This window comes from Mycobacterium gordonae (genome assembly GCF_002101675.1).
GTDB classification, from domain to species: domain Bacteria; phylum Actinomycetota; class Actinomycetes; order Mycobacteriales; family Mycobacteriaceae; genus Mycobacterium; species Mycobacterium gordonae.
The window spans coordinates 1-57,671 of sequence record NZ_LQOY01000227.1 but is presented as its reverse complement, the minus strand read 5'-3'; the positions used below and the strand labels follow the sequence as shown (position 1 = coordinate 57,671).

Sequence of the window (57,671 nt, the reverse complement as noted above, 5' to 3'; positions counted from 1 at the left end):
TGCGCCCGCGCAAACCGGAAGCGCAGATCACGCTGATCGATGCGTCCGGGCGTCCCGGCACCGGCGCGGCGTATGGCACCAACGATCCGACCCACCTGTTGAACGTTCCCGCGCAACGAATGTCGGCCTGGCCGGACGATCCCGACCACTTCTGCCGTTGGCTGGACGAACGGGCTGTCACGCCGGCCGAGAGCTTTGCACCGCGTCTCGCGTACGGCCGCTACCTGCGGGAGCAACTGGCCGGCGCCGATGTGCGGATCGAGACTGCCGAGGTCGTGGGGCTGGTGCCCGGTGCGTCAACCCAGGTGAAGTTGAGCGACGGACGCTCGTTATCGGCGCATGCAGTAGTGCTCGCGTCTGGGCGCCCCGCAGGTGGACTGCCCGAGTCGTTGGAGCGCGCCTTCGCTCCGGTTTTGGCCGCAGGCGCTGACGGCAACGTTGTGGTGGATCCCTGGGCGCCCGGCGCGCTCGCGGCTCTTGGTTCGAGCCGGCCCGAGAGCGTCTTGGTGATCGGTTCTGGACTCACAGGCATCGACGTAGCGCTGCATCTGATCGCGCGCGGCGCCACGGTCACCATGTTGTCGCGCCACGGAGTGCTCCCCCATCGATTCCGCGATACGGGGGCGCCGGCAGACGTACCTAACCTCGATGCGCTTGGTGACGCGAACACGCTGGAGCGGGTCCGTGCCGCGCTCGGTGCGGATCTCACCCTCGCTCGCGAAGCCGGCTTGAACTGGCGACAAGTGATCGACGCCGTGCGGCCGCGCACAGCTCGGCTGTGGCGCTCGCTGGGGTGGGAGGACCAGCGCCGTTTTCTGCGCGAGGATTTGCGGCAGTGGGAGGTCCTGCGCCACCGCATGCCGCCGACGACCGCCGCTGCGATCGATACCGCGATCGGCAGTGGCCAACTGATCATCGAGGCGGGCGAAGTGGCTGACGTGTCGCTGCGCGGAAGCGGCGTCGAACTGGTCGTCACGACCAGCGGCGGATCGGTTCGTCGACGGGGTGACGCGGTGGTTGCCGCAACCGGGACTGCGTGGGATCGGCGGTCGCTGCAGCGCTCCCCGCTGTGGGCGAACCTATTGGCTTCGGGTGTCGCGTCGATGCACCCCTGCGGCATCGGCGTTCGCCTCGATGCCGACGGCCGCCTCATCGACGAGGCGGGCGCCACCGTCCAGGGCATCGTCTGCATCGGATCGATCCGCCAGGGTGAGGAGTGGGAAACCACCGCGATCCCCGAGATTCGTGCCCAAGCCGCTGGCCTAGCGCAACTGCTCGCCGACGACACCAGCGACCGTCCAGTCAGAGCCCCCCGTCTCATCACCACCAGCCCGAAACTCACCGGTGCCGATGCTTCTTACGCCGAGGGTGTGCGTCGATTGCTGGCCGTCCAGGACGGTGCATCGGTAGCTTTCGCCGCCGCGATCGCGGAAAATCCCAACCACCCGCGGGCGCATGTCGCGCTGGCGATGATCGCAACGGAACGTCCCGACCGGGCAGGCGGTCCCGACGCAGTCAACGGCCATCTGGCACGAGCGAGGGCCGCGCTTGCCCATGGCAGCGACGAGGACCGCAGCCACGTCGAAGCGATCGCGACGTGGTGCGAGAAGGGGAACGCCGCAGGCACCGAAGCGCTCATCGACCATCTCGACCGCGTACCGGATGACGCGGTCGCGTTGCTGGTGCTCGCCCCGTCAATTGCGTTCGCAGGTGCCGGCGATGCTTTGCCGGACGCGTGGCAGTACGTCGAGCGGTTCACCGGTGTGCATGGCGAGGCGCCCTGGTATCTGGGATTACGCGCGTTCGGGCGCATCGAACAGGGCCTCTGGTATGACGCAGCCGATCTCGCCGATGCCGCGCTCGACCTCGATCCAGGCAACGGCAACGCCGCGCACGCGCTGTCCCACGTGCACTACGAGACCGACGCGCACGGGGCCGGGCTGAAATGGCTGACGGAATGGATCAGCGGCCCCGGCAGCACGCAGCGTTACCTCCCGCACTTCCAGTGGCACGCCGCGCTGCACGAACTCGCCATGGGCAATGCCGCTGGGGCGGCGCGGCGGTACGCAACGACGCTCGCGCCGCCCCACTCCCGAGACGTGCGCTGTCTGGTTGATGCCGGTTCGCTCGCGTGGCGGGCGCGCATGCACCCGGATTGGGTGACCCCACCGGATCCGATGCCGATACTCGCAGAGGTCGGCTCGCTTGCCTATGCGCCGAAAACACCGTTCATCGCCTTTCACGCGCTGCTTCTCTTGGCGGCGGCGAACGATCCGGCCGCGATCCGCGCGATCAGTGTGCCCGGCGCGACGGACGAACAGGCGACGACATTGCGCCTGATCGGTGAAGGCCTCATCGCGTTGACAGCAGGTGAGCCGCGCGCCGCGCTCGACTATCTCCTCGAATCGCTCCCCGGACTTCCCTCGATCGGCGGCAGCCGTGTGCAGCAGGAAGTGGTCCTCGAAACGGCTTTGGCCGCAATGCTTCAGCTCGGTGCGCCGGGTCAGGCAGCGCGCCTGTTGTCCCGGCACCGCGCCGCACCCGGCCCGCTGGTGACCCGCGGCGCCGTGAACTGAGCCGCTGCGCTGCGCACATCGGCTAGAGCGATCTGCGAGTGCTGACCATCGGCCACGGCTCGAATCTTTCGCCGGGTTCGGCCACGGATCACGGACTACGGACTACGGACTTTCAAGGGTTCGGCTCGCAGTCCGGGCCGCGAGGCTGATCTGGACCGGGAACCATCCAGCAACGGTCCAAAGGAGAAGATCATGAGCTTGGAAAACATTTCGCATCTTTGCCGGCCGGAGCTCGACGAGTTAGTCCCGTCGCGCTACGCGGTGCAGGTCGGCGACATCGAGGTGTTGGTAATCAGCGACGGGGTTCTCCCGATACCCGCCGCGACTATGGCCACCAACGCCGACGCAACCGACCTGTCGAGCTGGCTGGACGACATGTTTTTGCCGCCGGACCTGCTCGAGTGGCCACTGAACGTGGTCGTGGTACGTAGCGGCGACCGGACCATACTCGTCGACGCTGGGCTGGGAGTGGAGTTCCCGGACTTCCCGCGAGCCGGACAAACGGTTCACCGACTGGAGGCCGCGGGTGTCGATCCCGCATCCGTGACTGACGTGGTGCTAACCCACTTGCACATGGACCACATCGGAGGGCTGCTCGCAGACGGACTAAAGGCACGGCTACGGCCGAACCTGCGAGTCCACCTCGCGACCGCCGAGGCCGAGTTCTGGGCGGCTCCCGATTTCTCCCGCACCGCCATGCCGCCGGGGATACCGGATGCACTTCGATCGGCGGCCTCGCGGTTCTTGAACGAGTACCGCAGCCACCTGCAGCCGTTCGAGACCGAGTACGAGGTGGCGCCGGGAGTCATCGTCTGCCGCACCGGCGGGCACACCCCCGGGCACAGCGTGGTCCGTCTCGCGTCCGGCGGCGACCGACTGACTTTCGCCGGTGACGCCGTGTTCCAGGTCGGGTTTGACCAACCAGAGTGGCAGAACGGCTTCGAACACGACCCCGAGGAGGCGGCGCGCGTTCGGATCCGTCTCTTGCAGGAGATAGCGGCGACCGGCGAGTCTCTGGTGGCCACCCACCTGCCATTCCCGTCCGTCTGCCGGGTGGCAGCCGCCGGCAACGTCTTTCGGTGCGTACCGGCTGTCTGGGAGTACTGACCTCACGTCAACAACTGCCCAAAACATGCGCACCATCACGGAAGGCTCACCATGAGGATCGTCGTCATTGGAGGAACCGGCCTGATTGGGTCAAAAGTCGTGCAGGCGCTGGCTGACCGCGGTCATGATGCCGTCGCTGCCGCTCCATCGACCGGTGTTAACGCCGTGACCGCCGAGGGCTTGTCCGATGCGCTGGCCGGCGCATCGGTGGTCGCCGACGTGTCGAACTCGCCGTCGTTCGAGGGCACCGCTGCGATGAAATTCTTCAAGGAAGCGACAACGAACTTGCTGGCAGCCGAGGCCAAAGCCGGTGTTAAGCATCATGTTGCGCTGTCCGTGGTGGGCACTGAATGTCTTGCGCCGCACAGCGGTTACTTCCAGGCGAAGCAGGCGCAGGAAGATCTCATCACTGCGGGGCCGATTCCTTACTCGATCGTGCACGCAACGCAGTTCTATGAGTTTCTCAACGTCATTGCCGACTCCGCGACCGAGGGGAACACGGTGCGGCTGCCGTCGGCCCTTATTCAGCCAATGGCCGCGGCCGACGTCGCCGAAGCGGTTGCCAGCGCAGCGGTCAGTGACCCGATGAACGGGACTAGCGAAGTGGGCGGGCCCCAGGCGTATCGCATGCCCGATCTCATTCGCACGGTATTGACCGCCCACGGAGATGCCCGCGAAGTTATCGCCGATCCCGCCGCGCGCTATTGGCACGCCGAAATCCAAGAGCGCACACTCGTTCCCGCTGACGGCGCGAATCTGTACGAAACCCGTTTGGAGGACTGGATTCTCGAAACGGCCGCGAAAGGATAGCCAAAGCCATGTCGACAATGGACGTTTACGAAGCGGTCACCAGCCGACGAGCAGTGCGCGGATTCACCGATCAGCCCGTCCCAAGAGAGGTGCTGGAGCGTGTGCTTTCCGCCGCGGCTTGGTCACCGTCGGGATCTAACCTGCAACCGTGGCACATATACATTCTGACCGGTGCTCCGCTGGTGCAGCTCAAAGTGCTTGCAGTGCATCGCGTAGGGGCGGGTGACCCCTGGGACGAGCGCGAATTCGAAATGTACCCAACGGATTTGAAGTCGCCCTACCGTGAGCGCCGGGCCGCCTTTGCCAAGCAGCGCTACGGCGCGCTCGGCATTGCACGCGAGGACTTGGAGGCTCGTCAGCGCGCCGCGATCGCGAACTGGGACTGTTTCGGCGCACCCGCCGCCCTGTTCTGCTACATCGATCGCGATATGGGCCTTCCCCAATGGGCAGACCTCGGTATGTACCTGCAAACCGTGATGCTGCTGCTGCGCGCCGAGGGCTTGCACAGCTGCCCACAGATGGCGTGGTCGCAAACTCGCAAATCCGTTGCCGAGGTCGTGTCACCCCCCGATGGGCGCATCCTCTTTTGTGGCATGTCGATCGGGTACGAAGACCCAACACTTGGTTACGCGCGTACGGGACGCGCGCCCCTCGACGAGACCGTCACGTTCATCCACGGTTAGCGCTGCATCGACGGTTGCCGGCTGCACCACTCGACCGCAGCCGGAGCGCTCGCTAGCATCAGGTTCGGACCAGCTGCCATTCGCCAACAGCAAACCGGGGTGGGCCACTGGGACCAGACGCAACGGTGACTATGTCGAGCCAGGGTCGGGAACAACGTCTGCGCGGCCGCGATGCCGAGTGCGGGACGCTGCGCGGCATGATCGCGACGGTCCAATCAGGAAGCCATCAAGTCTTGGTTCTTCGCGGCGAAGCGGGGGTCGGCAAAACCGCCTTGCTGAGGTACGTGTCAGAGGTCGCATCCGGCTTCCGCTGTGTCCAGGTGGCAGGTGTGGAGTCGGACATGGAGCTCGCATTCGCCGGCCTGCAGCAGCTATGCGCGCCGCTGATGGATCGATTCGATGAACTGCCCCAACCGCAGCGCGAGGCGCTGAACGTAGCCTTTGGCCGCGGTGTCGGAGCGGCGCCCGACCGTTTCCTGGTCGGATTGGCAGTACTGAGCCTGATGGCCGCCGCCGCCAACGACCAACCCCTGCTTTGCATCATCGATGATGCGCAGTGGCTCGACCAGGTGTCGGTGCAGACACTCGCCTTCGTCGCGCGGCGTCTCTTAGCCGAGCCTGTGGCGTTGGTCTTTGCCGTCCGCGATGGCGGCGCATCACCGTTGGCCGGTCTGCCGGAACTCGCGCTCAGCGGCTTGTCTGACCGCGAGGCTCGGGATCTGCTGGACTGGGTCATGCCTGCGCGGATCGACGAGCGGGTGCGAGACCGCATCGTCGCAGAGACGCGGGGCATTCCGTTGGCATTGCTCGAGATGCCGCGAAACCTTTCTGCGGCAGAGCTTGCCGGCGGCTTCGGGAATCTGGCTGCGCACCGCTCCGCGGGACAGCTGGAGGAAAGCTTTGTGCATCGCACCAAGTCTCTTCCGGCCGACACTCAACGGTTGCTGCTGGTCGCGGCAGCCGAGCCAGTCGGCGACGCAGCGTTGTTCTTGCGTGCGGCAGCCAATTTGGGCATCCCGGTCGACGCGTTAGCGCCGGCAGAAACCGACGGTTTGATCGAATTCGGTCCGCGCATGCGCTTTCACCACCCGTTGATGCGCTCAGCCGCTTACCGCGCAGCGGATTTGTCTAACCGTAGGGCTATACATCGCGCATTGGCCGACGCGACGGATCCGCAATCCGACCCCGACCGTCGGGCATGGCACGCCGCGAACGGCGCGGCGGGACCCGATGATGCGGTGGCCACTGAACTGGAAACCTCAGCGGCCCGTGCGCAGCGCAGGGGCGGCATAGCCGCGGCGGCGGCATTCTTGGAGCGCGCAACCGCGCTGACATCGGATCCGGGCCGGCGCGGTTCCAGGGCCATCGCTGCTGCACAGGCCAAAGGCGATGCGGCGGCCGCCGAGGCCGCATACGACCTCCTTGCGATCGCCGAACTAAGCCCGCTCTCCGACCTTCAGCGCGCCCAAGTGGCTCGATTGCGTGCCCAGATGGACTTTGCCCGCAGCCGCGGAGGTGGTGCTGGTGCGCCCCGACTTGCCGAGCCCTCAGCGCAACTGCTCAACGCCGCCCAAAGCTTGGAAACCTTCGACGACGAGCTAGCCCGGGAGACCTATCTCGAGGCGCTCGCCGCAGCCATGTATGCCGGGCGACTCGGTGGACTCGACGCGCTGGCGAAGGCCGCCGAGACCGCGCGCGCTGCAGTTGACCGGGCATCGAAGCTGCATTCACCGATGGACCTGCTGTTGAGCGGCGTGACCAACCGAATCATGAGCGGCGTCAACGGCGGCGGCGCCGTGCTGCGTACAGCAATGGAGCTCATCAGCACCCAAACGGAGCAAAACGATAGCCAGGCGCTGCACTGGACGTCGTTGGCCTTCCCAGTCGTGCAGGAGTCCTTCGCGGCCGAACTGTGGGACGATGCGATCTACCGTCAATTGGCTACCGACATCGTCGGGCAAGCTCGTCAGGCCGGTGCACTGGCTATCCTCCCACGGGCGCTCGCATACCGGGCGAGGGCCCACGTATTAGCGGGCGAATTCGCCGCGGCAGCAACACTTATCGACGAGGCGGCCTCGATCACCGCATCAACCGGCTACACGCCGTTCAAATACGACGCATTGCTACTGGCTGCCTGGCGAGGGATACCAGATGCGGTTGGTTTGATCGAGGCAGCCTCCGCCGAGGGAACCGCGAGAGGCGAAGGCCGACTGCTCGGCTTGGCTGGGTATGCCGCGGTTCTGCTCTACAACGGGCTCGGCCGATACGAAGAGGCATTCGCCGCCGGTCGCCAGGCGTGTGAATACGAAGATCTCGGCTTCTACGGATGGTGCTTGATCGAACTGATCGAAGCTGCGGCACACACTGGCGAACAAGAGGCGGCCGCAGCGGCCATAAGTTTGCTCGCAGCCCGCGCCGGCGCTAGCGAAACCGACTGGGGTCTAGGTGTTCTAGCCAGTGCACGGGCCCTGATAGCCGACGATCAGATCGCCGAGGAGCTCTTCACCGAAGCCATCGAACGCTTGGAGCGCACCAGCATCGTCGTACAGTTGGCTCGCACGCATCTGCGCTACGGGGAATGGCTGCGCCGGGTGAACCGGCGACTCGATGCACGTCGACACCTCACGGAGGCCCATTCGATGTTTACCCGAATGGGCGCGAACGCCTTCGCGGAGCGGACTCGCCGGGAACTTGTCGCCGTCGGTGAGAAAGTGCGCAAGCAACCGGTCCGCTCCGGAGATGAGCTGACGGCGCAGGAAGCACAGATCGCACGACTAGGCGCGGAGGGGCTGACGAATCAGGAGATCGGCGCGCAGTTGTTCATCAGCACGCACACCGTCGAATGGCACCTCAGGAAGGTGTTCGTCAAGCTGGGGATTACTTCGCGTAGGCAGCTCCGGACGGTGTCGTGGGCCAGCTAGGGCCTGATCTCAATCGCATAGGTCACGGCAGAAGAACAGCTAACGGCTGTCGCACTGAGGTCGAAACGCGTCTGATCGTGTCCCCGGACTCGACGAAACGCCGCACTGACCGCTGAGCTGCGCGAGCAGACGTTAAGGCGCCTCATTTCGGCACGAAATGGGCGCCTTAACGTCTGCTCGGCCAGAGTGGGCGCGGACGGTATCGAACCGCCGACCGCTGGTGTGTAAAACCAGAGCTCTACCACTGAGCTACGCGCCCTTATGCCCCGGCGCAGGCTACACGCCGAAGCCCCAACCACTCAAAACTAGCCGCGCAATGCACCCAGCGCCTGGGTCCACAGCGCACGATCACGCGCCTCGCCGGGCTGCTTCATCTCGGCGAACCGGATGATCCCCGACTTGTCGACCACGAAGGTGCCGCGGTTGGAGATGCCCGCCGCGTCGTTGAACACCCCGTACGCCTGGCTGACTTCCCCGTGTGGCCAAAAGTCCGACAGCACGGGGAACAGGAATCCGCTCTGCACCGCCCAGATCTTGTGGGTCGGCGGCGGCCCCACCGAGATGGCCAGCACCGCGCTGTCGTCGTTCTCGAACTCCGGCAGGTTGTCCCGCACCTGGTCCAGCTCGCCCTGGCAGATGCCGGTAAAGGCCAGCGGGAAGAACACCAGCAGCACATTCTTGGCCCCGCGGTAGCCGCTCAGCGTGACGGGCTGCTGATTCTGGTCGCGCAGCGTGAAGTCGGGGGCGGTGGCTCCGACGTCGAGCATCAGCGCTTCCCGGCCCGCGACTTCGGCTGAACCAACCGGCTGGCCGCCCAGTTGCCCAGGTTGACCGACGACGTCGGCATCAGCCCCGCCGTGGGGGCCGCTTCGGCGATGTCGGCTGGCAACACGTGACCGGGCCGGCCCGTCTTGGGGGTCAGCACCCAGATCACGCCGTCCTCGGCCAGCGGACTGATCGCGTCCATCAACAGGTCCACCAGGTCCCCGTCACCGTCGCGGTACCACAGCAGGACGACGTCGACGACCTCGTCGGTGTCCTCATCGAGCAATTCGCCGCCACAGGCATCCTCGACATCAGCGCGGATGTCGTCGTCGGTGTCTTCGTCCCAGCCCCACTCCTGGACGACCTGGTCCCGTTGGATGCCCAGTTTGCGAGCGTGATCCGCCGCGACCACCGTGAAACCTCCTTAGACAACCGAGAGCGACAAGCGTAATCGTCGCACAGGCACTACTAGCTTCATACGGCTAACCCACGCACATTTTCAACGCCTTGGTCTTGGCGTCGTTGAGCCGGTCGACCCGCCGGTTGAACTCACCGGTGGACGCGTGCGTGCCGATCGCGTTGGCCACCTGCCGGGCGGCGTCGTTGTAGGTGTTCATCGCATCGCGCATCTGGCCCGGCAGGGCGTCGCTGTAGCTGTTCTCCACCGCCGAGGCGCTGGCGTTGAGCGCGTCGATGGCCGGACCTTCGGCGGGCCCGGTGTTCTTGCCGCCGTTGAAGGCCGCGACGAAGGCGTTGACCTTGTCGATCGCTTCCTTACTGGTGGTCGCCAGGGTGTCGCACGACGTGCGGATCGCCCTGGTGGTGACCGACGCGATGCGCTGAGATTCCCGCACGCTGGACGTCACCGACGACGCCGACACCGACGCCGACACCGAGGATCGGTACGCGGGGGCGACGTTGGTGTCGGGTGCTGCGGTCCCTTCGGTGACCTTCGTACAGCCGACGATGCCGATAGCCACCACAGCGATGGACCCGAGAGCCAGAGCGCCTCGCCTGGGGAAGGCCCCCACGCGCCTGCGAGGGACGGCGCGCCATCCGATGAGCACGGGGTCTGACGTTACCGGGTCGCGATCCCATCTGCCCCATTAGCACCGACTTCGGTGTGGCACCCGAGACGGGCACACGGGTACCCGCCGGGGACGCCGGTGCGGCACGATAGAGGGACGATCACTCGAGCATCACCCATGCCGACTACAGGAGCGGAAGTTGACCACCGAGTTCGCCCGCAACGATCTGGCCAAAACCCCAAGCAGCACAAGCGAACCCGATCGCGTTCGGGTGATCCGCGAAGGCGTCGCGTCGTACCTGCCCGACATCGATCCGGAGGAAACCGCGGAGTGGCTGGAGTCGTTCGACGACCTGCTGGCGCGCTCGGGCCCCGCGCGGGCGCGCTATCTCATGCTGCGAATGCTCGAACGCGCCAGCGAGCAGCGGGTCGCCATCCCCGCCCTGACGTCGACCGACTACGTCAACACCATCCCCACCGAGCTGGAACCGTGGTTCCCCGGCGACGAGGACGTCGAACGGCGCTTCCGCACCTGGATCAGGTGGAACGCGGCCATCATGGTGCACCGCGCCCAACGCCCCGGGGTCGGCGTCGGCGGCCATATCTCGACGTATGCGTCCTCGGCGGCCCTCTACGAGGTCGGCTTCAACCATTTCTTCCGCGGCAAATCCCATCCCGGCGGCGGCGACCAGGTGTTCATCCAGGGGCACGCCTCCCCCGGCATCTACGCGCGCGCCTTCCTCGAGGGCCGGCTGAGCAGCGACCGCCTCGACGGCTTCCGGCAGGAACACAGCCATGCCGGCGGCGGGCTGCCGTCCTACCCGCACCCGCGCCTGATGCGCGACTTCTGGGAATTCCCCACGGTGTCGATGGGGCTGGGCCCGATGAACGCCATCTACCAGGCCCGCTTCAACCATTACCTGCACGACCGCGGCATCAAGGACACGACCAATCAGCACGTGTGGGCGTTTTTGGGCGACGGCGAGATGGACGAGCCGGAAAGCCGCGGATTGATCCAGGTGGCGGCCAACGAAGCGCTGGACAACCTGACGTTCGTGATCAACTGCAACCTGCAGCGCCTCGACGGCCCGGTGCGCGGCAACGGCAAGATCATCCAGGAGCTGGAGTCGTTCTTCCGCGGGGCCGGCTGGAACGTCATCAAGGTGGTGTGGGGCCGCGAGTGGGATGCCCTGTTGCACGCCGATCGCGACGGAGCGCTGGTGAACCTCATGAACACCACGCCCGACGGCGACTTCCAGACCTACAAGGCCAACGACGGCGCCTATGTGCGCGACCACTTCTTCGGCCGCGACCCGCGGACCAAGGCGCTGGTGGAGAAGATGAGCGACTCCGAGATCTGGAATCTCAAGCGTGGCGGTCATGACTACCGCAAGGTCTACGCCGCCTACCACGCCGCGGTCGCGCACAAGGGCCAGCCGACGGTCATCCTGGCCAAAACCATCAAGGGCTACTCGCTGGGCGCCCACTTCCAGGGCCGCAACGCCACCCATCAGATGAAAAAGCTTGCGGCCGAAGACCTCAAGCACTTCCGCGACGCGATGCGTATTCCCATCTCCGATGCGCAACTCGAGGAGGACCCCTACCTGCCGCCGTACTACCACCCGGGCCCGGACGCCCCGGAGATCCGCTACCTGCTGGACCGGCGCCGCACACTGGGCGGCTTCGTCCCCGAGCGCCGGACCAAGAGCAAGGCGCTCAAGCTGCCCAGCCGCGACGTGTACAAGGCGCTGAAGAAGGGATCGGGCAACCAGGAGGTCGCCACCACCATGGCGCTGGTGCGGACCTTCAAAGAACTGTTGCGGGACAAGGAAATCGGCCACCGCATCGTCCCCATCATCCCGGACGAGGCGCGTACCTTCGGCATGGACTCCTGGTTCCCGTCGCTGAAGATCTACAACCGCAACGGCCAGCTCTACACCGCTGTGGACGCCGAACTGATGTTGGCGTACAAGGAAAGCGAAGTCGGGCAGATCCTGCACGAGGGCATTAACGAGGCCGGCTCGGTGGGGTCGTTCACCGCGGTCGGCACCTCCTACGCCACCCACGACGAGCCGATGATCCCGCTCTACATCTTTTATTCGATGTTCGGCTTTCAGCGCACCGGCGACAGCCTGTGGGCCGCGGCCGACCAGATGGCCCGCGGGTTCGTGCTGGGCGCCACCGCGGGACGCACGACGCTGGTCGGCGAGGGCCTGCAACACGCCGACGGGCATTCGCTGCTGCTGGCGGCCACCAATCCGGCGGTGGTGTCCTACGACCCGGCGTTCGCCTACGAGATCGCCTACATCGTGGAAAGCGGCCTGGCCAGGATGTTCGGCAAGGACCCGGAGAACGTGTACTTCTACATCACTCTGTACAACGAGCCCTACCCGCAGCCCCCGGAGCCGGAGAACTTCGACCCCGAAGGACTGCTGCGGGGCATCTACCGCTACCGCGCCGCCAAGGAGAAGCGCTCGAGCGCGGCCCAGATCCTGGTTTCCGGGGTGGCGATGCCCTCAGCGCTGAAGGCGGCCGAGATGCTGGCCGAGGAGTGGGACGTGGCCGCCGACGTGTGGTCGGTGACCAGCTGGGGCGAGCTGAACCGCGACGGCGTGGAGATCGAGAAGCAGCGGCTGCGCCACCCGGACAAGCCGGCGGGCACGGCCTACGTGACCAAGGCACTGGAGCAGACCCGCGGTCCGGTGGTCGCGGTGTCCGACTGGATGCGGGCGGTGCCCGAGCAGATCCGGCCCTGGGTGCCCGGCACCTACGTGACGCTGGGCACCGACGGGTTCGGGTTCTCCGACACCCGCCCCGCCGCCCGGCGCTACTTCAACACCGACGCCGAATCGACGGTGGTGGCGGTGCTCGAGGCGCTCGCCCGCGACGGTGAGATCGACCCGTCGGTGGCCGTCACCGCTGCCCGACAGTACAAAATTGACGACGTGCAGGCCGCCCCCGAGCAGACCTCCGACCCGGGCGTCGCCTAGGAGCGCTGCCTCTCGTTTGGCGCCGAGCGTGACTGTGCAGTCACGTTCGGCGCCGAGCGTGACTGTGGCGTCACGCTCGGCGGCGCAGAGGCGCACGCCCTTTTAGCGGAATCCCCTAGAAAAAGGGCGTAGCTTTTAGGGGTGGCTGACAACAACTTGGCGCAGCAGCTGGGGCGTCCCAGGTCGCCGCTGGAGCTGCTGGACACCGTGCCCGACTCCCTGCTGCGTCGGCTCAAGCAGTACTCGGGGCGGCTGGCCACCGAAGCGGTCTCGGCCATGCAAGAGCGGCTGCCTTTCTTCGGGGACCTGGAAGCCTCTCAGCGCGCCAGCGTGGCCCTGGTGGTGCAGACGGCCGTGGTCAACTTCGTCGAGTGGATGCAAGACCCCCACAGCGACGTCAGCTACACCGCACAGGCCTTTGAACTGGTGCCCCAGGACCTGACCCGGCGCATCGCGCTGCGCCACACCGTGGACATGGTGCGGGTCACCATGGAGTTCTTCGAGGAAGTGGTGCCGCTGCTGGCCCGCAACGAGGAACAGTTGACGGCGCTGACGGTGGGGATCCTGAAATACAGCCGCGATCTGGCCTTCACCGCGGCCACCGCGTACGCCGACGCCGCAGAAGCCCGCGGCGCGTGGGACAGCCGGATGGAGGCCAGCGTCGTCGACGCCGTCGTCCGCGGTGACACCGGCCCCGAGCTGCTCTCCCGGGCGGCCGCGCTGAACTGGGACACCACCGCACCGGCCACCGTCATCGTCGGCACGCCGGCGCCGGGGCGCCCCAACGGCGACAACGGCAGCGAGCGCGCCAGCCAGGATCTGCGCGACATCGCCACCCGACACGGCCGGGCCGCCCTGACCGACGTGCACGGCACCTGGCTGGTGGCGATCGTCTCGGGTCAGCTGTCGCTCACCGACAAGTTCCTCAAGGACATACTGGTCGCCTTCGCCGACAAGCCGGTAGTGATCGGGCCGACGGCGCCAATGCTCACCGCGGCCTATCACAGCGCCAGCGAGGCGATTTCGGGAATGAACGCGGTCGCCGGCTGGCGCGGAGCCCCGCGGCCGGTGCTGGCGCGGGAGCTGCTGCCCGAACGCGCGCTGATGGGCGATGCGTCGGCGATCGTGGCGCTGCACACCGACGTGATGCGGCCGCTTGCCGACGCCGGTCCGACCCTCGTCGAGACCCTGGACGCTTTCTTAGATTCCGGCGGCGCTATTGAGGCTTGTGCCAGGAAGTTGTTCGTTCATCCAAACACCGTGCGCTACCGACTCAAGCGGATCACCGACTTCACCGGGCGTGATCCCACCCAACCACGCGATGCGTACGTCCTGCGGGTGGCGGCGACGGTGGGCCAGCTCAACTACCCGACGCAGACTTCCAGCGCCGCCAACATTCCGGTCCCACAGCTTCCGCCGCCGGTCAGAGGGGGTTCCGGCGCCGTTTCCGGACGATAGTGATTTAGATGACAGATAGCGGGTGTATCTCAAACACGTAGCTTACGGAGCTATTTTGTGGGATGTATACAAAAACCTAAGACGAGGTTCATAATCTGTTACACCCCGCAAATCCGTCTTCACAGTGTTCTCTTAGACACGTGATCGCTTTGCTTGCGCCCGGACAGGGCTCCCAGACTGAGGGAATGCTGTCGCCATGGCTGGAACTGCCAGGCGCAGCAGACCAGATTTCGGCATGGTCGACGGCCAGTGGCCTGGACTTGGCGCGGCTGGGCACCACGGCCTCGACCGAGGAGATCACCGACACCGCGATCGCCCAGCCCCTGATCGTGGCCGCCACGCTGCTCGCTCACCAGGAGCTGACCAGGCGAGGGCTGCTGTCCGGCCAGGACTTCGTCATCGCGGGCCACTCCGTCGGTGAGATCGCGGCCTACGCGATCGCCGGGGTGATGGCCGCCGACGACGCCGTCATGCTCGCCGCCACCCGTGGCGCGGAGATGGCCAAGGCGTGTGCCGCCGAGCCCACCGGTATGTCGGCGGTGCTCGGTGGAGACGAGTCTGAGGTGCTGACGCGTCTCGAGCAGCTCGACCTGGTGCCCGCCAACCGCAACGCTGCCGGCCAGATCGTGGCCGCCGGTCGCCTGACCGCGCTCGAGAAGCTTGCCGAGGACCCGCCGGCCAAGGCCCGGGTCCGTGCGCTGGGGGTGGCCGGAGCGTTCCACACCGAGTTCATGGCGCCGGCGCTGGACGGCTACGCCGCTGCGGCGGCCGGCATCGCGACCGCCGAGCCCACGGCCACCCTGCTGTCCAACTACGACGGGAAGCCGGTCGCTTCGGCGGAAGCCGCGATGAAGACCCTGGTTTCCCAGCTGACCCGGCCGGTGCGCTGGGACCTGTGCACCGCATTCATGCGGGAGCAGAATGTCACGGCGATCGTGGAGTTCCCGCCCGCGGGCACTCTCACCGGTATCGCCAAACGCGAACTTCGGGGGGTTCCGACGCGAGCCGTCAAGTCACCCGCAGATCTGGACGAGTTGGCGAATCTCTAACCGCCCGCTCTACTCCAGAGCCCATTAAGCACGTCAAATCGGTTTACACACAACACATTACGAAGGGAACTAACTGTGGCCGTCAGTCAGGAAGAAATCATCGCCGGTATCGCCGAGATCATCGAAGAGGTCACCGGTATCGAGCCGTCGGAGGTCACCCCGGAGAAGTCGTTCGTCGACGACCTGGACATCGACTCGCTGTCGATGGTGGAGATCGCCGTGCAGACCGAGGACAAGTACGGCGTGAAGATCCCGGACGAGGACCTCGCTGGTCTGCGTACCGTCGGTGACGTCGTCGCCTACATCCAGAAGCTCGAGGAAGAGAACCCCGAGGCTGCCGAGGCGCTGCGCGCCAAGCTGGAGACCGACAACCCCGAGGCCGTTGCCAACGTCAAGGCGAGGCTGGAAGCAGACAGCAAGTGACCAAGCCTTCCACTGCTAATGGCGGTTACCCCAGCGTTGTGGTAACCGCCGTCGCGGCGACGACATGCCTCGCGCCGGACATCGAGAGCACGTGGAAGGGCTTGTTGGCCGGCGAAAGCGGCATCCACACTCTCGAAGACGACTTCGTCTCCAAATGGGACCTGCCGGCCAAGATCGGCGGTCACCTCAAGGAACCGGTCGACATCCACATGGGCCGACTGGACATGCGACGCATGTCGTATGTCCAGCGGCTCGCCAAGTGGTTGAGCGGCCAGTTGTGGGAGTCCGCCGGCAGCCCTGAGGTCGATCCGGATCGCTTCAGCGTCGTGGTCGGCACCGGTCTCGGCGGTGCCGAGCGGATCGTCGAGAGCTATGACCTGATGAACGAGGGCGGCCCCCGCAAGGTGTCGCCGCTGGCCGTTCAGATGATCATGCCCAACGGCGCCGCGGCGGTGGTTGGCCTGCAACTCGGTGCCCGCGCCGGCGTCATCACTCCGGTGTCGGCCTGTTCGTCGGGTTCGGAAGCCATCGCCCACGCATGGCGTCAAATCGTCATGGGTGACGCGGATTTCGCGGTGTGCGGTGGCGTCGAAGGACCGATCGAAGCGCTGCCCATCGCGGCGTTCTCGATGATGCGGGCCATGTCAACGCGCAACGACGAGCCCGAGCGGGCGTCGCGGCCGTTCGACAAGGACCGGGACGGGTTCGTGTTCGGCGAGGCCGGGGCAATGATGATCATCGAGACCGAGGAGCACGCCAAGGCCCGTGGCGCCAAGCCGCTGGCCCGCCTGATGGGCGCCGGCATCACCTCGGACGCCTTCCACATGGTCGCACCTGCAGCCGACGGCACCCGTGCCGGCGGCGCGATGCGACGGGCGATGGAGATGGCGGGCTTGTCCCCCAGCGACATCGACCATGTCAACGCCCACGGCACCGCGACACCGATCGGTGACACTGCCGAGGCCAACGCGATCCGGGTCGCCGGATGCGAAAACGCCGCCGTCTATGCGCCGAAATCGGCGCTCGGACATTCGATCGGCGCCGTCGGCGCTCTCGAATCGGCCCTTACGGTGCTGACCCTTCGGGACGGAGTCATACCACCGACGTTGAACTATGAGACCCCGGACCCGGAGATCGACCTCGATGTGGTCGCAGGCGAGCCTCGCTACGGCGAGTACCGCTACGCGATCAACAACTCGTTCGGGTTCGGCGGCCACAACGTAGCGCTCGCGTTCGGGCGCTACTGAGTGGCGTTATCAAGCACGGAAGGAACGTGGCACAAGCCATGACAGAGCTGGTTACCGGGAAAGCTTTCCCGAATATTGTCGTTACCGGCATTGCCATGACGACCGCACTGGCAACAGACGCCGAGAACACATGGAAGTGTCTGCTCGACGGGCAAAGCGGGATTCGGGTTCTCGAGGACGATTTCGTCGAGGAGTTCGACCTGCCGGTGAAGATCGGCGGGCACCTGCTGGAGGAGTTCGACAGCCAACTGACGCGAATCGAGCTGCGCCGCACGGGTTACCTGCAGCGGATGTCCACCATCCTGGGCCGCCGGGTGTGGGAGAACGCCGGCTCACCGGAGGTCGACACCAACCGGTTGATGGTCTCCATCGGCACCGGCTTGGGTTCGGCCGAAGAACTCGTGTTCGGCTACGACGAGATGCGGGTCCGCGGTTTCCGTGCCATCTCCCCGCTGACGGTGCAGAAGTACATGCCCAACGGCGCGGCCGCGGCGGTGGGCCTGGAGCGTCACGCCAAGGCCGGTGTGATGACGCCGATCTCGGCGTGCGCCTCCGGGGCCGAGGGCATCGCCCGCGCGTGGCAGCAGGTCGCGCTCGGTGAGGCCGACATCGCGATCTGCGGTGGTGTCGAGACGAAGATCGAAGCGGTACCGATCGCCGGGTTCGCCAACATGCGAATCGTGATGTCCACCAACAACGATGACCCACAAGGTGCCTGTCGTCCGTTCGACAAGGACCGGGACGGCTTCGTGTTCGGCGAGGCCGCCGCGTTGATGGTGATCGAGACCGAGGAACACGCGAAGGCCCGCGGTGCCAACATTCTGGCCCGCATCATGGGCGCCAGTATCACCTCGGACGGCTTCCACATGGTCGCGCCGGACCCCAACGGGATCCGGGCCGGTCACGCGATCTCGCGGGCGATTCAGCTTGCGGGTCTGCAGCCGAGCGACATCAGTCACGTCAACGCTCACGCCACCGGCACTCAGGTCGGCGACGTGGCCGAAGGCAGGGCCATCAACAACGCGCTCGGCAGCAACAAGCCGGCGGTGTTCGCACCGAAAGCTGCTCTCGGCCACTCGGTGGGTGCGGTCGGCGCAGTGGAGTCCATCCTGACCGTGCTCGCGTTGCGGGATCAGGTCATCCCGCCGACACTGAACCTGGTCAACCTCGACCCCGAGATCGACCTTGACGTGGTGGCCGGCAAGCCTCGATCCGGCAATTACGAGTACGCGATCAACAACTCGTTCGGCTTCGGCGGTCACAACGTGGCGATCGCCTTTGGGCGCTACTAGGAAGCTCCAAGGATCACGGGATAGAACCGTAAGCAACATTGGCGAACTAGGAGATCTGCGATGACAATCATGGCCCCCGAGGCGGTTGGCGAGTCGCTCGACCCCCGCGATCCGCTGTTGCGTCTGAGCAACTTCCTCGACGACGGCAGCATCGAGCTGCTGCACGAGCGGGACCGCTCGGGTGTGCTTGCCGCGGCCGGCACCGTCAACGGCGTCCGTACCGTTGCGTTCTGCACCGACGGCACCGTGATGGGCGGGGCGATGGGCGTCGAGGGTTGCGCGCACATCGTCAACGCCTACGACACCGCCATCGAGGAGCAGTGCCCGATCGTGGGAATCTGGCACTCCGGTGGTGCCCGGTTGGCCGAAGGCGTCAAGGCGCTGCACGCCGTCGGGCTCACTTTCGAAGCCATGATTCGCGCGTCCGGCTACATCCCGCAGATCTCGGTGGTCGTCGGGTTCGCCGCCGGCGGCGCTGCCTACGGTCCGGCCCTGACCGACGTCATCGTGATGGCGCCGGAAAGCCGCGTCTTCGTCACCGGGCCCGACGTGGTCCGCAGCGTCACCGGCGAGGACGTCGACATGGCTTCCCTGGGCGGGCCCGAAACCCACCACAAGAAGTCCGGGGTGTGCCACATCGTCGCCGACGACGAGCTGGACGCCTACGAGCGTGGTCGCCGGCTGGTCGGATTGTTCTGCCAGCAAGGACATTTCGACCGCAGCAAGGCAGAGGCCGGCGACACCGACATCCGGGCGCTGCTGCCCGAGTCGTCGCGACGGGCCTATGACGTGCACCCGATCGTCCACGCGGTGCTCGACTCTGAAGCGCCTTTCGAAGAATTCCAGGCCAAGTGGGCGCCCTCGATGGTGGTCGGGCTGGGCCGCCTTTCGGGTCGTACGGTCGGTGTGCTGGCCAACAACCCACTGCGGCTCGGTGGCTGCCTGAACTCCGAAAGTGCCGAGAAGGCAGCGCGTTTCGTACGCCTGTGTGACGCGTTCGGCATCCCGCTGGTGGTCATCGTCGACGTGCCTGGGTACCTGCCCGGTGTCGATCAGGAGTGGGGCGGCGTAGTGCGACGCGGCGCCAAACTGCTGCACGCCTTCGGCGAGGCCACGGTTCCGCGGGTCACCCTGGTGACGCGAAAGATCTACGGCGGGGCCTACATTGCGATGAACTCCCGCTCGCTGAACGCGACGAAGGTGTTCGCCTGGCCGGACGCCGAGGTCGCGGTAATGGGCGCCAAGGCCGCCGTCGGCATCCTGCACAAGCGCAAGCTCGCCGCAGCGCCCGACCACGAGCGTGAGGCGCTGCACGATGAGCTGGCCGCCGAGCACGAGCGGATCGCCGGTGGTGTGGACAGCGCCATCGACATCGGTGTGGTGGACGAAAAGATCGACCCGTCGCACACCCGCAGCAAGCTCACCGAGGCGCTGGCCCAGGCGCCCGCCCGCCGCGGCCGCCACAAGAACATCCCGCTGTAACTTTCCCCTCGCGAGCCTCCCCTTGCGAGCCTCCTCCCCTCGCGAGCAGACGCTAGAGCCCCCGTTTCCGGCCGGAAACGGGGGCCTTTGCGTCTGCTCAGCGCAGGGCCAGGAACTCCTCAGCAACCGTGACGACCTGGTCGCGATCGCGCGGCACCAGCCCGATGCGGGTTCGCCGGTCGAGGATGTCACCCACGTCCAGGGCACCCTCGTGGGTCACGGCGTACTCGAACTCCGCTCTGGTCACGTCGATCCCGTCGGCCACCGGCTCCGTGGGCCGCTCGCACGTGGCCACCGCAACGACATTGGCCGCCTCGGCGCCGTAGCGCGCCACCAGCGACGCCGGCGCGTTGCCGGGGCCTGCCGCGGGTCCCGGATTGGCCGCGGCGCCGATCAGTGGCAGATTACGGGTCCGGCATTCCCCGGCGCGCAGCGCCCGCACCGTGATCGCCCGGTTGAGCACATCCTCTGCCATGTAACGGTATTCGGTCAGCTTGCCGCCCACCACGCTGATCACCCCGGTCGGCGACTCGAAGATGGCGTGATCGCGCGAGACATCGGCGGTGCGCCCTTCGCCAGTGTCGATAAGCGGCCGTAGACCGGCGTAGGAGCCGATCACGTCCGACGACGAGACGGTGGTCCCCAACGCGGTGTTGACCGTGTCGAGCAGGAAAGCGATCTCCGCGGACGACGGTTCAGGCACATCCGGAATGGGACCGGGCGCGTCTTCGTCGGTCAGCCCGAGATATATCCGGCCGAGCTGCTCGGGCATGGCGAACACGAACCGGTTCAGCTCGCCCGGGATCGGAATGGTCAGTGCCGCAGTGGGATTGCCGAACGCCGCGGCGTCGAACACCAAATGTGTTCCGCGGCTGGGACGCAACTTCAACGCCGGGTCGATGTCACCGCCCCACACCCCCGCCGCGTTGATCACCGCGCCGGCCTTTACCTCGAACGACTCCCCGGTCCGCTGGTCGGTCAGCCGCACCGAGGTGGCGGTGGCCTGCGACGCGGCGACGTAGGTGAGGATGCGGGCGCCGTGCTGGGCCGCGGTGCGGGCCACCGCCGTCACCAGCCGGGCGTCGTCGATCAATTGCCCGTCGTAGTTGAGCAGGCCCCCCGCCAGACCGTCACGCCGGACCGTCGGCGCCATCTCCACCACCCGGCTCGCCGAGATCCGGCGCGACCGGGGCAGCGTCGACGACGACGTTCCGGCCATGATCCGCAGTGCGTCCCCGGCCAGGAAACCCACTCGCACCATGGCGCGGTTGAAGTGATTCATCGCCGGCAGCAGCGGAACCAGCTGCGGCATCGCATGAACCAGGTGAGGGGCGTTGCGCGACATCAGGATTCCCCGTTCGATGGCGCTGCGCCGGGCGATGCCGATGTTGCCGCTGGCCAGATAGCGCAGCCCGCCGTGCACCAGCTTGGAGCTCCACCGGCTGGTGCCGAACGCCAGGTCGTGTTTTTCGACCAGAGCCGTGCGCAGCCCGCGGGACGCGGCGTCCAAAGCGATGCCGACACCGGTGATCCCACCGCCGATCACGACGACGTCCAGCTCGGCGCCGTCGGCCAGTGCATTGAGGTCAGCGGTACGACGAGCAGCATTGAGAGCGGTCGGGTTCTCCATCAGGACAGGTATCCGTTCAGTGTGTAGGCGAGTTCGGTGGCTAGGGCCTCGTCGTCGAGGATCGGCTTGACGATGTCGGCGGATTGGATGGTGGACTGCGCGATCAGCAGGATCATGGTCGCGAACTGACGAGGGTCACCGGGCCGGACGCTGCCGGCGCGCTGCGCCTCGGCCAGCCGCTGGGCCAGGCCCTCGATCAGGAATTGCTGGCTGACACCTAATCGTTCGGTGATGTACACCCGGGCCAGCTCCGAATGCATCACCGACATGATCAGCTCGTCGCGGCGTAACCGGTCGGCGACCGCCACCACTTGCTTGACCAAGGCCTCCCGGTCGTTGCCTTCGAACGGCACCTCCCGCATCACCTCGGTGATGTGGTCGGTCAAGAGGTTCGACATGATCGACTGCGTGTCCGGCCAACGGCGGTACACCGTCGGACGGCTCACTCCGGCACGCCGGGCGATCTCGGCGAGAGTCACCCGGTCGGCACCGAAATCGACCACACAGCTCGCCGCGGCAGCTAATATTCGATCCCCGGTATCCAAATTTGGGTCATTACTCATTGACACCATGTGTAATACTGTAACGCATGACGCACCTTGAGGAACTCCTTCCGCCGATGAAATGGAACGCGTGGGGGGATCCCGCCGCGGCCAAGCCACTCTCCGATGGAATCCGCGGCTTGTTGAAGCAGGTTGTGGGCCTTCAAGATTCGGACGAGACCGAGCTGCGGCCCGAGGAAGTGAAGCTGCGTGAATGCGCCCTGTCTCGGGACGACCAGGACGGGCTCGCCAAGATCGTCGGAAGCGAATTCTTCCGCACCGCCGACCGCGATCGCCTACTGCGCGCCGGTGGCAAGTCCACCCCCGACATGCTGCGCCGCAAAGACCGCGGCGTCCAGGATGCGCCCGACGCGGTGCTGCTCCCCGGTGATGACGACACCGTGTTGGAGATCCTGCGCTACTGCTCCGACCACGGCATCGCGGTCGTCCCGTTTGGCGGCGGCACCAATGTCACCGGCGGGCTGGACCCCACCCGCGGCCAGTTCGGCGCCGTGATCTCGCTGGATCTGCGCCGCCTCAACGAATTGCACTCGATCGACACGGTGTCCGGAATCGCCGAATTGGGCGGCGGCGTCACCGGTCCCGAGGCCGAACGCCTGCTGGGCGAGCACGGCTTCTCGCTCGGGCACTTCCCGCAGAGCTTCGAGTACGCCACCATCGGCGGTTTCGCGGCCACCCGCTCGTCCGGCCAGGACTCCGCCGGTTACGGCCGGTTCAACGACATGATCATGGGACTGCGCATGGTCACCCCGGTCGGCATCTGGGATTTGGGCCGGGTGGCGGCGTCGGCGGCCGGCCCCGATCTGCGCCAGCTCGCGATCGGATCGGAAGGCGCCCTGGGCGTCATCACCAAGGTGCGGTTGCGGGTGCACCCAGTCCCCGAGACGACCCGATACGAGGCATGGTCATTTCCGGACTTCGCGACCGGAGTCGCCGCCCTGCGCGCCATCACCCAGACCGGCACCGGCCCCACCGTGGTGCGCCTCTCCGATGAGGCGGAGACCGGAGTCAACCTGGCCACCCACGAGACGATCGGCGAAAACCAAAGCAGTGGAGGATGTTTGGGCCTGACGCTGTTCGAGGGCAGCAAGGAGCACGCCGAGAGCCGGCACGCCGAGACCCGGGCGCTGCTGGAAGCCAGCGGGGGCACCTCGCTGGGCGAAGGCCCGGCCAAGACCTGGGAGCACGGCCGGTTCAGCGCGCCCTACCTGCGCGACTCGCTGCTGGCAGCCGGCGCGCTGTGCGAGACGCTGGAGACCGCCACCGACTGGTCCAACATCCCCGCCCTCAAGGCCGCCGTCACCGAAGCGCTGACCACTTCGCTGGCCGAGTCGGGCACCCCGGCGCTGGTGATGTGCCACGTGTCGCACGTCTACCCCACCGGCGCCTCGCTGTACTTCACCGTGGTCGCCGGGCAGCGCGGTAATCCGATCGAGCAGTGGTGGGCAGCCAAAAAGGCGGCGTGCGACGCGATCATGGCCACCGGCGGCACCATCACCCACCACCACGCCGTCGGCGCCGACCACCGGGCGTGGATGCGCGACGAGGTCGGTGAACTCGGTATCCAGGTGTTGCGTGCGGCGAAGGCCACACTGGATCCAGCCGGAATTCTCAACCCCGGCAAGCTGATTCCGTGACTTCACAGCAGTCTCCCGTCCTGAGCCGGCGCGAGATCGCGAAGGTCACCGCGCTGACCAATCCCCTCTCGGGACACGGCGCCGCGATCGAGGCGGCGCAACGCGCGATCGCCCGCTTCCACAAACGCGGGATCGAAGTCGTCGAGATCATCGGCGACGGCGCCGAGGACGCTCGCTTTCTGGTCGCCGCGGCATTGGAGAAGGGCACCGACGCGGTCGTCGTCACCGGCGGCGACGGCGTCATCTCCAACGCCCTGCAGGTGCTGGCTCAAACCGATGTGCCGCTGGGCATCATCCCGGCCGGCACCGGCAACGACCATGCGCGTGAATTCGGCATTCCCACAAAGGATCCCGAAGCAGCGGCGGACATCGTGGTGGACGGCTGGACGGAAACCATCGACCTGGGCCGGATCCGCGATCAGCACGGTGTCGACAAGTGGTTCGGCACGGTCGCGGCAACAGGATTCGACTCCCTGGTCACCGACCGGGCCAACCGGATGAGCTGGCCGCACGGGCGGATGCGGTACTACATCGCGATATTCGCCGAACTCTCGCAACTGCGGTTGCTGCCGTTCCGGCTGGTGCTCGACGGGCAGCAGGTGATCGAAACCGACCTCACCATGACGGCTTTCGGCAACACCCGCAGCTACGGGGGCGGGATGCTGATCTGCCCCAACGCCGACCGGTCGGACGGGCTGCTCGACCTCACGATGGTGCGGTCGGAATCGCGGACGAAGCTGGTCCGTTTCTTCCCCACCGCCCTCAAGGGCACCCACGTGGGACTCGACGAGGTGACCACCGCGCGCGCCAAGACCGTCGAAGTCGAGTGCCCCGGCATCAACGTGTACGCCGATGGCGACTACGCCTGCCCGCTGCCCGCGGAGATCTCGGCGGTACCAGCTGCGCTGCAGGTGCTACGGCCGGACAAGATGTAACGCGCCGGTCACGCCGCGCGACATGTTCTGCATGTCGGGATTGAGCAAGACCGCATTGGCCGCCGTTGCGGCTTTTGGTGTTCCGTTGTGGGTGGCGCCCGCCGCGCATGCGGGCGAAGTCGCTTCCTGGAGCGGTGAATATCTCATGGTGCTCGGGGCGAACGCGAAGTCCGGCACCAGCGTGGCGGCCGGTCAGCCCGAGTTCGCCCACCGGTCCACGGTGTCGTTCACGTCGAACTGTGCCGCGGGAGTGTGCGTCGCCACGGTCGAAAACCCTTCCCCACCGAAGAATGAATCGATGCCGCGCACAATCGAATTCACGTGGAACGGGTCGCAGTGGGTGCGCGAGATGACCTGGAAATGGGACTGCCTGCTGCCGGACGGCACGGTCGAATACGATCCGGCGAAATCGATAACGGTCTACACGCCAGGGCAATACGGAATTCTGACCGGCGTCTTCCACACCGATATCGCCAGCGGGACGTGCCAGGGCAATGTCGACATGCCGGTGTCTGCCAAGCCCATTTCCGGTCCGGTCACCTAACCCCGCCGAGCAGACGCGAAATCGCCCTGGAGCGTGCGCTCCAAGGGCGATTTTGCGTCTGCTCGCGGGACCCCCGCTAGCCGACTCCGCGGCTGAGCCAGGTGACCTCGCCGGCGTCGCCGCCGTCGCGGTAGGGCTCGAGCGCCTCATCCCACGCGGTGCCCAGCACCGAATCCATCTCGGCCGCAAGGGTGTCGGCGCCCTGAGCCATCAGCGTCCGCAACCGCATCTCGCCGACCATGATGTCGCCGTTGGCGCTCATCGGCCCGCTCCACAGCCCCAGCTGCGGAGTGTGGCTGAACCGGTGCCCGTCGACGCCGGGGCTGGGGTCCTCGGTGACTTCGAACCGCAGCACCGACCAGGAGCGCAACGCGTTCGCCAAGCGGGCGCCTGTGCCGACCGGCCCCACCCAGTTGGTGACCGCCCGCAACTGCCCGGGCATGGCCGGCTGTGGCGTCCACACCAAATTCGCCTTGGCTTGCAAGGTCGACGACAACGCCCACTCGACATGCGGGCATACCGCCGCGGGCGAGGCGTGGACGTACACCACACCAGCCGTCACGTCGGCGAACTGATTCGACGCACGCATCTTCTTGCTCCTTCGGTTTCACGAGGGACGTCTTCCCCAACGACCTGGTGAACCGGATCAAGCAGATACTGCGCGATATATTTTCTTGTGCCGTGCGTGTCTATTGTGCCCTGTGATGCCTGTGTTGCGCTAGTGTGCATTTTCCTTTCACGCGTGAGCGCGTAGCACCGCGTCTGAAAGCGCCGGCCACGGCTGCAGCGCCCACTCGCCGAAGTCACGATCGGTCAGCACCACCAACGCCAGGTCGACCTCGGGATCCACCCAGATGAAGCCGCCCGACTGGCCGAAATGTCCGTACGTGCGCACCGAGTTGCCCGCGCCCGTCCAGTGCGGCGACTTCGAATCGCGCAGCTCGAACCCCAGCCCCCAGTCGTTGGGCCGTTGCGAGCCGTATCCGGGCAGTACCCCGTCCAGGCCCGGGAACTGCACGGTGGTGGCGTCGGCATGCATTTGCGCCGAGACCGTCCCCGGGCGCAGCAGGTCACCCGCGAACCGGGCCAGGTCGTCGACCGTCGAGGTAGCGCCATATCCAGCGGTTTCGGCGCCGCCGTCCAGCCGCGTCGCCGTCATGCCGAGCGGCTCGCACACGGCCTCGGTGAGATAGCGGCCGAACTCGATGCCCGACTCGCGCTCGATGGTCTGGGCCAATACCGCGAACCCGTAGTTCGAGTAGATCCGGCGGGCTCCCGGGCGGGCCAGCACGTCGCCGGAGAGCATGGCCAGTCCCGAGGCGTGCGCGAGCAAATGGCGGATGGTGGACCCGGGCGGGCCCGCCTCGGTGTCGAGTTCGACGACGCCCTCCTCGACGGCAATCTGCGCCGCCCGCGCCACGATTGGCTTGGTGACCGAGGCCAGCCCGAAAACACGGGCGGTGTCACCGTGGGTGGCCAACACTCCGTCCGAACCGATTACCGCGGCGGCGGCGTTCGGGACCGGCCAGTCGTCGAGGACGTCAAGAGCGGTCATCTACTTGCGCGCGATGTAGTAGTTGTTGATCGGGTCCGACTCGACCTCGGCCACCACTACGTCGTCGAAGCCGGCCTCGGCGAGCATTGAGGTGGCCAACTGCGTCCCCCACGCCGCCCCCAACCCGGCACCGTCGTGGGCCAGCGACACCGTCATGCAATGCATCAGCGACACCGTGTAGAGGTAGGTGCTCATCGGCACGCCGACGTTTTCTTCGAGCCGACTCGATGCCTTGATGTCTGCCATGAGAAACACCCCGCCCGACCGCAGGGCGCGGTGGATGTTTTCCAGCACGCGGGCCGGTTGGGCCTGGTCGTGGATGGCGTCGAAAACGACAATGACGTCGTAGGCCGCCTCCTTGTCCAGCGCGGGCAAATCGTGGCTTTCGAAGGTGACGTTCTTCAATCCGAGCCGGGCGGCCTCGTCGCGGCCGGTGGTGATCGCCTCTTCGGAGAAGTCGATGCCGGTGAACCGGCTGGCCGGGTACGCCTGAGCCATCACATTCACGGCATGCCCACTGCCGCAACCGAAGTCGGCTACGTCGGCTCCTGCGCCAAGACGCTCGGGGAGTCCGTCCACCAGCGGCAGCACCACGTCGACGAGCCCGGCGTCGAACACCACACCACTCTGTTGGGCCATCAGCGTGTGGAAGCGGGGATATTCGCTGTACGGCAGGCCTCCGCCGGCCCGGAAGCAGCCGAGGATTTTCTGCTCGACCTCACTGAGCAGTGGCACGAACTGCGCGACCAGCGCCAGGTTGTTCGGCCCGGCCGCGCTGGTCAGCACCGCGGCGCGCTGGGCGGGCAAGGTGTAAGTCCCGGACTCGGGGTCGTAGTCGACCACGCGGCCGGTTGTCATGCCGCCGAGCCACTCTCGCACATAACGCTCGTCGAGCCCGGCGGCTTCGGCGATCTCCGCACTAGTGGAAGGCGCCAGGTTGGCCATCGTTTCCAGGAGCCCGGTCTGATGCCCCAGACTCAAGAGCAGCGTCAGGCTGGCGTTGTCGATCGCCGACACCATGCGGTCGGTGAAGGCTTCGACGGTTTCGGTGCCGGTCTCGGGTGCCGTCATGCGAAGCGACGCTACACCGTAGTTTGGAGGCCATGAGTCAGACAGTGCGCGGCGTCATTTCGCGGAGCAAAGGGCAACCCGTCGAGTTGGTCGACATCGTCGTCCCCGACCCCGGCCCGGGCGAGGCCGTCGTCGACATCACCGCCTGCGGCGTATGCCACACCGACCTGACCTACCGCGAGGGCGGGATCAACGACGAGTACCCCTTCCTGCTCGGGCACGAGGCCGCCGGCACGGTCGAGGCGGTCGGGCCCGGCGTCACCCACGTCCAGCCCGGCGACTTCGTGGTCCTGAACTGGCGTGCGGTATGCGGGCAGTGCCGGGCCTGCAAGCGCGGCCGCCCGCAGTACTGCTTCGACACCTTCAACGCCGAGCAGAAGATGACGTTGACCGACGGCACCGAGCTCACACCCGCACTGGGCATCGGGGCGTTCGCCGACAAGACTCTGGTCGCGGCCGGGCAGTGCACCAAGGTCAATCCGGAAGCCGATCCCGCCGTCGCGGGCCTGCTCGGCTGCGGGGTCATGGCTGGCCTCGGCGCGGCCATCAACACCGGCGCGCTGACCCGCGACGACACCATCGCGGTAATCGGCTGCGGTGGTGTGGGTGACGCGGCCATCGCCGGCGCGGCCTTGGTCGGGGCCCGCAAGATCATCGCCGTGGACACCGACAACACCAAGTTGGACTGGGCACGCAACTTCGGCGCCACCCACACCATCAACGCCCGCGAGTCGGATGTGGTGGAGACCATCCAGGACCTCACCGGGGGCTTCGGGGTCGACGTCGTGGTGGACGCCGTCGGCCGGCCGGAGACCTGGAAGCAGGCGTTCTATGCCCGCGACCTCGCCGGGACGGTGGTCTTGGTCGGGGTGCCGACTCCCGACATGCGGCTGGACATGCCACTGGTGGACTTCTTCTCACGCGGCGGCTCACTGAAGTCGTCCTGGTACGGCGACTGCCTGCCCGAGCGGGACTTCCCCACCCTGATCGACCTGTATCTGCAGGGCAGGCTGCCGTTGGAGAAGTTTGTCTCCGAGCGAATCGGGCTAGACGGGATCGAGGAGGCCTTTCACAAGATGCACGACGGCGAGGTACTGCGTTCGGTGGTGATCCTCTAATGGTGGTCATCGACCGGCTGGTCACTCACGGCACCTTCGAACTCGACGGCGGCAGTTGGGAAGTCGACAACAACATCTGGCTGGTCGGCGACAACTCCAACGTCGTGGTGTTCGACGCGGCCCACGACGCGGCGCCGATCATCGAGGCCGTCGACGGGCGTCATGTGGTTGCGGTGGTGTGCACGCACGGACACAACGACCACGTGACGGTGGCACCTGAGCTCGGTGAGGCGCTCGACGCGCCGGTGCTGCTGCATCCCGCCGATGAGGTGTTGTGGCGAATGACGCACCCGGACAGTGACTTTCGGCCCATTTCCGAAGGTGAGGCGCTGAAGGTGGGCGGTACCGAGTTGCGGGCCATCCACACCCCGGGGCACTCCCCCGGATCGGTGTGCTGGTACGTCCATGACCTGGGCGTGGTGTTCAGCGGTGACACGCTGTTCTCCGGCGGGCCGGGGGCCACTGGCCGTTCGTATTCGGATTTCCCGACGATCCTGCAGTCGATCTCCGAGCGCCTGGGCAAGCTGCCCGGGGATACCGTCGTGCACACCGGCCACGGGGACAGCACCACCATCGGCGACGAGATCGTGCACTACGAGGAGTGGGTCGCCCGCGGGCACTAAGCTCGGTGCCGCGAGCGACCGCAAAATGTCACCCGCAGCGGCGTGTCGGTGGCAACACGCGGGCGCTCGGCCCACCGGGAGGCAACGCAGCCGGGGCTACTGCTCGTAGAGGATCCGCCGTTTCTCCTCCTGAAACTCCTCTTCCGTCAAAGCGCCCGAATCCCGCAGCGAAGCAAGCGTTTTGAGCCGCTCCACCCGCACGCCCTCACCGGTCGGCTCGTAGGCCACCGCGGGCGCGGCGAAAGAAACCGCGCCCCCCACAGAGGGCACCGGCCGGCGCGCCACCCGCCCCAGCCACATGATCGACAGCGTCAGGTCGACCAGCCCCACGACAAACAGCGCCACGAACACCCAGACCAGGTAGCCGTACGAACTCTGATGCCCGAACGCCAGTCGCGGGTTGATGTAGCCGTTGACCTGACCGTCGGTCACGACGTTGTAGGTGCCGTCTGCCGGCACCTGGACGTTCCACACCCGGATATGCGCGTCGTTGTTGACTGTCGTTGTGGTGCCGATGCTTTCGGTGACCTCCGGCTGCGCCACACCGTCGGGCGGGGTGATCGAGATGCGCAGCGGGGGCACCGGTAGGCCGCCGTCGGTACCCCCGATGACCAGCGTGTGCAGGCTGACGGTGGCCTGTCCGGCAGGCAGGTGCACACTGCCGCTCCCCGGTATGGGCACCTCACCGTAGGCGTCGTAGTCGTCGAGGAAGAACACATTGAGCACCAACGTGGTGATGAAGCCGGCCACCGCCACAACCAGCGTCACAATCGCCAGGATCAACGAGATCTTGGCGACCCGTCTGCTATTCATCCAGGCAGTGTGTCACGCGCCGCAGCGACAGGGGACACTGTTTGCGACCGCAGACGACGCAACCGGAGAAGGAGTCTTCACATGGCCAATGATCTTGTCGCCACGGTGCCCGATCTGTCCGGCAAGCTGGCGGTCGTCACCGGATCCAACAGCGGCCTGGGTTTCGGTCTGGCCAAGCGCCTGGCAGCGGGCGGCGCTGATGTCGTGATGGCCATCCGCAACCAGAACAAGGGCGAGGCCGCCATCGCGGAGATCCGCAAATCGGTGCCCGACGCCCGCCTGACCATCAAGCCGCTGGACCTGTCGTCGCTGGCCTCCGTCAAGACCTTGGGCGCACAACTCAATGCCGACGGCCGCCCTATTGACATCCTGATCAACAATGCCGGTGTCATGACTCCGCCCGAGCGCGACACCACCGCCGACGGCTTCGAATTGCAGTTCGGCAGCAACCATCTCGGCCATTTCGCCCTCACCGCGCACGTGTTGCCGCTGCTGCGCGGCGCTCAGTCCCCTCGCGTGGTGTCACTGAGCAGTATCGCGGCCCGACGCGGTCGTATCCATTTCGACGACCTGCAGTTCGAGAAGTCCTACGCCTCGATGGCGGCCTACGGACAGTCGAAGTTGGCGACGCTGATGTTCGCCCGCGAACTGGACCGGCGCAGCCGCCAGGGCGGCTGGAACATCGTGTCGAATGCGGCCCACCCTGGGCTCACCAAGACCAACCTGCAGATCAGCGGACCATCGCACGGCCGGGACAAACCGGCACTGATGCAGCGGCTGTACACGACGTCGTGGAAGTACGCCCCGTTCCTGTGGCAGGAGATCGACGAAGGCATCCTGCCGGCGCTCTACGCGGCCGTCACCCCGGGCGCCGAGGGCGGCGCGTTCTACGGCCCGCGCGGATTCGCCGAGGCCGCCGGCGGCGGTGTCAAAGAGGCGAAGGTGCCGAAGCGAGCCACTAGTGCCGAAGACTGCAAACGACTTTGGGAAATCTCCGAAAGGCTCACCGGTGTCAGCTACCCCGCGCCGAACTGAGCCGAAGCCGACTGAGCCGCAGCCCAAGATCCGCCTGCCCGAATCAAGCGTCGTGGTTCGGCCGGAACCGATGGATTCGGCGACGTACAGCCAGTCGTCGCGTCTGCAGGCGGCCGGACTGCTGCCGGCCGTCGCACTGTTCGAGCAGGCGGCAAGGCAGGTGCCGCTGCCCCAGCCCCCACAGCCGGTCGTCATCGCCGACTACGGCGCGGCCACCGGCCACAATTCGCTGAAGCCGATGGCCACCGCGGTCGAGGCGTTGCGGGCCCGCACCCGCCACGACCACGCGATCCTGGTGGCGCACACCGATGTGCCCGGCAACGACTTCACCGCCCTGTTCCACACGTTGTCCGACGACCCCGACAGCTACCTGAACAACGACGCGGCCAGCTTCACCTCCGCGATCGGCCGATCCTTCTACCAGCAGATTCTGCCGACCGGCACGGTCAATCTCGGGTGGTCGTCGTGGGCGGTCCAATGGCTGAGCCGGATTCCCGAAGGCGCGCCGGAAGTCGCCGACCATGTCCAGATCGCGTTCAGCAGCAGCACCGAGGCCCGGCGCGCCTACGAGCACCAGTCGGCGCTGGACTGGAACGACTTCGTCGCCTTCCGGGGGCGCGAATTGTGTCCCGGGGGCAGGTTGGTGGTGCTCACCATGGCCCTGGATGAAGACGGCGAGTTCGGCTACCGCCCGCTGAACGAGGCCCTGATGGCGACGCTGCAAGAACTTACCGAACACGGCATGGTGCGCAGGGAGGAGCTGCGGCGCATGGTGATTCCCGTGGTAGCCCGCACCGAGAAGGACTTCCGCGCCCCGTTCGCGCCGCGCGGGTGGTTCGAGGGCCTGACGATCGAGCATCTTGAGATGTTCAACGCCGAGGACCGCTTCTGGGCCCGGTTCCAAAGTGATTCCGACGCAGAGGCTTTCGGCGCGCAGTGGGCCGCTTTTGCCCGGGCCGCGTTATTTCCGACGCTGCGGGCAGGCTTGAGCGGCGGGTTCGACGACCCGCGCGGCGAGGACTTTGTGCAGCGACTCGAGGCCGGTGTCGCCGAGCGCCTGGCCCAAGCACCCGAACCGATGCGGATTCCGCTCGCGTCGCTGGTGCTGGCCAAGCGGGAATCGGTGTAACGGGAGTTTCGGCGCGACGTCGATGTGGTAACCCTCACTCTGGGTCGGGTCGCAGAGCAACTCCATAAGGGGGCCACAGGTATGACCGCGCACGAGGACGAATCGGCTGGTCAGGACGCCAGCAAGACCGACGACGGTGCCGTGAGTACTGCCCAGGCCGACGAAAAGACCGACGAAAACACCAACGGCGTCCAGCAGGCGAGCGAGAAGCCCGAACCGGACGAAGGGGCCAAAGAAAAGGCCAAAGAGATGATGACGGCCTACGAGGACAAGCCCACGCTGGTGATGCCCGGTTCCGGCAAAACCATCACCGGCACCGCTGTCAACGAATGGCTCGACGACGACGGCAACCCCAGGTACGCCGACGACGAAGATTCACCGGCCGCCAAGGCCAAGTCTGAGGGCTCGGAGGCCACCAAGAAGCCGGACGACTCGGATGAGTCCGCTGCGAACGACTCCGCGGACGACGACGAAGGCAGCCGGGCCAAGAACACCGCCGAAAGTGAGCGCGCCGCCGCGGCCGACGAGACGGCCGAGGATGAGCACAAGTCGGTCGAGGAACTCAACGAAGAAGCCGAACAACGCGTCAAAGACAACCTCGACAAAGACAAAGAGTTCAACGAGCAGATCCTGGAGGCGACCAAGCAGGACCGCGAGGACCGCGAAAAGGCCGGCAGGTAAACCGGATTCAGCCGGCCTGCAGCCTGCCCGGAACCGCAGGAACCGCAGGCACATTCGCTATCCCCGGCAGCTGCGGTAGGCCCGGGATCTGCGGTATCTGCGGAATCGGTGGCGGCGCAGGCGGGTTCGGGTTGGCCGGTCCCGGCAATTGCGGTACCTGCGGCACCGGCGGCGCCGTGGTCACCGGAGGCTGCGTCGTCGTCGCCGGCGGCACCGTGGTGGTCGCGGGTGCGGGCGCCTCGGTCGTCGGCGGCGGCGCCTGCGTGGTCTGCACCGGCGCCGGCGCCTGGGTCTGCGGGCGCGGTGCCGGCGCCTGGGTCGTCGGTGCGGGTTCGGGCGTCGATGCCGGCGGCGGCTCGGGACTGGGGCTCTCGCTAGTAGTCGCAGGCGGCGGCGCGGAGCTACGAGGGGTCGTGTTGACTCCCGGCGATTTGCTTCCCTTCCCGTGCGACGTCAACCCGATCGCCACCGCGGTGCCGACCAGCAACACCGCGACGACCGTGCTGATGATGATCACCGCCGGCAGGCGGTACCAGGGAATCGGCGAAGCCTTCGGCTCGGGTTCCGGGCGTTCTTCGCGCTCGAACTTCATCTGCGGCCGGGCGGCCGTGTAGCCCGAACCCGAACCCGAAGCCGAACCCGAGTCAGACGCAAGCGCCGGCATCAGGCGCGATTCGTCCTGTGCTTCCGACCACGCGAGCGCGGGCTGCATCGCCGACACCGGAGCGGCGGCGGGCACATCCTGGTACTCCTCCGCGGACGGCTCCGGCGCCGGCGGAGCCACCGGCGGCGACGCGGCCGGAGTCAGCGTCGTCGCGCTGGTATCACCAGGGCCCCGTGCGGCGCGCAGCGCGCCGCCGATGGCGGCGGTCAGTTGCGGACGCGGCGTGGTGATCACCGGCACCCCGAACCGGCCGGACAGCGACGTCGTCACCGCCGGGATGTTGGCGCCGCCGCCGACCGTGACGATGGCGACCAACCCGGATGCGTTGCGGCGCAGGGATTCCTCGAGCACACCGACCACGCCGTCGAGCGAGCCGCGGATCGTCTCCTCGAGTTCGTTGCGGGTCAGCCGGATCTCCCCGCGCAGCCCCGGCACCGCCTCGGAGAGTGTGGTCACCGTCGTGGCCGAAAGCCGCTCCTTGGCTGTGCGGCAGGCAGCCCGCAAGCGGTTCAGCGACCCGATCGCCGCGGTGGCGGACGGGTCGAACGAACCGGTGCCGGGCATCTCGGACATGACGTAGCTCAGCAGCGACTGGTCGACCAGGTCGCCGGAGAAGTCGTGGTGACGGACGGTCGGGCCTAGCGGCTGGTAGTCGGCGCTGGCGTCGACCAGGGTGATGCTGGTTCCGCTGCCACCGAAATCGCACACCGCGACGTTCCCCCGGGCCGGTATGCCCGGATTGGCCCGCACCGCGAACACGGCGGCCGCGGCATCCGGGATCAACGTCACCGGCGTGGCTTGGTGCGACCACTCGGACACCCGGCTCACCGCACCGCCCAGCGCGTCGACCGCGGCCGGCGCCCAGTGCGCCGGATACGTCACCGCGACATTGTCGGGCAGGGCGCGCCCGCCGGTTGCCGCGTAGGCCAGCGCCCGCAACCCGTCGGCAACCAGCGCTTCGCTGCGGTGCACGGAACCGTCGGCCGCCACGATGCCGACCCGGTCGCCCACCCGGTCCACGAAGTCGGTGATCACCAGACCGGGTTCGTCCAGCCTGGGATTCTCCGACGGCACCCCGACCTCCGGCGGGCGCTGCCGGTAGAGGGTCAGGACGGGTTTGCGGGTGATCGCGTGATCGGGCGTGACCGCGGCCAGGTTCGTGGCACCGATCGACAGGCCCAGTGCGGGCCTAGCTCCATCTGCCATCTGGCCTCATCCCCGTGTCCCCCCGACTCATGGATAAAACCTATACGAACTGTATGAGTGCTGGTCAGCGGATCGTACCCGCACCCGGAATGAGTGGCAGATCCAGCGCGGTCACCCAGCCCGGGGAGAGCTCGTTGACCGCCGGGACGGCGTTGAGCGCCCGCATGCCGGTCGCCAGGCATCCGGCGGCCGCGGCGTCGCGGCCCGAGCCGTCGGTGAAGCGGAACGCGGTTTCCTGGAAGATGCTGGGCGTGCCTTCGATATCCACCCGGTACACGTCGTTGTCGTGGCCGGTCGGCCAGTCCGGGGCGGCGTCGAGCCCGATGCGGTTGACGTGCTCGAGCTGGATGCGCGTCTCCCCTTTGTAGAGGCCGTTGATGGTGAACCGGACGGCGGCGACGTTGCCCGCCTTGATGAGGCCCTTGGCGGATTTGCGGTCGGTGGGGGTCACCCACTTGTCCCAGGTGGTGGTCATCTCGTCGAGCATGACGCCGGCGGCATGGGCGATCATCGGGACGGTGGCGCCCCACGCGAAGATCAGCACGTCGCGGTTTTCCAGCATCGGGCTGAACTCAGGTTCGCGCCCGATGCCCATCTCCCGCTCGTAGTCGCCCTCGTAGTTGGTGTAGTCCAGCAGTTCTGAGGCCCGAACTTTGCGAACCTCCGAGCACAGCCCCATCAGGGTCATCGGAAACAGGTCGTTGGCGAAGCCGGGGTCGATACCCGTGGTGAAGCAGGAGGACTCCCCCAGCTCGCACGCCTGGGTGATGGGGGTGATCCAGTTCGGCGGATTCTGCGGCATGGTCGGCCAGATCCACGGCGTCATCGCCGTCGAGCACACGTCGATGCCGGCCCGCAGGAAGCGGGTGATCAGTGAGATGTTGTCCTTGGCGTGCATGGCCGTCGGGCCGTAGTGCACCAGCGCGTCGGGTTCGAGGGCGATCAGGGCGTCGACGTCGTTGGTGGCGGTGACGCCGACCGGTTCGTCGAGTCCGCAGATGTCGCCGACGTCGCGGCCCACCTTGTCCGGGTTGCTGACGCCGACACCCACCAACTCGAACAGTGGATGCTTGACGATCTCGGTGATCACCATCCGGCCCACAAAACCGGTGCCCCACACCACCACCCGCTTAACGCCACTCTGCGTCATCGACCAGTCACCTCTTTCGGTTATCCGCTTCACCCTAAGCGGGCGGCGAAGCGACATCTACCATCGGACCGCCGGTCGCTGCGCCGGTAAAGCGGGCGAAACTCTGGTGTGGCGCCGCGGGTGATGACACGATGAACAACCATGACCAGTCGTCGCTTAGCTTCGATCCTGATTGCCACCGGCACCGCCTTCGGCGCCACCTATGGTGTGGCGCACGCGGACCCGTTCAAACCACCGGGCGCATTCCCCCAGGTTCACTACGAGGTCAGTGGCACCGGGATGGCCGAATACATCTCGTATCAGACTCAGTCCGGTCAGCAGCGTGCGGTGAATGTGCCGCTGCCATGGTCGACGGACTTCCAGGGTTTCGGCGGTCAGGTCTTCGTGTTGAGCGCGCAGGGGCAGGGCACCATCGCCTGCAAGATCGTGGTGGACGGCAACGTGGTCAACGACGCGCATTCCACCGGGACTCCCGGACACGCCATGTGCTCGCACTGAGCGGTCTAGGCTCGCCGGTGGCACCTCCTCAACGGTGAGGAGGTAAAGGAGGATGCATGGACCTCAAAACTGACGCGGACTCGGGCCTCAGGCCCCGGGTGAATGGGACGCCGCCACCAGAGATCCCGCTGGCCGACATCGCGCTGGGCTCGCTGGATTTCTGGGCGCTCGACGACGACTACCGCGACGGCGCGTTTGCCACCTTGCGCCGCGAGGCGCCCATCTCGTTCTGGCCGGCGATCGAACTCGAAGGGTTCACCGCCGGCAACGGGCACTGGGCGCTGACCCGGCTGGACGACGTGTTCTTCGCCAGCCGCCACCCGGAGCTGTTCAGCTCCAGCCCCAACATCACCATCAATGATCAGACGCCGGAGTTGGCCGAGTACTTCGGTTCGATGATCGTGATGGACGATCCCCGTCACCAGCGGCTGCGCTCCATCGTCAGCCGGGCCTTCACCCCGAAAGTGGTGGCCCGCATCGAAGCGTCGGTGCGGGATCGCGCTCATCAGCTGGTGACGTCCATGATGGCCAACCATCCCGACCGCCGGGCCGATCTGGTCAGTGAGATCGCCGGGCCGCTGCCCTTGCAGATCATCTGCGACATGATGGGCATCCCCGAGGACGACCATCAGAAGATATTCCATTGGACGAATGTGATTCTCGGCTTCGGCGACCCGGATTTGGCCACCGATTTCGGCGAGTTCCTGCAGGTTTCGATGGACATCGGTGCGTACGCCACGGCGTTGGCCGAGGACCGCCGGGTCAACCACCACGACGACCTGACCACCGCCCTGGTGGAAGCCGAGGTGAACGGCGAGCGGCTGTCGTCGTCGGAGATCGCGACGTTCTTCATCCTGCTGGTGGTGGCCGGCAACGAGACCACCCGCAACGCGATCAGCCACGGGGTGCTCGCACTGTCCCGCTATCCCGAAGAACGGGACCGGTGGTGGGCCGACTACGACGGACTGGCGCACACGGCGACCGAGGAGATCGTGCGGTGGGCCTCACCGGTGGTGTACATGCGCCGCACCCTGACCCGGGACTTCGAGCTCAGTGGCACCAAAATGGCTGAGGGCGATAAGGTTTCGCTGTGGTACTGCTCGGCCAACCGGGATGAGTCGAAGTTCGCCGACCCGTGGCGCTTCGACGTGGCACGCAACCCGAATCCGCACGTCGGGTTCGGCGGTGGCGGCGCGCACTTCTGTCTGGGCGCCAACCTGGCCCGCCGGGAGATCCGGGTGGTTTTCGACGAACTGCGCCGCGAGATGCCCGAGATCGTGGCGACGGCGGAACCGCGGCGACTGCTGTCGCAGTTCATTCACGGCATCAAGGTGCTGCCGGTCACGTGGTAGCACCCGCCTCCAGGTCGTAGATGAACAGCACCCGCGGGTAGACGGTCAGCCACTCCGGTGGTTGAGCAATCCGTTGCACGTCAACCGCTTTCGTGGCCAGCCAGGCAAGCGCCTGGCGGTACTCGTCGAGGCGCGCCGGTCGAAACGGGTAGCGCCGGTAGTAGGCGAACGCCTGCATGTGCGCCTGCAGCGCGAGCTTGCCTACCAGTCCCTGCGGCATGTCTTCGAACACGATGATGCGCCGGCGCGCGACGCGGTCACATTCGGCGGCCAACCGGACCGGGTCGTGGCTGTGGTGCAACACCTCGCTGAGAATCACGTGGTCGAACGCGTTGTCTGGGAACGGGATTGACGTGCCGTCGAATTCCGTGAAGGGAATGTCGGTCTGCCGGACGTCTTTGACGTCGATGCCGTGTGGCACCACCCCGTACATGTCGCGCAGATACACCGAGAGATGCCCCGTCCCGCACCCGACGTCGAGGACGGTGTCGCCGGGTCCGACGTAATCGACGAGCGCTTGGGCCTGTTCGCGCAACCGCACAGCAGGCTGCATGACATGCTGGGCTTCGGTGAGGCGGCGGCGAAACATCTCGGCCAAACCTAGCACGGTGAATTCGCGGCACGGCTAGAGCGGAAGGGACATCGTGAACGTCAAACACATTGCGTTCGCGTGCATGGTGGGCACCACCGTCGAGTTCTACGACTTCTACATCTACGGCACCGCCGCGGCTTTGACGTTCCCGACGGTCTTCTTCCCCGACCTCAGTCCGGCACTGGCAACGGTCGCCTCGATGGGCACGTTCGCCGCCGCGTTCATATCCCGGCCGTTGGGCGGCGCCGTATTCGGCCACTTCGGTGACCGCATCGGACGCAAAGCGACGCTGGTGGCCACGCTATTGATCATGGGTCTCTCGACCGTGGCGGTGGGCCTCACACCGGGCGCGGCCACGATCGGTGTGGCGGCGCCGCTGATCATCCTGACACTGCGCCTGCTGCAGGGATTCGCGGTCGGCGGCGAGTGGGCCGGATCGGCTTTGCTGGCAGCCGAATACGCGCCGCTCGACCAGCGCGGCCGCTACGGCATCTTCACCGCGATCGGCGCCGGAATCGCGATGGTGCTGACCGGTGTGACCTTCCTTCTGGTCAACGCCACCGTCGGCGAGACGAGCCCGTCATTCCTCAACTGGGGATGGCGAATCCCGTTCCTGCTCAGCGGTTTACTGGTTGCCTTCGCCTTGTATGTGCGGGTCAGCATCGAAGAGACCCCGGTGTTCGTTCGCCAGAGCGCGCCGCCGCGGGCGCCGCTTGCCGAAGTGCTGGGCCAACAGGGGCGCACCGTGGCGCTGGCGTCGGGCAGCTTCGTGGCCCTGTTCGCCTTCGTGTTCATGGCCGGCACCTACCTGGTGAGCTACGCGCACGGCACACTCGGGTTGTCCCGCAACGCGATCCTGGTCGCGGGATTGCTCGGTGGGCTGGTGTGGACGGCGGTGGTTCCGTTGTCGGCCGTGATGTCCGACCGGTTCGGGCGGCGTCCGGTCATCCTGTCCGGATGGGCCGTCGCAGTGCCCTGGTCGTTCGCTGTGCTGCCGTTGATCGACACCGACAACCCGGTGTTGTTCACCGCGGCCATCACCGGCACGTATGCGGTCGCCGCGTTTGCCTACGCCCCGATGACATCCTTTGTGCCGGAGCTGTTCACGACGTCGCACCGCTACACCGGCGCCGGCCTGGCGATCAACGTCTCCGGCATCCTCGGCGGCGCGGTTCCGCCCCTGATCGCCGAGCCGTTGAGCGTCCGCTACGGCAGCTGGACCATCGGGCTCATGCTCGGGGCGCTGGTCCTGATCAGCCTCTGGTGTACCTATCGGCTGCCGGAGACGCGAGGGACATTGCTGGAGAGCGTGATAGCGCCGGCGATATCACCTTCCCGCGGGAGTCATGCCGAGCTCCGCCGGGACACAAGTGACTGATGTGTCAGAGTTTCGTCACAGCCGTCACTTCCGCCCCTGGAAGGCAAGGCATGATGCGAGTTCAAACGTGATAGCACCGGCGATATCACCTGCCAGCCCGACCTAAGCCCCCGTCGCCTCCCGCGCCCGCAGCTGTTCGGCCAGCTCCCGGATCTCACCGCGCAGTTCGTCGATCTGAGCGGCCGTCGCCACCTGATTAGCCGTGTCGTTTTCGGAGACCCGCTGCACGATCCACGAAGCGAGCGACCCGGTCACCACACCGATCAGGGTGATGCCCCCCATCATCAACAAGACCGCGACCACGCGTCCGGTCACTGTGACCGGATAAAGGTTTCCGTAACCCACGGTGGTCACCGTGGTGATCGCCCACCACACGGCCTTGCCGAAACTGTTGATCGTGGTGCCCACCTGCTGGCGTTCAGCATCCAGCACCGCCAGGGCGCCGGTGTAGACCAGCAGCAGGACCCCGGACACCGTGTAGATCAGGATCTGGCCACGCACGGCGTGACCGACGGCCCTCTGCAACACCCCGAGTAGCACGATCAGCCGCACCATCCGCAGCGGCCGCAGGAACGGCAGCATGACGATCACCAGATCGAGCAGATGCAGCAGGAACCACTCGCGGCGGTTGTCTGCCAGGACTAGGCGGGCGAAGTAGTCCCCGACGAACATCGCCCAGGCGACCCAGCACAGCAGCCACAGGATGCGCGCCTCCGTCCCGTGCGGCCGGGCCAGGATCTGCACCGAGTACATGATCAGGAAGGCGACGGCGACCAGGGCCAGCGGCCACTCGGTGCGCTGCCGCCACAACTGTTCCTTGGAGAGAGAGTGCATGTGCCTCACCCTACGAGCTGGTCGGCGAGATCGACGAAATCACAAGCGTTGACGTCGAACTCGTCCTCATAGCCGACATCCGCCACGCCGTCGGCGCCGAATTCGAGCGGTCGGGCCACGAAGGCGGTCTGGAAACCGAGTCGAGCCGCGGCGCGCAAGTCGTACTTGTGGCTGGCCACCATCATGATCTCGCCAGCAGGCAGACCGAGGTAGGCGGCGGCCATCCGGTAGGCGGCCGGGTCGGGCTTGAACACCCCGGCCATCTCCGCGGTGAAGATGGCGTCCCAGGGCAGGCCGGCGCGCTTGGAGATGGCGATCACCGCGCTGACGTCGGCGTTCGACAGGGTGGCCAGCACGTATGTCCGGCGCAGGCGGGTCAGCCCCGGCCAGACATCCGGCCATGGCCGCAGCCGCTGCCAGGCCAGGGCGAGGTCGTCGCGCTCGGCCGCGGTCAGGTCGGTGAAGCCGGCTTCGGCCAAGACGGTGTCGAGCACCGTCCGGTAGACGGAAGCCACCGAGACCCACACACCCTGGCTCGGTACCGCTGCCGGCGGTCTCTCCAAGGCCGCGAAGTAGCCTGCCCGCCAACGTCGAACCACCTCCGGCCAATCCACCCCGGCGTCGCGGCCGGCGCTGATCCGGCGCGCCTCGTCGCACACCGTGGAGTGAAAGTCGGTCGCGGTTCCCTGGACATCGAATAACAGCGCCTTCAGCACCCGCTGAATCTACGATGTGCACCGTGGCCAATGGCGCTCCCCTGGAAGACGGGGTCGAAGAGACGGAGCCCGACTACCGATTCACCCTCGCCAACGAGCGAACCTTCCTGGCCTGGCAACGCACCGCATTGGGCCTGCTCGCGGCCGCGGTCGCGCTGGTGAACTTCGTCCCGGAACTGGTGGTGGTCGGCGCGCGCCGGATCATGGGCATCGGCTTGGCAGCGCTGGCCATCTCGACGAGCTGGACCGGCCTGCAGCGCTGGCGCCTTTCCGAACGGGCGATGCGTCGCGGGCAGCCGCTGCCCCGGCACCCGTCGCCCGGGCTGCTGGCGATCGGGCTCATCGTTCTCGGGGTGATCACCCTGAGCATGGTGATCGCCAAGGTGGTCCTGGGTTGACCGGTCCAGGCGGGCCCGCCGAGCGCACCACGCTGGCCTGGTCCAGGACGTCGTTCGCCTTCCTGGTCAACGGAGTGCTGTTGGCTATCAAAGACGTTCACGGCGCCGGACAGCGACTGGGCGCGCTGCTACCGGCCGGGGTGGCCTGCGTCGCCGCGTCGGCGACCTACGTGATCGCGCGGCGACGGCAGCACACGCTGGCCCAGCGCCCGTTGCCGACCCCGATCACCGCGCGCCGCCAGGTGTACATCATCGGGATCGCGACCCTGGTGCTCACCATCACCACCGCGATTACCCAACTGCTGTAACGCTTTTCGGCTACCAGAGATAGACGACGGCGTCTTTGCCGCCGGTACATCTGATCCACGGGTTGGCGCCGTCCCCGGCGCACTGCATCAGGAAGTTCGCCGGCGCTTTCGGATCGCAGTTCGCGCCCGCCACCGTGAAGCAATCGACGGCTCCCGGCGACGAGACCGTGCGCGCGCCGTTGGTGGCGTTGTTGTAGGTGTTCCAGTACGCATGCAGCACTGCGTTGGCGAAGTAGCACGATGTTTGCGGGGAACCGCGCCCGCCATGCGAGCCGTACCCGGTGACGTTCATCTGGAAGCCCTGGTCACAGCTCTGGTGGCTGGCGCTCTGGTCGGGGCCGGTGACCAGGGGCGGCGCGGCGTTGGTCGGCCGCGACGGGATCGGCTCCGGCGAGTTCGACGACGTCTCGCCCGAGTACGGCGGGATTGTCGGCGGCACGGTCGCGGTGGAAGCGGCCGGCGTGTCCTCCTTCTTCGCCAGCAGTCCGACGGCCACGCCGATGCCGCCCAGTACGAGCACCGCGCTGACCCCGATCACGGCAGGAGCCAGCCAGCGCCGCGGGGGTCTTGCCGGAGCTTCGCTGGGGACTACGGGCTGCGGCCCGGACGGCGGCCCATAGGGCGGAAAGGTTTGCGGGTACACCTGCTGGACCGTCGGCGGCTGCGGTGGCGGTGCGGGCGGCCAGGACGCGGGGCGGGTCGGCGACTCGTCCGTCGGGTCGACCGCGGTCCGGACACCGCTGCGCAGCGCCCGCTCGGCCGCCCGCCCGAACGCTCCGGCGCTGCCGTACCGGTCGTCGGGCTCCTTAGCCATGCCGCGCGCGATGACGTCGTCCAGCGCCGCCGGAACTCGCGGATTGGCCAGGCTGGGCCGCGGCGGCGGTGACGACAGGTGCGCCGCGACGAAGCCGCCCTGGGTTTGCGCCGGGAACGGAAGCTGGCCGGTCAGCGCTTCGTACAACACACACGCCAGCGAGTAGATGTCGGCCGCCGGGGTGATGTCGCGGTCGGAGAATCGTTCCGGCGCCATATAGGCCCACGAGCCGACCCGCATGTTCGCCGCGGTCAGACGGGTGTGCTCCCCCATCGTTTCGGCGATCCCGAAGTCGACCAGGTAGGCGAAGTCCGCCGGGGTGACCAGGATGTTCTGCGGCTTGACGTCGCGGTGCACGAGCCCTTCGGCGTGCGCCGCATCGAGGGCCGCGGCGATCTGGGCGACGATGGCCACCGCGCGTGCGGGCTCCAGCGGCCCGTTGGCCAGCAGGCCTTCCAGGTCCTTGCCGCGGACCAGGCGCATGTCGATGAACAGTGAGCCGTCGATCTCCCCAAAGCCGTGAATCGGAATGACGTGCGGTTCCTGCAGCGTCGCCGCGGCGTGCGATTCACGCTCGAAGCGGGCGCGGTACTGGCGGTCGTTGGCGAACTGGCTCTTGATGATCTTCAGGGCGACGGTGCGGCCGATCTGATTGTCGTAGGCCTCGTAGACCTCGCCCATGCCGCCCTTGCCGACGACGCCGGTGATCGTGTACTTGCCGAAAGTCGCACCGACCCGCTGATCCACCGCTGACGCCCTCCTCCGTAGGGATTATGCGGCACGTCGCCGGGATGTCTAGGTGTTTCCCGGGCAACCGCCTGCGGGTAGCTGTGGGAGACGGACGCTCAGCCAGGCGGCGACTTCGTCGAGCGCGCGCGTGCCGTCGTCGAACGACCCCGACGCGGGCTCGGCCGCGATGGCGACGGCGAGCCTGCCCGAGTTGACTACGCCGAACTGGCGCACCAGATACCTCTCGGCCGGGGACGGACCCCAGCCTCCTTTGAATTGCGCGCCGGGCAGCGCGCCGATGCCCCAACGCTGTTGCGGCACAATCTGACCCATCAAAGCGAAAATCGGGTCGTACTGCTTGTTGCAGAAAGCTTGCGCGATGAAGTGGGCTTGATCGGCGAGCGACCAGATGGTCTGGCCGAAGGCGGTGAATTGCGGTCGTAGTTTTCGTGATTCGACGATGGTCGGGTCGCCGGTCTCGCGCAGCACCTCTTGCACCTTGCCTGCAGCGGTGACGGGGTCGCCGAGCTGCTGCCAAAGAGCTTCTGCCGCCGTGTTATCCGATTCGGTGATGGTGGCCTGCATGGTGGCGGTGATGGTGTGCTGTTGCCGGTAGGCGGCGATCGCCAGCGGCACCTTGATGGTCGACCAGGCCGCACCCTGTTGCCAGTCGCCGTAAATCGTCGGCGGCTGATTGCTGCCGACGGCGGTGACGGCCAATGCCATCGTCGCGTTCACGCTACGCGCCAGTTGAGTGAATTCGGCGGCCAGGTCGGCATTCTGGGGCGGCGGTGCACTGTGGGGGGACGTCATCGGGGGCCTTTTCGGAACGGGGGCGTGCCGGTAGGTGTAGACGGCGGTTAATGTCACGATCGCGGCCGCCACAACCAGGGTTGCGAGGATCGCGATCGCGGTGCGGACGCTAGCTCGCCTTGGCTTGAAGATAGGCGACGATCCCCTGAGTCACGGCGGAGGCGTATTTCGCTCGGCCATCGGCACTTTCGATCTGGGCGGCGTCCTCGGTGTTCTTCATGTTGCCGAGCTCGACGAGCACGGCCGGATACTGGGCCAGGTTGAGGCCGGCGAGGTCGGCGCGACCGTACAGGCCGTCGGAGCCGACATAGTTCGACGGCTGGAACCCGGCGGAGATCAGGGCCGAGCGCATCGCGTTGGCCAGCTGCATCGCGCCGCCCGACTGGGCGTCGTTGAGCGGCGGGCTGGAGTAGTTGACGTGGAAGCCGTGCCCGGAAGCGGGTCCGCCGTCGGCGTGGATGCTGACGATGGCGTCCGGGTGCATGGCGTTGGCGCGGGCGGCGCGCTCGTCGATGCACGGGCCGACGGAACCGTCGTCTCCTCTGGACAACTCGGTGCGGACGCCGAGGTTGTTCAGGTTGGCGGCGACCATAGTGGTGACGTCCCAGGTGAACGCGTGCTCTGGATAGCCGTCGCCGGCCGCGGTGCCCGAGGTGTTGCACGGCTTGGTCCCGCCGCGGCCGTTGGGGACCTGCTGGTTGATCGACGCGTCGGCGACGGCGTTGTGCCCCGGGTCGAGAAAGACGCTCATCCCGGCGATGCCGGCGGCCGAGGCCGGCGGGACGGTGACCATCGCGGCGAGCAGGACCGGTGCTGCGGCGGCGCATTTCAGCACGTCGCGCCTGGAAAATCGGCTCACCGCGCGATGGTAACAACCCGGGTGGGCACAGCGCCCTTCACCTGCGGCGACGGACCCGGCGCATCAGCGCCGCGCCCTCGGGCCCGTAGATCCCGCGGTCGTCGCCCTGCAGCACCCAGTGCTGGTGCCGATCCCGCCTTCTTGACCGAGATTGCCGCCACGATTGCGAATGTGGCTGCCGGCTCGATCACGACCACCACGGCAATATCGGTAGCGGGCGTCCCGTCTTCAGCATCCGCATGCTGCACTGCGACTGATCGCGAGGTCAGCCCAGTCCGTTGCACGAATTCGTCCAGCACGCGGCGCGCCGCCCCCTCAGCTGATACGCCCAATTGCCAACTGTGCGAAGCGTTTAAGCGCGTCACATGACCCGTTGCCTTGAATCACCCGCAGTAGCCGGTCGCCGCCGAGCAAAACCAGCAAAGTGGTGGACGGCGGTGACGTCGTCGGGTCATCGACGCAGGCAGCCTTGACGCCGACACCGTCGACCACGGTCCCGTGCCGCGAGTCCAGCGCGAACTGCGACGCCGCATCCACCAGGAAAGCGCCCGGCACCTGCAGATCCACTTCGACGCCGTCGCCCATGTCGCCCGGCTTGTTGTAGATGCACGCGATGTCGACCGACCCGGCCTGGTCGCCGTAGGGCTCGAGGGTGACTTGCCCGCCCAGCATGCCGCGGGCTTCGGCCTCGCTCACCCAGTCGCACGGCCGGAACGCGGGGGGCTGCAACGGGTCGAGTTCGGTAAGGTCCAGCGTCACCACATCGTGGCGCCCGGTCGGGGTACCCACGGCCGGCGACACGGCGACGATGCGGTAGGTCCTCTCCGCGGGTTGGGCGGGGCTGTGCAGCGGGTCGTGCCCGTCCGGCGCGACACCCCGCACATTGTCCCAACACCCCAACTCGCCGTCTTTGGCCTGGTAGAGCAACCGTCCGACCACGTTCGGCAACTGACGGGGCCAGGTTTGGGAGTCACACAGCTGCCCCACCGTCGTCGGGCCGGGAGAGGCGGGCACCGTCGGGCGCGGGCCGGACCGGTGCGCCGAGCACCCCGCCAGCAGCACCGCCGCGGCAATGACCACGGGCATCCACGGCTTCACGCCGATCAGTCAACTCGACCAGGGCAACTACCGAACCCAAAATCGTCCGTGCCCGATTTCCGGCAGGCTGCCAAAATGGTTAACGGACGGCAAACGCACAGCTAACCTGGCGCGACAACGGGCCCGGTGAAATGCTGTGACTGGTCACAGGTGCCCGCGTTACAGTCGGGCCAGTGGTGACAAATGTGGGAGGCGTTGTTGCAGGAGACTTCATTCGGTAAGTACCGGCTCATCGAGTTGATGGGTCGGGGCGGCATGGGCGAAGTATGGCGCGCCTACGACGCCGACACCGATCGAGTCGTCGCCCTGAAGATCCTGCCGTCCGCCGTTTCCACCGACGAGGTGTTCCAGCAGCGGTTCCGGCGCGAGGCGCACGCCACCGCGCGACTCAACAGCCCACATTTGATCCCGATCCACACCTACGGCGAGATCAACGGCCGGCTCTATGTGGACATGCGGTTGATCGAGGGTCACGACCTGCAGGCCGTGCTGAACCAGGGGCCGCTGCCGCCGGCCCGGGCGGTGACCATCATCGACCAGGTCGCCAAGGGATTGCACGCCGCGCACCGGGAAAGGCTGCTGCACCGCGACGTCAAGCCGTCCAATGTTCTGCTCGACCACGACGATTTCGCCTACCTGATCGACTTCGGGATCGCGCGCGCCGCGGATGACCTGTCCCTGACGGCGACCGGCAATTTCATCGGGACCTACCACTACATGGCCCCCGAACGGTTCACCGCGGCAGACGTCGACTCCCGCTCGGACATCTACTCGTTGGCCTGTGTGCTCTATGAATGCCTGACGGCACAGTCCCCGTTTCCGGGTGACACCCTGCAGGAGCAGATCACCGGCCACCGCAGTGCGCCCCCGCCGCGGCCGTCGAGCACCAATCCCGACATTCCGGCGAGCCTGGACATGGTCATCGCACGAGGCATGGCCAAGAACCCCGGTGACCGCTACGACACCGCGCTGGAACTTGCGCGCGACGCCCGCAACGCGCTCACCGCGACCACGGTGACACCGACCATCCGGATGCAGCCGGCCCCTGCCGCCTATACCAATCCACTGCCCCGCCCCGACACCAATTGGCGGCAACCACCGCCCCCGCCGCGGCAACCGCCGCCTCCACCGCCGCGACCGCCGTCGAAACCCCCGCCGCCGCCGCAAAATGTCCACCCAACGATGGCGCGGCCGGTCTCGGTGCCGCAGCCGGAACCGATGGTCCCCCGCCCGGCACCGGTGCCGCCGGCCCGGCCCCGTCCGTGGTGGCGCCGCAAGGCGGTGGCCGCTGGTGCCGTGCTCGCGGTGATCCTGACCGTGGCGGCCGTCGTCTTTCTCGGCAACTGGGGATCAAAGAGCGAATACGAGCAGGTGACGCTGCCGTTCACCGGCCTGCGTGACCCGCAGGGCCTGTCGGTGGACATCGGCGGAACGGTGTATATCGCTGACACCGAACACAATCGGATCCTTGCGCTGTTCGCCGGCACCACCGAACCCCACACCTTGCCGTTCGACGGGCTCAACCTTCCCACCGGAGTGACCGCGGACAACACCGGCACCGTCTACGTCAACGACGCCGGCAACAAGCGGGTACTGGTGTTGCGGCCGGGTAGTCAGACCCAAGAGGTGCTGCCGTTCACCGACTTGGAGAACCCGACCGGACTGACGGTCGACAGCAGCCGGACCGTGTACGTCGCCGACACCGGAAAGAACCATGTGGTGGCGCTCGCCGCAAATTCGAACACGATCAGCGAAGTGCCGTTCAACGGCCTGAACAACCCGACAGGTCTGGTGGTGACCGGCAACGGGACCGTCTATGTGGCCGACGGCGGCAACAATCGCGTCCTGGTTCTGCCGGTGGACACCAAAAAGCAGACGGCACTGCCGTTTACGGGCCTCAAGCAACCGGGCGGCCTCACGCTCGACTCCCAGGGCAATGTGTATCTCAACGACACCGGCCACAACCGCACACTGAAGCTCGCGGTCGGCTCCACGACACAGGAGGAACTCCCCTTCACCGGCCTCGACTACCCGTGGGGGTTGGCGGTCGACAACAGCGGAACCGTATATGTGGGCGGGCGCAACGACAAAATTGTGGCGTTGCGGCGCAAGTAGATCGGCTCAGCCACCCAGGTTGCGCACGGCCATGTCGAGACTCTCGGCCTGCTCGCTCAAATCCCGCTCGGACAGTTCCGCGGTGCCGGCTCGATCCACCAGTTCCTGGCGCGAGGCGATGTGCAGGGCGCCACGGCAATCCGGTGATTCCAGTTCGGCCGGCGTCCTGACCTCGACCCGGCCCTGGATCAAAACCATTGCGGCGTCGGAATCCTGGTGCGCCAGCAACCGGCGGACATCGCCGACTTGGACAGTCATGACTCTCCCTCCGTGCGTCAGGGCCGCAGTGCGACCCGGATGCAGTTGTCTTTCTTGTTCTTGAACAGGTCGTAGGCGAGCACGCCCTGCTCGAGTGGCAGGTCGTGGGTGATCAGCTTGGCCGGGTCCAGGTCGCCCTGCTCGACGTAGTCGAACAACCGGGTGATGTAGCGCTGACCATGCTGCTGCGACGTTTTCAGGGTCAGGCCCTTATTGGTGAGCACACCCATGGGGAACTTGTCGGTCACCCCGTACACGCCGAGCACCGACACCACTCCCCCTTTGCGGCAGGCGAGGATGGCCTGGCGCATGGCGCTGGCGCGGTCGGTCTCCATCCGCAGCAGTTGCTTGGCTCTGTCGTAGAGCTGCTGGACCCCGGTGCCGTGGCCTTCCATGCCGACCGCGTCGATACAGGCGTCGGGGCCGCGGCCGCCGGTCATCTCCCGCAGCGTCTCGTGCACGCTGTCCACGGCGGTGTAGTCGACGGTCTCCAGCCCGAAGCCGTTGCGGGCCAATTCCAATCGCTCCGGGATCCGGTCGACGACGATGGCGCGGTCGGCGCCCAGCAACAGCGCGCTGCGGGCGGCCATCAGGCCGACCCCGCCGGCTCCCCAGACCGCGACGGTATCGCCGCCGGAGATGTCGCAGAAATCGGCGCCCATGAATCCGGTGGGGGCGGCGTCGGAGAGAAACAGGGCCTGCTCGTCGCTGATATCGCCAGGAATGACAAAGCAATTGGTGTCCCCGAACGGCACCCGCACGTATTGGGCGTGCGACCCGGCGTAGCCCCCGAACGGATGGGTGTAGCCGTAGATCCCGCCGGACGGGTAACCGAGCAGGGGCTGTTGCAGTTCGGCGTTGGGGTTGGTGGTGTCGCAGCACGCGTACATCTCGTGCTCGCAGTACCAGCAGCTGTCGCAGGCGATGAAGGACGGCACCACCACCCGGTCACCGACCTTGATGTCGCGCACCTCCTGGCCCGTCTCGGCCACCATTCCCATGAATTCGTGGCCGAAGACATCACCTTCCCGCATCCCGGGCAGGTAGCCGTCGATGAAGTGCAGGTCCGAACCACAGGTGGTGGTTAGCCGGACTTCGACAATCACATCGTGGGGGTTAAGGATTTTCGGGTCGTCGACGGTCTCCACTGACAGGTCGTTGACGCCGTTCCAGCACAGTGCGCGCATGGTTCGCCCTTCCTACGGCTCTTACCGCGCGGATTTCCGCGCGCTGGGGTTGGACCGGATGGTCGGCACTTCGCCCGTCTGGATCAGCGCGCGCGTCCGGTAGAGCACCTTGAACGCGGCCGCGCCGGAGAGCAGCCCGGGAGCCGGCACCTTGACGCGCAGGGTGACCTCGGTGCCGAGATCATTTGGTGCGGGCCGATATTCGACGGCGAGTTCGTTGTCGTCGGAGGTGCCGACATAGCGGAGCCGGCCCGGTTCGGCGGCGAGGCGCGACTCCCAGGCCGGTCCTTCCATGAGCTGCCAGCGATAGCGGTCATTCCCGATCGTTTCGACCTCGGCGATGTCGCCGAGCACCACCGAGAGCTGTTCCGGATCGCGCCAGAGCTGTTCGATGCGCTCCGGTTTGCAGGCGATGGTGACGGTTTGCGCCTTGGCGGCGCTCGGCGCCGTGTCGGCGACCATGCTCACCACCTTGGTGACAACTTTGTTCACCGGCTCCGGTATCTGATGCACCATTGCGGTCAGCTCGCCTTGCGTGTCAGCTTGTTGCCGAACCCGGAGATCATCTGGCTGGGACGCTGTTGTTCACCCTGCTGTGCACCGAGGATGAGGATCGTCCCGGTGAGGAGGGGCAGTGCCCACTGCAGGTACTTCAACTGCTTCTGCGCCGTGGCGGCTTGATCCGGCGTCGACGGCGACGGCTCGGTCGCTCCTGCTGCGGGATGGCCGTCGGCTTGAGCGACTTTCGCGCCCAGCGCGCCGCTGTAGGCAGTGGCGCCCAGGGCGGCGCCGGTCACGGCCAGCTTCGCCGCGGTGTTCGACGTGACGCCGCTCTGGTACCGGGCGCGCTTGCGGTTGTTGTAGAGGATCGCCCCGCCGCCCAGCAGATGTGCACCGATGGCCGCGGCATTGACGGGCGCCCACTTCGCCCAACCGGTTGCCGAGACTCGAGCACGGTCCTGCGGGTCGCGGACGGCGGCGCCGGCTCCGTTGAGGCCGACCGCACCCATGAGCGATCCGCCGAACCAAGCGGCCGCGCCCAGGTCGTGTAGTGAACGAATGACTGTGCTGCGTGATGGCATTGACGATCCTTTCGATTGGTCTGAGGGCTGAGCGCGGCAGATGCGCGCCTGCTTCGGCTGGGGTTCACAGTTCTGTTGCTTTGAAACCCAACCGTTCTCGGGAATTGCGCGCCTTCGCGTCAGGTCCCGCCGGTTCGCATACCGCATGATTGCGTTTCCGATTCCGGGGCATCCTTAGGGGCAGCGACTGCCTTCCGGCCGAAGGAGAACCTTGTGACATCGATGATCGGTCACCGCGGTGGAGTCACGATCATCGGAGCCGGCTTCGGCGGCATCTGCATGGGGATCAAATTGCGGCGAGCCGGCATCCCGTTCACGATTCTGGACAAGGGCGATCGGGTCGGCGGAGTCTGGCGGGACAACACCTATCCCGGCGCCGCCTGCGATGTCCCGTCACACCTGTACTCGTATTCCTTTGAGCCGAGCCACGACTGGTCCCGCAAATACGGGACGCAGCCGGAGATTCAGAGCTACATCGATCATTGCGCCCGCAAGTACGGAGTCGTCGACCACATCCAATTCGGCCGGGAGGTGACGGGCGCCAGGTTCGACGAAGCCTCAGGCCAGTGGACCGTCGAAACCTCCGACGGTGACGCGGTGACGTCGGCTTTCCTCGTGACGGCCACCGGACAACTGAGCCTGCCCGCCGACCCTGACCTGCCGGGCCTGGCGGACTTCTCCGGCCACGCCTTCCATTCCGCCCGCTGGGACCACGATTACGACTTGCGCGGCAAGCGGGTGGCGGTGGTCGGCACCGGCGCCTCGGCGATCCAGTTCGTCCCGCAGATCGCTCCGCTGGTGGACCAGATGTATGTGCTGCAACGTTCCGCGCCGTACGTGTTGCCCAAGCCCGACCGGCGTTACCTACCGCTGGAGAAGTACCTGTACCGGCACTTCGCCGGCTCACTCGCCTTGAGTCGCACTCGCCAGTATGTCTACCACGAGGCGCGGGTGATTCCGCTGACCAAGGGAGTCGGCATCAAAGTGCTGGAAGGGATGTGGCGGCGCCACCTGCATTCACAGATCGATGACGAGAACTTGCGGGACAAGCTGCGGCCCGACTACCCGATCGGCTGCAAGCGGGTCTTGCTGTCCAACGACTGGTATTCGGCGCTGAGCCGTCCGAATGTCGAGGTGATCCCGGCCGGGCTCACGCGTGTGACGCCTACCGGTTTCGTCGCTGCGGACGGGACCGAATGTGACGTCGACACCATCATTTTCGGAACCGGCTTCGCCGCGAACGACTTTCTGGCGCCCATGACCGTCGTCGGTTCAGGCGGGCGAAATCTGCACGAGGTCTGGCGCGCCACCGGCGGTGCCGAGGCGTTCAAAGGCATTGCGGTCAGCGGATTTCCGAACCTTTTCATCTTGTACGGCCCGAACACCAACCTGGGCCACAACTCGATCATCTACATGCTGGAGTCTCAGACCGACTATGTGCTGGAGGCGCTGCGGCATGCCGCCAGCCACGGCGCCAAGTGGATCGACGTGCGCCCCGAGGCTTACGACGACTACAACGACGAACTGCAGCGGGCTTTGAAGAAGACGGTGTGGCAGGGCGGTTGCGACAGCTGGTATGTCACCGAGGCGGGCAAGAACACCAACAACTGGCCGAGCTTCACCTTCGACTACCGGCGCCAGACCCGCTTCTTCGACCCCGTCCATTACCGAACGGACGCGAGCCACGAGTCCGCCCTTGCGACCACTGGAGGTCCCGCACAATGACCGCTCTTGTCGACACCAACCCGATCTTCGACTCCCTGGCTGCCCGGGTCCAGACCGTCCAACCCAGGGACGATCGCGAAGTCACCAACGCGATGACGGGCGCGCCGCTCGGCCGGGTGCCGCACTGCACCGCCGATGACGTCGTCGCTGCGGCCGCCCGGGCCAGGCAGGCGCAGAAGAGCTGGGCCCGCAGGCCGATCGCCGAACGGGCCGCAGTCCTGTTGCGCATGCACGACCTGGTGCTCAAGCGCCAGGATGAGGTGCTCGACATCATCCAGTCCGAGAACGGCAAGGCCCGCGGACACGCGTTCGAGGAGGTCATCGACGTCGCGCTGACCACCCGCTACTACGCCCACACGGCCGAGGAGTACCTCAAACCCCAACGGCGCCAGGGTGTTCAGCTGGTGCTGACCGAGGTGTGGGAATACCACCACCCCAAAGGGCTGGTCGGCGTGATCGCACCGTGGAACTACCCGCTGACGCTGGGCATCAGCGACGCCCTCCCGGCGATCGTGGCCGGCAACGCGGTGCTGATCAAACCCGATGAGCGGACACCGTTTTCGACGCTGTGGGCGGTGCGGTTGCTCGAAGAGGCCGGCATGCCACCCGGTCTCGTGCAGATCGTCACCGGCCCCGGGTCCGAACTCGGGACGCCGATCATCGAGCAGTCCGACTTTCTGATGTTCACCGGCTCCACCCGGGTGGGCCGGCTGGTCGCCGCGCAGGCCGGCGAACGGCTGATCGACTGTTCGATGGAGCTCGGCGGCAAGAACGCCCTGCTGGTGCTCGACGACGCCGACGTCGAGAAGGCCGCACAGGGGGCCACCCGCGCCTGCTTCTCGAACTCCGGGCAGCTGTGCATCTCGATCGAACGCATCTATGTGCCGAAGATGCTGTGGGAAAGCTTCGTTCCGGCGTTTGTCACCGCGACGGAGAGCATGGTGTTGTCGGCGGGGCTCGACTACAAGGCCGACATGGGTTCGCTGATCAACGAGACCCAACTGAACACCGTCATCCACCACGTCGACGATGCCGTGGCCAAAGGCGCGACCGTGCTCACCGGCGGCAAGCCCCGACCCGACGTCGGGCCGTACTTCTATGAGCCGACGATCATGACCGGGGTCAAGGAGGGAATGGCCGCCTTCGCCGACGAGACGTTCGGCCCGGTGGTGTCGCTGTATCCGGTGGACAGCGAAGAGGAGGCGATCGCCAAAGCCAACGACAGCGCCTTCGGGCTGAATTTCAGCGTCTGGACTTCCGATCCGCAGCGCGGCCGCCGCGTCGCCGCTCAACTGCAGGCCGGCACCGTCAACGTCAACGAAGGCTATGCCGCGGCGTGGGCGTCGGTCGACGCACCGATGGGCGGCATGAAGGACTCCGGCCTCGGTCGCCGCCACGGCGAGCACGGCATCCTGAAATACACCGAGTCGCAAACCATCGCGATAGAGCGGGTGCTGCCGGTGGGCGCGCCGCGGTGGTTGCGGGCGGACCGGTACGCGAAGGTGATGACCGGCGGGCTGCGCGCGCTCAAACGACTGCCCGGCGTCAAGTAAGAGAAGGTGGAAGCTGTGGACTACGACGTGGTGGTGATCGGCTCCGGCTTCGGCGGATCGGTGTCCGCACTGCGGCTCACCGAAAAAGGTTACCGGGTCGGCGTTTTGGAGGCGGGCCGGCGTTTCGAGGACGCGCAGTTCCCCAAGAACAGCCTGGACCTGCGGAACTTCCTGTGGGCACCCAAGCTGGGCTGCACCGGAATTCAGCGCATCCACGTGCTGCCCGACGTGATCGTGCTCGCCGGGGCGGGCGTGGGCGGCGGTTCGCTCAACTACGCCAACACGTTGTACGAGCCCAAATCGGACGCCTTCTACCGGGATCGGCAGTGGGCGCACATCACCGATTGGCGCGACGAGCTGGCTCCCTACTATGACCAGGCCAAGCGCATGCTGGGCGTAGTCCGAAACCCGACGATGACGGCTTCGGATGTGGCGCTGCGCAAGGTCGCCGAGGACCTCGGCGTCGGCGACACGTTCGGCATGACGCCCGTCGGGGTGTACTTCGGACCGGACAACAAGCCCAAACCCGGTGTGGAAGTGGACGATCCGTTCTTCGGCGGAGCCGGCCCGCGCCGGCGCGGGTGCATCGAGGTCGGCGAGTGCATGACGGGGTGCCGGCACAACGCGAAGAACACGCTGATGAAGAACTACCTGTATCTGGCCGAGCGGGCCGGTGCGAAGGTGCACGATCTGACGACCGTCGTCAGGGTACGTCCCCTTGCCGATGGCGGGTATGCCGTCGACACCGTTCGCAGCGGAAGCTGGTGGTCACGGCGCACCGCCGGCACCATCACCGCCCAGCAGGTGATCTTCGCGGCCGGGACCTGGGGCACCCAGCAGTTGCTGCACCGGATGAAGGCCGACGGCACGCTGAGCGGGATCTCCGACCGGCTCGGGGTGCTGACGCGCACAAATTCCGAGGCGCTGTGCGGCGCCAGCGTGCGGATGCGTCAGGGTCGCGACGCCGGCTTCCATCACGGTGTGGCGATCACGTCGTCGATCCACCCGGACGACAAGACGCACATCGAACCGGTCCGCTACGGCAAGGGCCCCCAGTCGATGGGGATGTTGACCACCGTGATGACCGACGGCGGCGGGCGCGCGCCGCGGTGGCTGCGGTGGCTGGGGCAGGTGCTGCGCCATCCGGGGCAGGCGGCATCGGTGTACGCCGGGCTCCGGACCTGGTCGCAGCGCACCGTCATCGCGCTGGTCATGCAGACCGAGGACAACTCGCTGACGTTGTTTCCGAAACGGCGGCGGTTCGGCGGAGTCAAGCTGTCGTCCCGGCAGGGCCACGGGGTGCCCAACCCCACTTGGATCCCGAAAGCGAACGAGGCCGTGCGCCAACTTGCCGAGGACATCGGCGGGATGCCCTACAGCAGCGTCGGCGAAATCTTCGACATCCCGATGACAGCCCACTTCCTGGGCGGGTGCACCATCGGGGATTCACCGCAGACCGGCGTGATCGACCCCTATCACCGGGTGTACGGACACCCCGGGCTGCATGTGGTCGATGGTTCAGCCATCTCCGCCAACATCGGGGTGAACCCCTCGCTGACCATCACCGCCCAGGCCGAGCGGGCAATGTCGTTCTGGCCCAATGTCAATGAGGAAGATGCGCGGCCGGGCCTCGGTGCGGCGTACCAGCGGCTGGTGCCGGTGGCGCCGCAGCGGCCGGTGGTGCCGGGAGATGCTCCGGCCGCATTACGGTTGCCGGTGGTAGAGCGCTGAGAAGGTTACGCCCCGCCGAGCTACGTGCGCTTCACCCGACTGATCACGATGTCATGCGACGAACAGAGTCGACACGTCAGCGGCCGAATCCTCAATCGCAGCTTCGACATCCGTAATGCCTTGCTGCAGAACGGGTATCGGCACCCGCACGACAGGGTGATCCACCAGTCTGCCGCATGGTCCGCCTCGTCGCAGAACTTCCGGCAGATGCATGGGATCTCGGTGTCGAAATCCAGCGCCGACAGGACATCGAACTCCGGCAGCAGTGCGCACTCCCCGACCATCACGGACTGAAGGGTAAACCTCTAGTTGAGACTTTTCGGTTAGGCGCGCGGCGGCGGCGCAAACCCGCCCGGCACATCGCGGCGGATCGAGCTGGGCGGCCCGAATTCACCTCGATGGTGGTTCACATTGCTGCTCTTCTGAGATATTTAGCCGTTCGAGTCGCCCCGATGTCGGTAGCCGCAGGCTGTCGACTTATCTGATCGCAACACCTGCGGCTCTGGCCACGGCGTCAGCGGATGTGAGCGGAATCGGGGGCGATCCGCAAGGCCACGGCATCGTGGGCACCGTCGACGACCGGGATAGCGGCCGCGGATGAGGTGCCGGCGGCGCCGACGCCACGCCGATGAATGACTTCTGGAAATAGCGAGGACCGCCGTCCGGATTACGTTGGCACAGAACCGGTATCGAGTGGCCAATCACCGGTGTGCCGCCCATCTGCAGATACGAAACGCGGTAACCCGACCATCGTCGGACCAACCTGGCGGCTGCGCCCTAGCCGAGTCCGCCGCGCCGCGCAATAGGTGTTCCCATTTGCATTCCGTATGCATAGAGTTACCCCGATCGAATCGCCCCGTTGACTGATGGGAGCCGCAGATGCCGACCTACTTACTCGCAGCACCTGAGGCTTTGGCCGCGGCGTCAGCGGATCTGAACGGGATCGCCGAGGCGATCAGGAAAGCGTCCGTTTCGGCGGCGCCGTCGACCACGGAGATCGCGGCCGCGGCCGCTGACGAGGTTTCGTCAGCCATTGCCCGGATGTTCGGCGGCTATGCCCAGTCGTATCAGTCGGTGGGTGCTCAGATTGCCCTGTGCCAGAGGCAGTTTCAACAGGCTTTGATCTCGGGCGCGGGCGCCTACGCGACCGCTGAAGCCACCAACCTGTTGTCGCTGCAAGGCTTCGAACAGACGCTGCTGGAAGTGGTGGACGCGGTGAATGTGCCGGTCATGGCGTTGACCGGACGCCCGCTGATTGGCAACGGCGCGAACGCCGCCCCCGGGACCGGAGCCAACGGCGCGCCCGGCGGGTGGTTGATCGGTGACGGCGGGGCCGGCGGGTCAGGTCAGGCGGGACCTCCGTTCGGTTACGGCGGCGGGGCCGGCGGGGCCGGCGGTGCCAGCGGGGCACTGAGCGGGCTGGTCGGCGCGGGCGGCGGCACCGGAG

52 protein-coding genes, 1 tRNA gene and 1 pseudogene (1 of these 54 running past the window's edge) are annotated in these 57,671 nt (G+C 66.7%); 30 read left to right on the top strand and 24 right to left on the bottom strand.

Annotated features, from left to right (window positions below; translation table 11 throughout):
• The 5 genes from AWC08_RS28845 to AWC08_RS28825 form a co-directional block, all read left to right on the top strand.
• Window positions 1–2,576, top strand: partial view of an FAD/NAD(P)-binding protein gene (locus tag AWC08_RS28845; RefSeq protein ID WP_065136012.1) — the 3' portion only. It extends 58 nt beyond the left edge of the window; only the last 2,576 of its 2,634 coding nucleotides appear in the window; its start codon lies beyond the left edge, outside the window; the stop codon is at window positions 2,574–2,576.
• A 192-nt stretch (window positions 2,577–2,768) separates the two neighbouring features.
• Window positions 2,769–3,683 (top strand): MBL fold metallo-hydrolase, encoded by a 915-nt coding sequence (locus tag AWC08_RS28840; RefSeq protein WP_065136011.1) that lies wholly within the window; start codon window positions 2,769–2,771, stop codon window positions 3,681–3,683.
• Between the two features lie 51 nt (window positions 3,684–3,734).
• Window positions 3,735–4,493, top strand: a complete 759-nt coding sequence (locus tag AWC08_RS28835) for an SDR family oxidoreductase (RefSeq protein ID WP_065136010.1) — start codon at window positions 3,735–3,737, stop codon at window positions 4,491–4,493.
• Window positions 4,494–4,510: 17 nt separating this feature from the next.
• Window positions 4,511–5,176, top strand: coding sequence for a nitroreductase (locus AWC08_RS28830; protein WP_065136009.1), 666 nt, complete (start codon window positions 4,511–4,513; stop codon window positions 5,174–5,176).
• A 131-nt stretch (window positions 5,177–5,307) separates the two neighbouring features.
• On the top strand, window positions 5,308–8,097 hold the full coding sequence (locus tag AWC08_RS28825) for a helix-turn-helix transcriptional regulator (protein WP_069434207.1): 2,790 nt from the start codon (window positions 5,308–5,310) through the stop codon (window positions 8,095–8,097).
• Window positions 8,098–8,284: 187 nt separating this feature from the next.
• On the opposite strand, the gene AWC08_RS28820 is transcribed toward AWC08_RS28825, so the two are convergent.
• The 4 genes from AWC08_RS28820 to AWC08_RS28805 form a co-directional block, all read right to left on the bottom strand.
• A tRNA-Val gene (locus AWC08_RS28820) sits at window positions 8,285–8,356 on the bottom strand.
• A gap of 46 nt (window positions 8,357–8,402) precedes the next feature.
• Entirely contained in the window at window positions 8,403–8,864 is a 462-nt protein-coding gene (locus AWC08_RS28815; protein ID WP_065136007.1) for a peroxiredoxin, read from the bottom strand.
• The gene (locus tag AWC08_RS28810) at window positions 8,864–9,274 is read right to left on the bottom strand and encodes a DUF3052 domain-containing protein (protein WP_065136006.1); all 411 of its coding nucleotides are present in this window, start codon (window positions 9,272–9,274) and stop codon (window positions 8,864–8,866) included. The genes AWC08_RS28815 and AWC08_RS28810 overlap by 1 nt, the downstream gene beginning before the upstream one ends.
• A 70-nt stretch (window positions 9,275–9,344) precedes the next feature.
• Window positions 9,345–9,929, bottom strand: a complete 585-nt coding sequence (locus tag AWC08_RS28805; RefSeq protein WP_082986586.1) for a hypothetical protein — start codon at window positions 9,927–9,929, stop codon at window positions 9,345–9,347.
• A 160-nt stretch (window positions 9,930–10,089) separates the two neighbouring features.
• Here AWC08_RS28805 and aceE point away from each other — a divergent pair, with 160 nt between their 5' ends.
• From aceE to AWC08_RS28770, 7 genes are all read left to right on the top strand, one after another.
• Window positions 10,090–12,879 (top strand): pyruvate dehydrogenase (acetyl-transferring), homodimeric type, encoded by a 2,790-nt coding sequence (gene aceE, locus AWC08_RS28800; RefSeq protein ID WP_065136004.1) that lies wholly within the window; start codon window positions 10,090–10,092, stop codon window positions 12,877–12,879.
• 141 nt (window positions 12,880–13,020) lie between these two features.
• Window positions 13,021–14,337, top strand: a complete 1,317-nt coding sequence (locus AWC08_RS28795; protein WP_069434206.1) for a PucR family transcriptional regulator — start codon at window positions 13,021–13,023, stop codon at window positions 14,335–14,337.
• Between the two features lie 140 nt (window positions 14,338–14,477).
• Window positions 14,478–15,386, top strand: coding sequence for an ACP S-malonyltransferase (locus tag AWC08_RS28790; protein ID WP_069434205.1), 909 nt, complete (start codon window positions 14,478–14,480; stop codon window positions 15,384–15,386).
• A gap of 75 nt (window positions 15,387–15,461) precedes the next feature.
• The gene (gene acpM / locus AWC08_RS28785; protein ID WP_065136001.1) at window positions 15,462–15,809 is read left to right on the top strand and encodes a meromycolate extension acyl carrier protein AcpM; all 348 of its coding nucleotides are present in this window, start codon (window positions 15,462–15,464) and stop codon (window positions 15,807–15,809) included.
• Complete coding sequence (gene kasA / locus AWC08_RS28780) at window positions 15,806–17,056, top strand: 3-oxoacyl-ACP synthase KasA (protein ID WP_065136000.1); 1,251 nt, start codon at window positions 15,806–15,808, stop codon at window positions 17,054–17,056. The genes acpM and kasA overlap by 4 nt, the downstream gene beginning before the upstream one ends.
• Before the next feature lie 38 nt (window positions 17,057–17,094).
• Window positions 17,095–18,348 carry a 3-oxoacyl-ACP synthase KasB gene (gene kasB / locus AWC08_RS28775; RefSeq protein WP_065135999.1) on the top strand — a complete coding sequence of 418 codons (1,254 nt, stop codon included), beginning with the start codon at window positions 17,095–17,097 and terminating at the stop codon, window positions 18,346–18,348.
• A 60-nt stretch (window positions 18,349–18,408) separates the two neighbouring features.
• Window positions 18,409–19,830, top strand: coding sequence for an acyl-CoA carboxylase subunit beta (locus AWC08_RS28770; RefSeq protein WP_065135998.1), 1,422 nt, complete (start codon window positions 18,409–18,411; stop codon window positions 19,828–19,830).
• Window positions 19,831–19,927: 97 nt separating this feature from the next.
• Here AWC08_RS28770 and AWC08_RS28765 read toward each other — a convergent pair whose 3' ends face one another.
• Window positions 19,928–21,460, bottom strand: coding sequence for a glycerol-3-phosphate dehydrogenase/oxidase (locus AWC08_RS28765; protein WP_142283869.1), 1,533 nt, complete (start codon window positions 21,458–21,460; stop codon window positions 19,928–19,930).
• The gene (locus tag AWC08_RS28760) at window positions 21,460–22,032 is read right to left on the bottom strand and encodes a TetR/AcrR family transcriptional regulator (RefSeq protein WP_065135996.1); all 573 of its coding nucleotides are present in this window, start codon (window positions 22,030–22,032) and stop codon (window positions 21,460–21,462) included. The genes AWC08_RS28765 and AWC08_RS28760 overlap by 1 nt, the downstream gene beginning before the upstream one ends.
• A 47-nt stretch (window positions 22,033–22,079) precedes the next feature.
• On the opposite strand from AWC08_RS28760, the gene AWC08_RS28755 reads away from it, so the two are divergent.
• From AWC08_RS28755 to AWC08_RS28745, 3 genes are read left to right on the top strand one after another with little or no spacing between them, the layout of a single operon-like run.
• The gene (locus AWC08_RS28755) at window positions 22,080–23,660 is read left to right on the top strand and encodes an FAD-binding oxidoreductase (protein WP_142283872.1); all 1,581 of its coding nucleotides are present in this window, start codon (window positions 22,080–22,082) and stop codon (window positions 23,658–23,660) included.
• Between the two features lie 20 nt (window positions 23,661–23,680).
• Window positions 23,681–24,595 (top strand): diacylglycerol kinase, encoded by a 915-nt coding sequence (locus tag AWC08_RS28750; RefSeq protein ID WP_082986596.1) that lies wholly within the window; start codon window positions 23,681–23,683, stop codon window positions 24,593–24,595.
• Window positions 24,596–24,626: 31 nt separating this feature from the next.
• On the top strand, window positions 24,627–25,139 hold the full coding sequence (locus tag AWC08_RS28745; RefSeq protein ID WP_069434208.1) for an Rv2253 family sensor-like surface protein: 513 nt from the start codon (window positions 24,627–24,629) through the stop codon (window positions 25,137–25,139).
• A 76-nt stretch (window positions 25,140–25,215) separates the two neighbouring features.
• Here AWC08_RS28745 and AWC08_RS28740 read toward each other — a convergent pair whose 3' ends face one another.
• The 3 genes from AWC08_RS28740 to AWC08_RS28730 form a co-directional block, all read right to left on the bottom strand.
• A complete protein-coding gene (locus AWC08_RS28740; RefSeq protein WP_055577186.1) occupies window positions 25,216–25,728 on the bottom strand; it encodes a DUF3145 domain-containing protein in 513 nt (170 codons plus the stop codon).
• Between the two features lie 147 nt (window positions 25,729–25,875).
• Window positions 25,876–26,694: a serine hydrolase domain-containing protein gene (locus tag AWC08_RS28735; protein ID WP_065135993.1), complete on the bottom strand. Its 819-nt coding sequence runs from the start codon at window positions 26,692–26,694 to the stop codon at window positions 25,876–25,878.
• Entirely contained in the window at window positions 26,695–27,765 is a 1,071-nt protein-coding gene (locus AWC08_RS28730; RefSeq protein ID WP_069434203.1) for a class I SAM-dependent methyltransferase, read from the bottom strand.
• A gap of 32 nt (window positions 27,766–27,797) precedes the next feature.
• Between AWC08_RS28730 and AWC08_RS28725 the strand changes: the two genes are divergently transcribed.
• Both AWC08_RS28725 and AWC08_RS28720 read left to right on the top strand, forming a co-directional pair.
• Entirely contained in the window at window positions 27,798–28,883 is a 1,086-nt protein-coding gene (locus AWC08_RS28725) for an S-(hydroxymethyl)mycothiol dehydrogenase (protein ID WP_065135991.1), read from the top strand.
• A complete protein-coding gene (locus tag AWC08_RS28720; protein WP_065135990.1) occupies window positions 28,883–29,506 on the top strand; it encodes an MBL fold metallo-hydrolase in 624 nt (207 codons plus the stop codon). The genes AWC08_RS28725 and AWC08_RS28720 overlap by 1 nt, the downstream gene beginning before the upstream one ends.
• Window positions 29,507–29,602: 96 nt before the next feature.
• Here AWC08_RS28720 and AWC08_RS28715 read toward each other — a convergent pair whose 3' ends face one another.
• Window positions 29,603–30,319 (bottom strand): SHOCT domain-containing protein, encoded by a 717-nt coding sequence (locus AWC08_RS28715; protein ID WP_069434202.1) that lies wholly within the window; start codon window positions 30,317–30,319, stop codon window positions 29,603–29,605.
• An 81-nt stretch (window positions 30,320–30,400) separates the two neighbouring features.
• Between AWC08_RS28715 and AWC08_RS28710 the strand changes: the two genes are divergently transcribed.
• The 3 genes and pseudogenes from AWC08_RS28710 to AWC08_RS39775 all read left to right on the top strand — a co-directional run.
• On the top strand, window positions 30,401–31,354 hold the full coding sequence (locus AWC08_RS28710) for an SDR family oxidoreductase (protein ID WP_069434201.1): 954 nt from the start codon (window positions 30,401–30,403) through the stop codon (window positions 31,352–31,354).
• A 70-nt stretch (window positions 31,355–31,424) separates the two neighbouring features.
• Window positions 31,425–32,483 carry a class I SAM-dependent methyltransferase gene (locus AWC08_RS28705; protein WP_065135987.1) on the top strand — a complete coding sequence of 353 codons (1,059 nt, stop codon included), beginning with the start codon at window positions 31,425–31,427 and terminating at the stop codon, window positions 32,481–32,483.
• Window positions 32,484–32,732: 249 nt separating this feature from the next.
• A pseudogene (locus AWC08_RS39775) lies at window positions 32,733–33,002 on the top strand (hypothetical protein); the annotation flags it as partial.
• A gap of 169 nt (window positions 33,003–33,171) precedes the next feature.
• Here the strand turns inward: AWC08_RS39775 and AWC08_RS28695 are convergent.
• Window positions 33,172–35,034, bottom strand: a complete 1,863-nt coding sequence (locus AWC08_RS28695; RefSeq protein ID WP_085088607.1) for an Hsp70 family protein — start codon at window positions 35,032–35,034, stop codon at window positions 33,172–33,174.
• A 64-nt stretch (window positions 35,035–35,098) separates the two neighbouring features.
• Window positions 35,099–36,184, bottom strand: a complete 1,086-nt coding sequence (locus AWC08_RS28690) for an NAD(P)H-dependent amine dehydrogenase family protein (RefSeq protein WP_069432911.1) — start codon at window positions 36,182–36,184, stop codon at window positions 35,099–35,101.
• Between the two features lie 141 nt (window positions 36,185–36,325).
• Between AWC08_RS28690 and AWC08_RS28685 the strand changes: the two genes are divergently transcribed.
• Window positions 36,326–36,682 (top strand): MmpS family transport accessory protein, encoded by a 357-nt coding sequence (locus AWC08_RS28685; protein WP_065135983.1) that lies wholly within the window; start codon window positions 36,326–36,328, stop codon window positions 36,680–36,682.
• Window positions 36,683–36,738: 56 nt separating this feature from the next.
• Entirely contained in the window at window positions 36,739–38,034 is a 1,296-nt protein-coding gene (locus AWC08_RS28680; RefSeq protein WP_065135982.1) for a cytochrome P450, read from the top strand.
• Here the strand turns inward: AWC08_RS28680 and AWC08_RS28675 are convergent.
• Window positions 38,024–38,623, bottom strand: a complete 600-nt coding sequence (locus tag AWC08_RS28675; protein ID WP_065135981.1) for a class I SAM-dependent methyltransferase — start codon at window positions 38,621–38,623, stop codon at window positions 38,024–38,026. The genes AWC08_RS28680 and AWC08_RS28675 overlap by 11 nt on opposite strands.
• An 85-nt stretch (window positions 38,624–38,708) precedes the next feature.
• Here AWC08_RS28675 and AWC08_RS28670 point away from each other — a divergent pair, with 85 nt between their 5' ends.
• Complete coding sequence (locus tag AWC08_RS28670; protein WP_083271028.1) at window positions 38,709–40,004, top strand: MFS transporter; 1,296 nt, start codon at window positions 38,709–38,711, stop codon at window positions 40,002–40,004.
• Between the two features lie 102 nt (window positions 40,005–40,106).
• On the opposite strand, the gene AWC08_RS28665 is transcribed toward AWC08_RS28670, so the two are convergent.
• Together AWC08_RS28665 and AWC08_RS28660 are read right to left on the bottom strand one after the other, a co-directional pair.
• Window positions 40,107–40,838: a potassium channel family protein gene (locus AWC08_RS28665; RefSeq protein WP_069432909.1), complete on the bottom strand. Its 732-nt coding sequence runs from the start codon at window positions 40,836–40,838 to the stop codon at window positions 40,107–40,109.
• A gap of 5 nt (window positions 40,839–40,843) precedes the next feature.
• Window positions 40,844–41,563, bottom strand: a complete 720-nt coding sequence (locus tag AWC08_RS28660; RefSeq protein WP_065135978.1) for a haloacid dehalogenase type II — start codon at window positions 41,561–41,563, stop codon at window positions 40,844–40,846.
• A 5-nt stretch (window positions 41,564–41,568) separates the two neighbouring features.
• On the opposite strand from AWC08_RS28660, the gene AWC08_RS28655 reads away from it, so the two are divergent.
• Window positions 41,569–41,952, top strand: a complete 384-nt coding sequence (locus AWC08_RS28655; RefSeq protein ID WP_065135977.1) for a YidH family protein — start codon at window positions 41,569–41,571, stop codon at window positions 41,950–41,952.
• Window positions 41,949–42,260, top strand: coding sequence for a DUF202 domain-containing protein (locus tag AWC08_RS28650; protein ID WP_069432908.1), 312 nt, complete (start codon window positions 41,949–41,951; stop codon window positions 42,258–42,260). Before AWC08_RS28655 ends, AWC08_RS28650 begins: the two co-directional genes overlap by 4 nt.
• A 10-nt stretch (window positions 42,261–42,270) precedes the next feature.
• On the opposite strand, the gene AWC08_RS28645 is transcribed toward AWC08_RS28650, so the two are convergent.
• The 4 genes from AWC08_RS28645 to AWC08_RS28630 all read right to left on the bottom strand — a co-directional run bounded on the left by AWC08_RS28645 (window position 42,271) and on the right by AWC08_RS28630 (window position 46,561).
• Window positions 42,271–43,821, bottom strand: a complete 1,551-nt coding sequence (locus AWC08_RS28645; RefSeq protein ID WP_085088604.1) for a serine/threonine-protein kinase — start codon at window positions 43,819–43,821, stop codon at window positions 42,271–42,273.
• 48 nt (window positions 43,822–43,869) lie between these two features.
• The gene (locus AWC08_RS28640) at window positions 43,870–44,616 is read right to left on the bottom strand and encodes a class A beta-lactamase-related serine hydrolase (protein ID WP_232007754.1); all 747 of its coding nucleotides are present in this window, start codon (window positions 44,614–44,616) and stop codon (window positions 43,870–43,872) included.
• A 109-nt stretch (window positions 44,617–44,725) separates the two neighbouring features.
• A complete protein-coding gene (locus AWC08_RS28635) occupies window positions 44,726–45,409 on the bottom strand; it encodes an Rv3717 family N-acetylmuramoyl-L-alanine amidase (protein WP_082986594.1) in 684 nt (227 codons plus the stop codon).
• Window positions 45,410–45,790: 381 nt separating this feature from the next.
• Window positions 45,791–46,561: a hypothetical protein gene (locus AWC08_RS28630; protein ID WP_142283868.1), complete on the bottom strand. Its 771-nt coding sequence runs from the start codon at window positions 46,559–46,561 to the stop codon at window positions 45,791–45,793.
• Between the two features lie 210 nt (window positions 46,562–46,771).
• Between AWC08_RS28630 and AWC08_RS28625 the strand changes: the two genes are divergently transcribed.
• A complete protein-coding gene (locus tag AWC08_RS28625; protein WP_082986593.1) occupies window positions 46,772–48,688 on the top strand; it encodes a serine/threonine-protein kinase PknD in 1,917 nt (638 codons plus the stop codon).
• Between the two features lie 6 nt (window positions 48,689–48,694).
• Here AWC08_RS28625 and AWC08_RS28620 read toward each other — a convergent pair whose 3' ends face one another.
• The 4 genes from AWC08_RS28620 to AWC08_RS28605 are packed head-to-tail and all read right to left on the bottom strand — an operon-like array spanning window position 48,695 to window position 51,215.
• A complete protein-coding gene (locus AWC08_RS28620; protein WP_069432904.1) occupies window positions 48,695–48,946 on the bottom strand; it encodes a hypothetical protein in 252 nt (83 codons plus the stop codon).
• Between the two features lie 17 nt (window positions 48,947–48,963).
• Window positions 48,964–50,133, bottom strand: a complete 1,170-nt coding sequence (locus AWC08_RS28615) for a zinc-dependent alcohol dehydrogenase (RefSeq protein WP_069432903.1) — start codon at window positions 50,131–50,133, stop codon at window positions 48,964–48,966.
• Between the two features lie 21 nt (window positions 50,134–50,154).
• Window positions 50,155–50,595: an SRPBCC family protein gene (locus tag AWC08_RS28610; protein WP_232007753.1), complete on the bottom strand. Its 441-nt coding sequence runs from the start codon at window positions 50,593–50,595 to the stop codon at window positions 50,155–50,157.
• A 59-nt stretch (window positions 50,596–50,654) separates the two neighbouring features.
• Entirely contained in the window at window positions 50,655–51,215 is a 561-nt protein-coding gene (locus AWC08_RS28605; RefSeq protein WP_065135967.1) for a hypothetical protein, read from the bottom strand.
• Window positions 51,216–51,437: 222 nt separating this feature from the next.
• Here AWC08_RS28605 and AWC08_RS28600 point away from each other — a divergent pair, with 222 nt between their 5' ends.
• The 3 genes from AWC08_RS28600 to AWC08_RS28590 are packed head-to-tail and all read left to right on the top strand — an operon-like array spanning window position 51,438 to window position 56,224.
• Window positions 51,438–52,940 carry a flavin-containing monooxygenase gene (locus tag AWC08_RS28600; protein ID WP_065135966.1) on the top strand — a complete coding sequence of 501 codons (1,503 nt, stop codon included), beginning with the start codon at window positions 51,438–51,440 and terminating at the stop codon, window positions 52,938–52,940.
• Window positions 52,937–54,493, top strand: a complete 1,557-nt coding sequence (locus AWC08_RS28595) for a succinic semialdehyde dehydrogenase (RefSeq protein WP_069432901.1) — start codon at window positions 52,937–52,939, stop codon at window positions 54,491–54,493. The genes AWC08_RS28600 and AWC08_RS28595 overlap by 4 nt, the downstream gene beginning before the upstream one ends.
• A gap of 6 nt (window positions 54,494–54,499) precedes the next feature.
• A complete protein-coding gene (locus AWC08_RS28590; protein ID WP_069432900.1) occupies window positions 54,500–56,224 on the top strand; it encodes a GMC oxidoreductase in 1,725 nt (574 codons plus the stop codon).
• A 20-nt stretch (window positions 56,225–56,244) separates the two neighbouring features.
• Here the strand turns inward: AWC08_RS28590 and AWC08_RS28585 are convergent, their stop codons facing one another.
• Entirely contained in the window at window positions 56,245–56,508 is a 264-nt protein-coding gene (locus AWC08_RS28585; RefSeq protein ID WP_065135963.1) for a hypothetical protein, read from the bottom strand.
• Window positions 56,509–57,103: 595 nt separating this feature from the next.
• Here AWC08_RS28585 and AWC08_RS28580 point away from each other — a divergent pair.
• On the top strand, window positions 57,104–57,671 hold a 568-nt coding region (locus AWC08_RS28580), incomplete at its 3' end, for a PE family protein (RefSeq protein ID WP_085088602.1).

Coding starts and splice junctions, on each gene's coding strand:
- AWC08_RS28840 (WP_065136011.1), top strand. CDS start 2,769: ATGAGCTTGGAAAACATTTCGCATCTTTGCCGGCCGGAGCTCGACGAG.
- AWC08_RS28835 (WP_065136010.1), top strand. CDS start 3,735: ATGAGGATCGTCGTCATTGGAGGAACCGGCCTGATTGGGTCAAAAGTC.
- AWC08_RS28830 (WP_065136009.1), top strand. CDS start 4,511: ATGGACGTTTACGAAGCGGTCACCAGCCGACGAGCAGTGCGCGGATTC.
- AWC08_RS28825 (WP_069434207.1), top strand. CDS start 5,308: ATGTCGAGCCAGGGTCGGGAACAACGTCTGCGCGGCCGCGATGCCGAG.
- AWC08_RS28815 (WP_065136007.1), bottom strand. CDS start 8,864: ATGCTCGACGTCGGAGCCACCGCCCCCGACTTCACGCTGCGCGACCAG.
- kasB (WP_065135999.1), top strand. CDS start 17,095: ATGACAGAGCTGGTTACCGGGAAAGCTTTCCCGAATATTGTCGTTACC.
- AWC08_RS28770 (WP_065135998.1), top strand. CDS start 18,409: ATGACAATCATGGCCCCCGAGGCGGTTGGCGAGTCGCTCGACCCCCGC.
- AWC08_RS28765 (WP_142283869.1), bottom strand. CDS start 21,460: ATGGAGAACCCGACCGCTCTCAATGCTGCTCGTCGTACCGCTGACCTC.
- AWC08_RS28760 (WP_065135996.1), bottom strand. CDS start 22,032: ATGGTGTCAATGAGTAATGACCCAAATTTGGATACCGGGGATCGAATA.
- AWC08_RS28755 (WP_142283872.1), top strand. CDS start 22,080: ATGAAATGGAACGCGTGGGGGGATCCCGCCGCGGCCAAGCCACTCTCC.
- AWC08_RS28745 (WP_069434208.1), top strand. CDS start 24,627: ATGTCGGGATTGAGCAAGACCGCATTGGCCGCCGTTGCGGCTTTTGGT.
- AWC08_RS28740 (WP_055577186.1), bottom strand. CDS start 25,728: ATGCGTGCGTCGAATCAGTTCGCCGACGTGACGGCTGGTGTGGTGTAC.
- AWC08_RS28735 (WP_065135993.1), bottom strand. CDS start 26,694: ATGACCGCTCTTGACGTCCTCGACGACTGGCCGGTCCCGAACGCCGCC.
- AWC08_RS28730 (WP_069434203.1), bottom strand. CDS start 27,765: ATGACGGCACCCGAGACCGGCACCGAAACCGTCGAAGCCTTCACCGAC.
- AWC08_RS28725 (WP_065135991.1), top strand. CDS start 27,798: ATGAGTCAGACAGTGCGCGGCGTCATTTCGCGGAGCAAAGGGCAACCC.
- AWC08_RS28720 (WP_065135990.1), top strand. CDS start 28,883: ATGGTGGTCATCGACCGGCTGGTCACTCACGGCACCTTCGAACTCGAC.
- AWC08_RS28715 (WP_069434202.1), bottom strand. CDS start 30,319: ATGAATAGCAGACGGGTCGCCAAGATCTCGTTGATCCTGGCGATTGTG.
- AWC08_RS28710 (WP_069434201.1), top strand. CDS start 30,401: ATGGCCAATGATCTTGTCGCCACGGTGCCCGATCTGTCCGGCAAGCTG.
- AWC08_RS28705 (WP_065135987.1), top strand. CDS start 31,425: ATGGATTCGGCGACGTACAGCCAGTCGTCGCGTCTGCAGGCGGCCGGA.
- AWC08_RS28695 (WP_085088607.1), bottom strand. CDS start 35,034: ATGGCAGATGGAGCTAGGCCCGCACTGGGCCTGTCGATCGGTGCCACG.
- AWC08_RS28690 (WP_069432911.1), bottom strand. CDS start 36,184: ATGACGCAGAGTGGCGTTAAGCGGGTGGTGGTGTGGGGCACCGGTTTT.
- AWC08_RS28685 (WP_065135983.1), top strand. CDS start 36,326: ATGACCAGTCGTCGCTTAGCTTCGATCCTGATTGCCACCGGCACCGCC.
- AWC08_RS28680 (WP_065135982.1), top strand. CDS start 36,739: ATGGACCTCAAAACTGACGCGGACTCGGGCCTCAGGCCCCGGGTGAAT.
- AWC08_RS28675 (WP_065135981.1), bottom strand. CDS start 38,623: ATGTTTCGCCGCCGCCTCACCGAAGCCCAGCATGTCATGCAGCCTGCT.
- AWC08_RS28670 (WP_083271028.1), top strand. CDS start 38,709: ATGGTGGGCACCACCGTCGAGTTCTACGACTTCTACATCTACGGCACC.
- AWC08_RS28665 (WP_069432909.1), bottom strand. CDS start 40,838: ATGCACTCTCTCTCCAAGGAACAGTTGTGGCGGCAGCGCACCGAGTGG.
- AWC08_RS28655 (WP_065135977.1), top strand. CDS start 41,569: ATGTGCACCGTGGCCAATGGCGCTCCCCTGGAAGACGGGGTCGAAGAG.
- AWC08_RS28640 (WP_232007754.1), bottom strand. CDS start 44,616: ATGACGTCCCCCCACAGTGCACCGCCGCCCCAGAATGCCGACCTGGCC.
- AWC08_RS28635 (WP_082986594.1), bottom strand. CDS start 45,409: ATGGTCACCGTCCCGCCGGCCTCGGCCGCCGGCATCGCCGGGATGAGC.
- AWC08_RS28630 (WP_142283868.1), bottom strand. CDS start 46,561: ATGCCCGTGGTCATTGCCGCGGCGGTGCTGCTGGCGGGGTGCTCGGCG.
- AWC08_RS28620 (WP_069432904.1), bottom strand. CDS start 48,946: ATGACTGTCCAAGTCGGCGATGTCCGCCGGTTGCTGGCGCACCAGGAT.
- AWC08_RS28615 (WP_069432903.1), bottom strand. CDS start 50,133: ATGCGCGCACTGTGCTGGAACGGCGTCAACGACCTGTCAGTGGAGACC.
- AWC08_RS28610 (WP_232007753.1), bottom strand. CDS start 50,595: ATGGTCGCCGACACGGCGCCGAGCGCCGCCAAGGCGCAAACCGTCACC.
- AWC08_RS28605 (WP_065135967.1), bottom strand. CDS start 51,215: ATGCCATCACGCAGCACAGTCATTCGTTCACTACACGACCTGGGCGCG.
- AWC08_RS28600 (WP_065135966.1), top strand. CDS start 51,438: ATGATCGGTCACCGCGGTGGAGTCACGATCATCGGAGCCGGCTTCGGC.
- AWC08_RS28595 (WP_069432901.1), top strand. CDS start 52,937: ATGACCGCTCTTGTCGACACCAACCCGATCTTCGACTCCCTGGCTGCC.
- AWC08_RS28585 (WP_065135963.1), bottom strand. CDS start 56,508: ATGGTCGGGGAGTGCGCACTGCTGCCGGAGTTCGATGTCCTGTCGGCG.